This is a genomic window from Pseudomonas sp. C1C7, assembly GCF_013359595.1.
Lineage (GTDB): Bacteria > Pseudomonadota > Gammaproteobacteria > Pseudomonadales > Pseudomonadaceae > Aquipseudomonas.
The window spans coordinates 1-47,616 of sequence record NZ_JABFMP010000044.1; the positions used below are offsets into that span (position 1 = coordinate 1).

Consider the following 47,616-nt stretch of genomic DNA (forward strand, 5'->3'; position numbering starts at 1 on the left):
GACTGCTTCGCAGTCGGACGCAGGCTTCGCCAGCTGCTACAAGGACCGTGCTTTGCTGTAATTTCTGTGCTTGTCCGTTTCAGGGAATTCCTTCATGACCCACCCCCGCCCAACCCACGTCCTGGTCATCGGTTACGTCTGGCCCGAACCCCGCTCTTCCGCGGCCGGTGGGCATATGATGCAGATCCTCGAATCCTTCCTGGCCCGGGGTTGGACCGTCACCTTCAGCAGCCCCGCGCGCTCCGGCGAACACCGCGCGGACCTCGGGGCACTGGGTATCGAAGAAGTACCCATCGAGTTGAACAACAGCGGTTTCGATACTTTCATCCGCGAATTGGTCCCGGATGTGGTGTTGTTCGATCGCTTCATGATGGAAGAACAGTTCGGCTGGCGCGTGGAAAAGCACTGCCCCGACGCGTTGCGCGTGCTCGAGACCTCCGATCTGCAAAGCCTGCGCGATGCCCGGCACCAGCGGCTCAAGCAGCGCCTGAAAGCCAGTGACGACACCAACGACTTCAGCGAACTGTTCGCCCCGGCGCTGCGCGAAGAATTCGAGTTCATGGCCGACACCGATCTGGCCCAGCGGGAAATCGCATCGATCTACCGATGCGACCTGAACCTGATGATTTCCGAAGTGGAAGTAGAATTGCTGGTCGAGCAGTTCAAGATTCCACGCGAACTGCTGCACTGGTGCCCGCTGATGGTCGATCTGCCGAAAGATCCCCCGGCACCTTTCGAAGATCGCGCGCACTTTCTGCATATCGGCAACTTCCGCCATGCGCCCAACTGGGATGCGGTGCTGTGGTTGAAAACCGCGATCTGGCCATTGATTCGCGAACGCCTGCCGGGCGCGCAGTTACACATCTATGGCGCCTACACACCGCCCAAGGCCACCGCGCTGCACAATCCGGCGCAAGGTTTTCATGTCATGAACTGGGCCGAAGACGCACTGCAAGTGATGTCGGCGGCACGGGTGTGCATGGCACCGCTGCGCTTTGGTGCGGGGGTCAAGGGCAAGATCGTCGATGCGATGCTCTGCGGTACACCCAATGTCACCACACCGATTGGCGCCGAAGCGATGCATGGCGACGAACCCTGGCCGGGGGCGATCACCCGCACGGCGCGGGAGTTCGCCGAGCAGGCCGTGCAACTGCATCAGGACCAGAACCGCTGGCTTGAGGCCCAAGCCGATGGACTACAGTTGCTCGCCAATCGTTATCGGCAGGACGTCCACGGCCCGGCGCTGGTCGCCCGGATCGAGCATTGCCTGCAAAACCTTGGCACTCTCAGAAGAGACAACTTCACCGGCAGCATGCTGCGCCATCACCAGCACAAGAGCACGCAGTACATGTCGCAATGGATCGAGGCAAAGAACCGCGCGCCATAGAACCCTGTAGGAGCTGCCGCAGGCTGCGATCTTTTGATTTTGCTTTTAAAAGATCGCAGCCTCGTTGCACTCGACACCTCCTGCACAGCTGCTGGCATTGCCTGCCCCGGAAGAGGCATGATCGCTCAGCGATAACAACAAAAGCGCCCAGACATGAACCGCCCCGCACGCATCACCGACCCTTCCTACGAGTTGATGGACGACCACAACGGCCTGTCCATCATCTATCGCCAGCACGGTTTTCCCTGCCCGCTGGTGCGCTGGCATTTTCACAAGGAATACGAGTTGCACCTGATCGTCGCCAGTTCTGGCAAGGTGTTCATCGGCGACTACATCGGCAACTTCTACCCCGAAACGCTGTTCCTCACCGGACCCAACCTGCCGCACAACTGGATCAGCCAGGTGGCCGAGGACGAGGTGGTGGAAAAGCGCGACATGCTGGTCAACTTCACCGACGAGCTGTTCGACAGCGGCTATCAGGTATTCGCCGAACTCAAGACCCTGGCGCCGCTGCTGGAGCGCGCCCAATACGGCATCGAGTTTCGCTGCAAGGCCACCATCCGCAAGACCGTGGACCTGATGCAGCGCATCGCCGATACCACCGGCGTGACACGCCTGGGGCACTTTTTCATCCTGCTGGAGCTGCTGGCGGCCTGTGACGACTACCAGCTGCTGTCCGGCGCGACCACGCCGCAACTGGCGGATGAGCACAACATCGACCGCACCAACCGCGCGGTGGACTACATCTTCGCCCACTACGCCCGTGACCTGACGCTTGAGGAAGTGGCCGAGCACCTGGGCATGAAGCCGACCTATTTCAGCCGGGTGTTCAAGCAGGCCACGGGGCGCAATTTCATCGAGTTCGTCAATCGCCTGCGCATCAGCAAGTCCTGCGAGCTCTTGGCCGATGGCGACAAGCCGGTGACCGACGTGTGTTTCGAGTCGGGGTTCAACAACATTTCCAACTTCAACCGGCGCTTCCAACAGCTCAAGGGCATGACCCCCTCGCATTATCGGCGGTTGGTGGTGCAGCGGTTGACCGAACAGAATCTGGGTTAACGACAGAGAGCCAATGTGGGAGCGCTTTTTACCCTTAAACCTGTACGAATCCCACGCCCCAGTCCCCCTGTAACGCCCTTCCCTACATCTCCCCCACAAATCTTAAGTGCAAAAAAGTATCGATCCCAGTGCGATGGATGATTTGTCTCGCCCACGATTGAACGTTGTAATCAGCGCAGATGCTTGCTGGATCGCAAGCCACAAAAACAATAACTGTCCTTCTGTAACCCTCGGGTGCAGAAAAGGAGTGCTCGATGCAACCTTCTGTAAAAGCTCTGCTCGCCCTCACCTGCATGACCCTCAGCAGCGTCAGCCTCGGCGCTCAGACCCTGACCATCGCCACCGTCAACAACAGCGACATGATTCGCATGCAAAAGCTCTCGAAAACCTTCGAAGCCGAGCATCCGCAGATCAAGCTCAATTGGGTGGTGCTGGAAGAAAACGTCCTGCGTCAGCGCCTGACCACCGACATCGCCACCCAGGGCGGGCAGTTCGACGTGCTGACCATCGGTATGTACGAAGCGGCACTCTGGGGAGCCAAGGGCTGGCTGGAACCGATGAAGGACCTGCCGGCCAGTTATGACCTCGACGACGTGTTCCCGTCGGTGCGCGAAGGCCTGTCGGTGAAAGGCTCGCTGTACGCCCTGCCGTTCTACGCCGAAAGCTCCATCACCTATTACCGCACCGATCTGTTCAAGGACGCGGGCCTGACCATGCCCGAGCACCCGACCTGGACACAGATCGGCGAATACGCTGAAAAACTGACCGATAAAACCAAAGAGCAGTACGGTATCTGCTTGCGCGGCAAGGCCGGCTGGGGCGAGAACATGGCGCTGATCACCACCGTCGCCAACGCCTATGGCGCACGCTGGTTCGATGAGAAATGGCAGCCGGAATTCAACGACCCCGAGTGGAAGAACGCGCTGAATTTCTACGTCGACACCATGAAGAAATCCGGCCCACCGGGGGCTTCCAGCAACGGCTTCAACGAAAACCTCGCGCTGTTCAACAGCGGCAAGTGCGCGATCTGGGTCGATGCCAGCGTCGCCGGCTCGTTCGTCACCGACAAGACCCAGAGCAAGGTCAGCGACAACGTCGGCTTCACCTATGCGCCGCACGAAACCACCGACAAGGGTTCGGCGTGGCTCTACTCCTGGGCGCTGGCGATTCCGACCAGTTCCAAGGCCAAGGATGCCGCCAAGACCTTCAGCGCCTGGGCCACGTCCAAGGAATACGGCGCCCTGGTCGCCAAGACCGACGGCATCGCCAACGTGCCGCCAGGCACCCGCGCCTCGACCTACAGCGCGCAATACATGAACGCCGCGCCGTTCGCCAAGGTCACCCTCGAATCGCTCAAGGCCGCTGACCCGAGCAAACCCGGCGCCCGCCCGGTGCCTTACATCGGCATCCAGTTGGTGACCATCCCCGAGTTCCAGGCGGTGGGCACCCAGGTCGGCAAGCTGTTCTCCGCCGCCTTGATCGGCCAGACCACGGTCGACCAGGCTTTGGCTGCGGCGCAGCAGTCCACTGAACGCGAGATGAAGCGCGCGGGTTATCCCAAATAGCCACCCCCTACTCCCTGTGGGAGCGGGCTTGCCCGCGATAGCGGTGTGTCAGCTACATCATTGTCTACTGACACTCCCTCATCGCGGGCAAGCCCGCTCCCACAGGTTCCAAGTTGCCTGTTCAAAATCGGTTGCGACTCCCATGAATACTTCAACCGCCAAAGCCCACATGGACATCCCCCAGCCGCTGCGCAAAAGCCGGGTGGCCAACCCCGGCTGGTTTCTGGTCAGCCCTTCGGTGGCGTTGCTGCTGTTGTGGATGATCGTGCCGCTGGGCATGACCGTCTATTTCTCGATGATCCGCTACAACCTGCTCTACCCCGGCGAAAACGAATTCGTGGGGCTGGAGAACTTCACTTACTTCCTGACCGATTCGGGCTTCATGCCCGGCGCCACCAATACGCTGCTGCTGGTGGGCAGCGTGCTGGCAATCAGCGTGGTGCTGGGGGTGTTGATCAGCGCCCTGCTCGAGGCCACCGACTTTCTCGGCCGCGGCATTGTCCGGGTGATGCTGATCTCACCGTTCTTCATCATGCCCACCGTCGGCGCGCTGATCTGGAAAAACCTGATTTTCCATCCGGTGTCGGGAATCCTCGCCTACGTCTGGAAGCTGTTCGGCGCAGAGCCCGTGGACTGGCTGGCGCACTACCCGCTGCTGTCGATCATCATCATTGTCTCGTGGCAGTGGCTGCCCTTCGCGATCCTGATCCTGATGACCGCCATGCAGTCCCTCGACCAGGAACAGAAAGAAGCCGCGCGCCTGGACGGTGCCGGGCCCATCGCGATTTTCTGGCACCTGACCCTGCCGCACCTGGCACGGCCGATTGCGGTGGTGGTGATGATCGAAACCATCTTCCTGCTCTCGGTGTTCGCCGAAATCTTCACCACCACCAATGGCGGCCCCGGCTACGCCTCGACCAACCTCGCCTACCTGATCTACAACCAGGCGCTGGTGCAGTTCGACGTCGGCATGGCCTCGGCGGGCGGGTTGATCGCGGTGGTGATCGCCAACATCGCGGCCATCGTCCTGGTGCGGATGATCGGCAAAAACCTGACAGACAAAGCCTGAGGCCCGCGCCATGACCCTACAACAATCCCGTCGCCTGCAAAGCCTGCTGCTGGGCACCCTGGCCTGGGCCATCGCGATCCTGATCTTCTTCCCGATCTTCTGGATGGTGCTGACCAGCTTCAAGACCGAAATCGACGCGTTCGCCACACCGCCGCAGTTCATCTTCACGCCGACGCTGGAAAACTACCTGCACATCAACGAGCGCAGCGATTACATGAGCTTCGCCTGGAACTCGGTGGTGATTTCCTTCTGCGCCACCGCCCTGTGCCTGCTGATCGCGGTGCCGGCAGCCTACTCCATGGCGTTCTATGAAACCCGGCGCACCAAGGGCACGCTGCTGTGGATGCTCTCCACCAAGATGCTGCCGCCGGTGGGCGTGCTGATGCCGATCTACCTGTTGGCCAAGCAGTTCGGCCTGCTCGATACGCGCATCGCGCTGATCGTGATCTACACCCTGATCAACCTGCCGATCGTGGTCTGGATGGTTTACACCTACTTCAAGGACATCCCCAAGGACATCCTCGAAGCCGCCCGCCTGGACGGCGCCACCCTGACCCAGGAGATGCTGCGGGTGCTGCTGCCGATCGCCAAGGGTGGCCTGGCGTCCACCGTGCTGCTGTCGTTGATCCTGTGCTGGAACGAGGCGTTCTGGTCGCTGAACCTGACCTCGTCGAAAGCCGCGCCGCTCACCGCGCTGATTGCCTCTTACTCAAGCCCCGAAGGGTTGTTCTGGGCCAAGTTGTCGGCAGTCTCGACCCTGGCCTGCGCGCCGATCCTGATCTTTGGCTGGATCAGCCAGAAGCAACTGGTGCGCGGTTTGTCGTTTGGCGCCGTGAAATGAATCAAAAGCAAAAGATCGCAGCCTGCAGCAGCTCCTACAGGGGACTCGCGGCGCTTGGTTGCTTTGTGCAGGAGCTGCCGAAGGCTGCGATCTTTTGATCTTAAAAAAACAACAAGTGGAGGCCCACCACCATGGCCAACCTGAAAATCAAGAACCTGCAAAAAGGCTTCGAAGGCTTTTCCATCATCAAGGGCATCGACCTCGAAGTGAACGACAAGGAATTCGTGGTCTTCGTCGGCCCGTCCGGCTGTGGCAAGTCCACCCTGCTGCGGCTGATCGCCGGGCTGGAGGAAGTCAGCGGCGGCACCATCGAGCTCGATGGACGCGACATCACCGAAGTCAGCCCGGCCAAGCGTGACCTGGCCATGGTGTTCCAGACCTACGCCCTGTACCCGCACATGAGCGTGCGCAAGAACATGTCCTTCGCCCTCGACCTGGCCGGCGTGTCCAAAGCCGAAGTGGAAAAGAAAGTCGGTGAAGCGGCGCGCATCCTTGAGCTGGGGCCGATGCTGGAACGCAAACCCAAGCAACTCTCCGGTGGGCAACGCCAGCGCGTGGCCATCGGCCGGGCCATCGTGCGCAACCCGAAAATCTTCCTGTTCGATGAACCGCTGTCCAACCTCGACGCCGCCCTGCGGGTACAGATGCGCCTGGAGCTGCTGCGCCTGCACAAGGAACTGCAGGCGACCATGATCTACGTGACCCACGATCAGGTCGAAGCCATGACCATGGCCGACAAGGTGGTGGTGCTCAATGGCGGCAAGATCGAGCAGGTCGGCTCGCCCCTGGACCTGTATCACCACCCGGCCAACCTGTTCGTCGCCGGCTTTCTCGGCACGCCGAAAATGGGTTTCCTCAAAGGCACCGTCAGCCGCGTCGACAGCCTGGGTTGTGAGGTGACGCTGGACGCCGGCACCCGCATCTCCCTGCCGTTGAGCGGCGCCAACCTGAGCGTCGGCGGCGCGGTGACCTTGGGGATTCGTCCGGAACACCTGGAACTGGCCAAGCCCGGCGACTGCACCTTGCAGGTCACCGCCGACGTCAGCGAGCGTCTGGGCAGCGACACCTTCTGCCACACGCGCACCGCGTCCGGCGAGGCCCTGACCCTGCGCGTGCGCGGCGATCTGGCCAGCCGTTACGGCGAAACCCTGAACCTGCACCTGGATGCCGAGCACTGCCATTTGTTCGATGCCGACGGCGTGGCTTTAGCCCGTCCGCTGCGCGTTGCCGCCTGATTTTTCGAGAACCTGTATGAAACTCAACCAACAAAACCTCAACCGCCTCGCCCCCGAGGTGGTCCTGCCCGCCTACGCCCTCAGCGACACCCGCCAGGGCATCGCGCATATCGGCGTCGGCGGCTTCCATCGCGCCCATCAGGCGTACTACACCGACGCGCTGATGAACCTGGGCGAAGGCCTGGACTGGGCGATCTGCGGTGTCGGCCTGCGCGCCGAAGACCGTCGCGCCCATGACGACCTGCACGGCCAGGACTGCCTGTTCACCCTGTTCGAACTGGGTGACAACGACGACACCGAAGTGCGGGTGATCGGCTCGATCCGTGACATGCTGCTGGCCGAGGACAATGCCCGGGCGCTGATCGACAAACTCGCCGATCCGCAGATCCGTATCGTGTCGCTGACCATTACCGAGGGCGGTTACTGCATCGACGACAGCAACGGCGAGTTCATGGCCCACCTGCCGCAGATTCAGCATGACCTGGCCAATCCGGGCGCACCGAACACCGTGTTCGGTTTCCTCTGCGCCGCACTGGCCAGGCGCCGGGCCGCGGGCACGCCGGCCTTCACCCTGATGTCCTGCGATAACCTGCCGCACAACGGCGCCGTCACCCGCAAGGCCCTGCTGGCTTTCGCCGCGCTGCGCGACGCCGATCTGCGCGACTGGATCGCGACCAACGTCAGCTTCCCCAACGCCATGGTCGACCGCATCACGCCGATGACCAGCACCGAGCACCGCCTGCAACTGGCCGACCAGCATGGCGTGGACGATGCCTGGCCGGTGGTGTGCGAGCCGTTCGTGCAATGGGTGCTGGAAGACAAGTTCGTCAATGGCCGCCCGGCCTGGGAAAAGGTCGGCGTGCAGTTCACCGACGACGTCACGCCATACGAAGAAATGAAGATCAAGCTGCTCAACGGCAGCCACCTGGCCCTGACTTACCTGGGGTTTCTCAAGGGTTACCGGTTCGTCCACGAGACCATGAACGACCCGCTGTTCGTGCGCTACATGCAGGCCTACATGGATCTGGACGTGACCCCGCAGTTGTCGCCGGTGCCGGGGATCGACCTGACCGAGTACAAGAACACGCTGGTGGAGCGTTTCTCCAATCAGGCGATTGCCGATCAGCTGGAGCGGGTGTGTTCGGATGGGTCGTCGAAGTTTCCCAAGTTCACGGTGCCGACCATCAACCGCTTGATCGCGGATGGTCGGGAGACCAGGCGCGCGGCCCTGGTGGTGGCGGCCTGGGCGTTGTATTTGAAGGGGGTGGACGAGAATGGCGACACCTACAGCATTCCCGATCCACGGGCGGCTTTCTGTCAGGCGCTGGTGGCTGATGATGTGTTGATGACCCAGCGGCTGTTGGCGGTGGAGGAGATTTTCGGCACGGCGATTGCGCAGTCGGCGCCGTTTGTGGCGGCGTTTGAGTGGTGCTGCAACAGCTTGCGCGAACATGGCGTGACGGGGACGTTGGAGCGGGTGCTGGCTTAAACACGTTGGTGAATGTACTTCCGTATTCGCGAGCAAACCCGCTCCCACACTTGATCGAGTTTCTTCAGGTTGAACACCGTCGAATGTGGGAGCGGGCTTGCTCGCGAATGGCTTCACCGAGATTGAACTGACACACCAGGGGCTCCTCATGGCAACCCAACAACTCTTCCTCGGCATCGACTGCGGCACACAGGGCACCAAGGCCCTGATTCTCGACGCCCAAAGCGGTCAGGTCCTGGGCCAGGGCGCCGCCGCGCACAAGATGATCAGCGGCGCCAATGGCCGGCGCGAGCAGGACACGGCGCAATGGATCGAGGCATTCACCCTCGCCACCCGCCGCGCCTTGCTGGCCGCCAACGTTGACGGCCAGGACATCCTCGGCGTCGGCGTCTCCGGCCAGCAGCACGGCCTGGTCCTGCTCGACGATCAGGGCCAGGTCCTGCGCCCGGCCAAGCTCTGGTGCGACACCGAAACCACCGCACAAAACGACCGCCTGCTGCACCACCTGGGCGGCGAGCAAGGTTCGCTGGAGCGCCTGGGCGTGGTCATCGCCCCCGGCTACACCGTCTCGAAACTGCTGTGGACCAAGGAACAGCACCCCGAGATCTTCTCGCGCATCGCCCGCATCCTGCTGCCCCACGACTACCTGAACTTCTGGCTCACCGGCCGCAGTTGCAGCGAATACGGCGATGCCTCGGGCACCGGCTATTTCAACGTGCGCAGCCGTCAGTGGGACCTGCAGTTGCTGCGCCACATCGATCCCGGCGGACGCCTGCAAGCGGCATTGCCGGAGTTGATCGACGCTCAGGCCGTCGTCGGCACCGTGTTGCCGGAAATTGCCCGGCATCTGGGCATCAACCCGCAAGCCCAAGTGTCCAGCGGCGGCGGCGACAACATGATGGGCGCCATCGGCACCGGCAACATTCAGCCCGGCGCGATCACCATGAGCCTCGGTTCGTCCGGCACGGTGTACGCCTATGCCGACTCGCCGAAAGTCAGCATGGATGCGGCGGTCGCGACCTTCTGCTCGTCCACCGGCGGCTGGCTGCCGCTGATCTGCACCATGAACCTGACCAACGCCACCGGTGCGATTCGCGAATTGCTCGATCTGGATCTCGACAGTTTCAACGATCTGGTGGCCCAGGCGCCCATCGGCTCCGAAGGCGTGAGCGTGCTGCCATTCCTCAACGGCGAACGCGTCCCGGCCCTGCCCCACGCCACCGGCAGCCTCCACGGCCTGACCATGAGCAACCTGACCCGGGCGAACCTGTGCCGGGCCGTGGTCGAAGGCACTACCTTCGGATTGCGTTACGGACTGGACCTGCTGCGTCACAATGGCTTACAAAGCCGCAGCATCTGCCTGATCGGCGGTGGCTCGAAAAGCCCAGTGTGGCGACAGATCGTCGCCGACATCATGGATACGCCGGTGATCTGCACCGAACAGAGTGAAGCCGCTGCCCTCGGCGCGGCGATTCAGGCGGCGTGGTGCACGGCTCGGTCAAACGGACAGGCAGAAAGCCTGCAGGCGCTGTGCGAGCGTTGCGTCAAACTAGATGCTGCCAGCGAAACCCGACCGATTGCCGAGAATGTGGCCGCCGCGCAACAGGCCTACGAACGCTACCGACAGCATGTCGCAACCCTTTGAAGAGTGAATGAATATGTATCTGGTGTGTGGCGAAGCGCTGTTCGATTTTTTCAGTGACAACGACGCCAGCGGTCTGGCTTCGCAGGTGAACTTTAAGGCGATCGCTGGCGGCTCGCCGTTCAACGTTGCCGTGGGCCTGCGACGCCTGGGCGTGGACGCGGCGCTGTTTGCCGGGCTGTCCACCGATTATCTGGGTCGGCGTCTGCTCAAGGTGTTGCAGGACGAAAACGTGCGAACCGACTACCTGCTGGATTGTGCGGCGCCTACCACCCTTGCGATGGTCGCGCTGGGCGCCAATGGCTCGCCACAGTACAGCTTTCGTGGCGAAGGCTGCGCGGATCGGCAGTTGAAGCCCGAGCACCTGCCGACCCTGGGGCCTGAGGTGCGTGGCTTGCACTTCGGTTCGTTTTCGCTGGTGGTGCAGCCGATTGCCGACACCCTGCTGGCCCTGGTACGGCGGGAAAGCGGCCAGCGCCTGATCAGCCTCGATCCGAACGTTCGGCTCAATCCGCAGCCGGACATCGAACTGTGGCGTTCGCGCATTGACTCGCTGGTCGAGCATGCGGACCTGATCAAGGTCAGCGACGAGGATTTGCACCTGCTGTGTCTTGACCAGGAGCCGGCGCAGGTGATCGAGGGCTGGTTGCAGCACCGCTGTCAGGTGGTGTTCCTGACCCGTGGTGGCGATGGTGCGACGGTGTTCAGCCGTGCCCATGGCGCGTGGTCGGTACCGGCACAACCGGTGCAGATCGCCGACACCGTGGGCGCCGGCGATACCTTCCAGGCGGCGCTGATTGCCTGGCTGACCGAGCAACAGCTGGATTCGGTGGAGGGCGTGCGACAGCTCAGTCGCCAGCAGATCGACGACATGGCCCGATTCGCCGTCCGCGCCGCGGCGCTGACCTGCGGCAAGACCGGGCCGGATTTGCCTTATCGGCATCAGCTGGATATTCGCTGACCTCAATCCCACAGTTGATCTGTGGTGTTGCACAGAATCCTGTAGGCGCTGCCGAAGGCTGCGATCTTTTGATCTTGCTTCTAAAAGATCGCAGCCTCGTTTCACTCGACAGCTCCTGCACGGAATCGGTGGTACGTCGCAAAACCCTGTAATGGTCGTCAACGATGACGCTGGCAGCCTGACACCCCGCGATGTCCGTGCCTCCATCGCGAGCAAGCTCGCTCCTACAAAATCGAAAAGTTGTAGCTCACGATCAACCGCGTCTCATCCACATCCCGCGCAAACTGCGCATAGTTGGTCCGGTACGTCGCATTGCGCAACCGCAGGCTGACATCCTTGAACGTCCCGCCCTGCACCACGTACTTCAACTCGCTGTCACGCTCCCATTCTTTACCTTCCTGATCACTGCCTGGCACCTTGATGTGATCGCCGTTCACATAACGGGTCATGAATGTCAGGCCGTTGAGGCCGATGCCCTTGAAGTCATAGTCATAACGCAACTGCCACGAACGCTCCTGGGCCGCGGCGAAGTCGTTGACCTGCACGTAGTTGACCAGGTACGGGTTGGTGCCATCCAGATACGGCATCGAGTTGTCGCCGTTCATGCGCTGCCAGCCGGCGCTGAAGGTATGGCCACTGATGGCATAGGCCAGCATCCCGCTCAGGGCACGGTTGTCGATGGACCCGGCCTTGGCCGCACCGCTGTCGGCACTTTTGAGCAGGCGCAGATCGGCCTTGAGCACCCCGCCGCCCAACGGCTGGTTGCCGAGCAATCCCACGAAGTGCTGGCGGTAAATGTCTTCCAGCTCGGCGTAGTGATACTGCGCGGTCAGCCGGTCATTGAGCTTGTAGTCAAAACCGTACATGTCGAAGTGATCGGCTGTGATGTTGCAGGCATAACGCTTGTTCTTGCAGTGCACGCGGATGTCCTGGGCATCGGTGGAATCCCGGGCGGTGTACTTGTCCAGGCGCGCGGCCATGAACGTCAGGTCGTTGACCTCCTTGGAGGTGAGCATGGCGCCGTTGAACATGGTCGGCAGCAGGCGCCCATCGTTGTATTTGAGCAGCGGCACATCCGGCAACAGCGCGCCGTACTTCAACACGCTTCGGGAAACCCGGACCTTGGCCGTCAGCCCCAGCTTGCTGTATTCATCCGCTGAACCACGGGGATTGCTGCCGCTGGACGGCAGCAGGCCACTGTTGCTGCTGTCCGGGCTGGAATCGAGCTTGATCCCCAGCATGCCCAACGCATCGACACCAAAGCCCACCGTGCCTTCGGTGTAGCCCGATTGCACATTGAGAATGAAACCCTGAGCCGACTCCTCACGCTTTGAAGCGCCCTGTTCATTGGACGTGTGCCCGTCACGAAAATCGCGATTGAAATAGATCGTGCGCGATTCGAGATTGGCCTTGCTGTCTTCGATGAAACCGCTGGCCTGGATCGATCCGGCAAAACCTGCGCACAGCACGACAGCGCCGAAGCCCAGAGACTGGCGCGCGAGGATCAAGCTAAAGGGGGGACGCATGAGAACTCCAACAGGGCTGCATTCACACCAGGGCGAACGCAGCCAGAAACAGCCTCGCACCGAACCTGTAACGGACCGGAGGAAGCGAAAACGCGGGGTGAGCAGCCATCATCGCAGAGGGCGCGCCGGCGCTGCAGACGACTTTAGTAGGGTTTTGTCCGCCGGACGGTAGTGGCAAATGCGACAGGTGGCACGCCGATGGCTTAACGGAAGTTTAATCGTGGCCTTAAATGATGAATGGACCGCACGCCTTCAGTGCTTTCGGATGCCATCGCTCTGTTGACCAGTGCGGCAAGTTCGACGCCACGTCGAACCCACCTTTGCCTGCATTGGAGATTGCCTCATGAACTCACGCGCCCTGCTGCTTTGCGCCGCCCTCGCCTGCACGCCGTTTGCCGCCATGGCCCAGACCGGCGACACCAACACCTCCTCGGCCATACCCTCCTACCACTACGGCATGCCGCTGCACGTCGGCAAGGTCATCGCCCTGTCCGAGCCCGACACGCTGGACTGCGAGGTGGTCACCGCAACCATGCAATACATCGACACCCAGACCGGCAAACCGACAGAGCTTGCCTATAGAAAACTTTCCTACGCATGCAGTTATCAAAACTGACTGAATCGTCTGAAATAGCACCTTGCAGTATTCGAGTGAGGGTTCTGACGCTATGCTCTAGCGCCACCCTCACTGCCGCAAGGATCAGCTATGCAGTTTTCGTTCAGGACGTTGTCTACTTTCACCGCCGCACTTTGTTTGTTTCTCGCGCTTGTCTGGGGCTTCGCGCCCGACCGGATCCTGGCCAGCTGGGATATCGAATACTCCCTCGCTTCCGGCCTCATTTCACGACGCATGGCCGTGCTGTTCATGGTCCTTGCCCTGATGTTCTTTCTGCTGCGTAACGAAGCGCAATCCCAAACCCGCAATGCACTGAGCAATGCCTTCATGATTGGCTGCTGGGGACTGGCGATACTGGGCTTCGGCGAATGGCTCAATGGCCATGCCGGTCCAGGCATTCTGGTTGCGGTGGGCGTCGAACTGGCGCTGGGCCTGGCATTTTTCCAGACCCGGCGCGTGTCGGTCGAACTTGAAACCTTGACCTGAAACCGCGAATCAAAGCGCCTTGCGCATCGCCGGGCTGTGTGCCGGGACAACGTATTGCTGTTGCATCTCGGTGCGCAGTTCAGCAATCAGATTGTTGATTTCCCGACAGCCTGTGAGGCGCTGGGCATCGATGCCCGTCCTTAACAGATCAAGCTGATCCGTTTCCCCATTGGCATACACTTTTACGGTCATGGACAAGTCAGGCGACAGCGTGCATTGGCAGCGTTTCGGCAAAAAACTGCTCTCAATGATGTTGCGAAGTTCCAAGGCAGAAAGAAACATGGCGAACCTCTCCTTAATAAAACTGCCAAACAATTATCGGCACTGACTCGTTTGTTATCCCGGCCAGCTCAAGAAAGCTAGAGCATAATTCATGCCTTGAATTTCGCCGTGCAGCTCATCGGTAAATCAACGGGTTAACCACAAGAAGATCGAATAGCCATCATGCAAATTGCAAAAAGGCCGAAAAGAATCGTGCAATGTGCATCAGGCTGAAGTTTTCGCCGGCATCGGGATTGCTGAACAGCAGCACCTCGGCGTCCAGCCGCTCGACGGCGTGCAAGGCGCCATCGGCCAATTGAAAGCTCTTGATCATCGATTGCTCACCAGGCCTGGCCGCGACGTTTGAGTTCCAGGCGACGCACGAACTCTTCCAGCACCAGGCCATACAGATCGTCCTGCAGCGGTCATATGAGTACGGTTTTTCGTTTGGCGGTGATGGGAGATTTGCCTGAGTTACTGCGGTTGGAAGAGCAGTGTTTCAGCACGGATCGGCTAAGCCGTCGCAGTTTCCGCTGGATGATCGAAGGGGCCAACGGGCGGTTGCTGGTGGCCCGGTGCGGGGAGGAACTGGCAGGTTATGCGGTGGTGCTGTTTCATCGAAGCAGTTCTGTGGCGCGGCTGTATTCGCTTGCCATTGCCGACCGGGCGCGGGGCAAGGGGTTGGGCAGAGGTTTGCTCGAACGCGTGGAGGCTTGTGCCCGGGAGCGCAAATGCGCCGATTTGCGGCTGGAAGTGCGGGTCGACAATCCGGTGGCTATCGCCTTGTATGAGCGCAACGGTTACCGGCCATTCGGCTTGATCCCCGCTTTTTATCAGGACAACGTCGATGCATTGCGCATGAACAAAACCCTGTAGGAGCTGCCGCAGCCTGCGGCAGCTCCTACACGGGAATGCGGTTACTTCAGGCCGACTCTGTAAAGCCCGCCATTGTCTTCGTCGGTCAGCACGTACAGATAACCATCCGGCCCCTGCCGCACATCGCGAATGCGCTTGTTCAACTCCCCCAGCAACCGCTCCTCATGAACCACCCGGTCTCCATCGAACTGAAGGCGAATCAACTCCTGGCTCACCAGCGCGCCGATAAACGCGTTGTGTTGCCAGGCCTTGAAACGATCCCCGTCATAGAACGCCATGCCGCTCACCCCCGGGGACTTCTCCCAGACATGATGCGGGTCGACGGTGCCCACGGCGGTTTTGCCCTTGGCTTCCGGGATCGGTTGGCCGGAATAGTTGATGCCGTGGGTGGCCAGCGGCCAACCGTAATTCTTGCCGCGCTCGATGATGTTGACCTCGTCGCCGCCACGGGGGCCGTGCTCGTTTTCCCAGAGCACCCCGTTCCACGGGTTGAGCGCCGCGCCCTGGGGGTTGCGCACACCGTAGGCCCAGATCTCGGGGCGCACCCCGGACTGGCCGACGAAGGGGTTGTCGTCCGGAACCTTGCCGTCCGGATAGATGCGCACGATCTTGCCTTGCAGCTTGTCCAGATCCTGGGCGGTCGGGCGGTCGTTGTTTTCACCCAGGGTGATGAACAGATAGCCATTGCGATCGAACACCAGCCGCGAGCCGAAATGGTTGCCCACCGACAGTTTCGGCTCCTGGCGGAAAATCACCTTGAAATTCCTCAGGCTCTTCAGGTCTTCGGACAGCTGCCCACGGCCGACGGCAGTGCCGGCCGTGCCGCCCTCGCCCCCACCTTCGGCATAGGACAGGTAAACGGTGCGGTCCTGTTTGAACTCCGGCGACAGCGCCACATCCAGCAAGCCGCCCTGCCCCTTGGCCCAGACCTTGGGCACGCCATCGATGGGCGCTGACAGCTTGCCGTCGACGCTCACCAGCCTCAGGTTGCCCGGCCGCTCGGTGACCAGCATGCCCTTGCGATCGGGCAGGAAAGCCAGCGCCCAGGGGTGTTCCAGGCCCTGGACGATGGGCGTCACTTCAAGGGTGCCCTGTTCGCTGTTCATTTCCTGGGAAGTGGCTGCAAGCGCAGGCAATGCAACGCCGGTCAACGCGGCGGCACAGAATGTGGCCAGAAGGGTTTTACGCAACATGCACGATTCCTTTTGTCATGGGAGTGGCGAGGTTGCCCTGCCACTCAATTGCGGGGCGGTGGATTGGGGATGAACCTTGGCGGGCTCGCGGGAGCCGGTTGGCTCTGAGGGTAGCGGTTGCCGATGCCACCGTTGTCCAGGGTCGGCGGACGTGGCACCGGCACGGTGTTGGGCCCGCGAACCGCCGGTGCGCTGGGCTGGGTGCCCTGCATGCTGTTGGGATTGGCGCGGCGGGTCGGGCTGTTATAGGGATTGTTGTTGCCGCTGTTGGGCAGACTCTGGGCAATCTGCAACGTCATCGGCGGCGACAGATCTTGCGCCAGGACCTGCTGGCCGAGCACGCCGCTCAAGGCCAGCACAAAGGCGCCGGTTACGCATCGGTTCATGGGGAGCCTCTCGACGAATGCGTGGATAAGGACTTCGATATCACGCTACGCCCGGGGTTCGGATTTGTTAAACAAAACCTGTAACACGACATTTGCAGCGGCTGCACACCGCTGAAACTTTTGCCCGAAGGCCAGGGTCACCAGAACATCACTTTCGAGTAAGCGACCATGGCGCGGGCAATCTGGAAGGGCGCGATCAGTTTCGGGCTGGTGCATATCCCCGTCGCGCTGGTCTCGGCGACGTCATCACAGGGCGTCGATTTCGACTGGCTGGACAGTCGCAGCATGGAGCCGGTGGGTTACAAGCGGATCAACAAGGTCACCGGCAAGGAAGTTACCAAGGAGCACATCGTCAAAGGCGTCGCCTACGAAAAAGGCCGCTACGTGGTGCTCAGCGAAGAAGAAATCCGCTCGGCGCACCCGATGTCGACCCAGACCATCGATATCTTTTCCTTCGTCGACAGCGACGAGATTCCGCTGCAGTACATCGACACGCCTTATTACCTGGCGCCGGACAAACGCGGTGGCAAGGTGTATGCGCTATTGCGTGAAACCCTGACCAAGACCAACAAGGTCGCCCTCGCCCGGGTGGTGCTGCACACCCGTCAGTACCTGGCGGCGTTGATGCCGCTGGAGTCGGCACTGGTGCTGGTGAAACTGCGCTGGCCGGCGCAAGTGCGCGGCCTGGACGAATTGGCGTTGGGCCCGGACGTGACCAAGGCGACCCTGGCCAAAGGCGAGCTGGACATGGCCAAGCGGCTGGTACAGGACATGAGTTCGACGTGGTCGCCGGACGATTACCGCGACGAGTTCGAAGACAAGATCATGGCGCTGGTGGACAAGAAGGCCCACGAGGGCAAGATCGAGGATGTGGAAACCGATACCGACGAGGAGGCGCGCAAGACGGCGGATGTGATCGATTTGACCGAGTTGCTCAAGCGCAGCCTGGGGGGCAAGGCGCCGAAGGCCAAGCCTGCGGCGAAGAAAAAAGCCTCCAAGTGAATGCCAACCCACTCTGTAGGAGCCGAGCTTGCTCGCGATGCACGCAAAAACACCGCGGGCATCAGGTCGCCAGCGTCATCGTTGACGACCATCGCGAGCAAGCTCGGCTCCTGCAGGGATATGGTGTTCTCAGATGAGGATAAAGATCGCCAGCAAACCACCAAAAATCGCCCATTTCTCCAGGTAATAGAGCTTGCGATTGCGCTTCTTCAGCTCTTTGCCCCGCAGGCGAATCTTGTAGATCTTGCCGAACAGACGATTGATCCCGCCCGTCTTGTCCCCCGCCTCGTTCGGCGCGCCGGCCGCCGACATCACGTTGCGGCTGAACCAGCCATTGAACGCCGCCGCCCAGCGATACTTCATCGGCCGCTCGACATCGCAGAACAGGATGATGCGGTTCTGGTCGGTGGTGTTTTGCGCGTAATGAATGAAGGTCTCGTCGAACATCACCGCTTCGCCGTCGCGCCAGTGGTAGTTCTCGCCGTCGACATTGATGTAGCAACCGGCATCGTTCGGCGTTTCCAGGCCCAGGTGATAGCGGTAGGAGCCGGCATACGGATCACGGTGGCGCACCAGTTTCGACCCCGGTGGCAATTCCGCGAACATCGCCGCCTTGATCGAGCCGATGCTCTGCACCAGTTCTGTGGTACGCGGGCAGAGTTTCATCGCCGAAGGGTGACTGTCGCCGTACCACTTGAGGTAGAAACGCTTCCAGCCGGTCTTGAAGAACGAGTTGAAGCCGACGTCGTCGTATGCGTTGGAACGTTTGATCTCACCGGCCTGCAGCAGGTTCTGACCTTCGGCGCGGATTTCTTCCCAGTGCTTCTGCAACGGGCTCAGATCGGGAAAGTCCTTCGGATCGAGGTAAGGCTTGTTGGGGATCTTCGAGAACAGATAAAGGAAGCAGTTGATCGGCGCCAGGAACGTCGAGTGGTCGCTCAGTTGGCGGCCCAGCTTGTGGCGCACGCGGCCGCGCAGGTGTACGTAGGCAATGGAGACAACATAGATAGCGGCAATGATGAGTTTCACGGAAATCGTCACATGTCAGAAGTGAACAAACTGCGCCCCCTTGCCAACCCGTGGCCAAGGGTCTTGTGCAGCGTCTGCAATCGAGTCTGGTCGCCCTTCCCTGAGCCTTGCCAAAAGCCGTATTGGGTAACGGATGGCAATTTAGCCACAGTTTGTAACCAATAGTTAACCTATAACAACCAAAATCTGAACGACAGTGCCACCAAAGAGCCACGGTGACGCTTTGCCCTATCGTTTAAAGAGCCAGACCAGTACAATCGCCGCCAAACTTTGCGCCCCCTTGGTTGCTGACGGGTATGTCCCGGCTTCAGCGCACTTCGACTCGGGCCAAGCGCGGTACTCCGCACCCTGGCTACTCTGAATGCTTCGCAGGAAAAACCTTTGATCTCTACAGCTAACATCACCATGCAGTTCGGCGCCAAGCCGCTGTTCGAAAACGTTTCGGTCAAGTTCAACAATGGCAACCGTTACGGTCTGATCGGCGCCAATGGTTGCGGCAAGTCGACCTTCATGAAAATCCTCGGTGGCGACCTCGAGCCGTCCTCCGGGCAGGTCATGCTCGAGCCGAACGTGCGTCTGGGTAAATTGCGCCAGGACCAGTTCGCCTACGAAGAATTCACCGTGATCGACACCGTGATCATGGGTCACGAAGAGCTGTGGAAGGTCAAGGCCGAACGCGACCGCATCTACTCGCTGCCTGAAATGAGCGAAGAAGACGGCATGGCCGTGGCGGAGCTGGAAACCGAATTCGCCGAAATGGACGGCTACACCGCCGAATCCCGTGCCGGTGAACTGCTGCTGGGCCTGGGTATTCCGCTGGAACAGCACTTCGGGCCAATGACCGAAGTCGCGCCGGGCTGGAAGCTGCGGGTCCTGCTGGCCCAGGCCCTGTTCTCCAATCCTGAAGTGCTGTTGCTCGACGAACCGACCAACCACCTGGACATCAACACCATTCGCTGGCTGGAAACCATTCTCACGGCGCGTAACAGCACCATGATTATCATTTCCCACGACCGCCACTTCCTCAATAGCGTCTGCACCCACATGGCCGACCTGGACTACGGCGAGCTGCGCCTGTTCCCGGGCAACTACGACGAGTACATGACCGCGGCGACCCAGTCCCGCGAGCAACTGCTGTCGGACAACGCCAAGAAGAAAGCCCAGATCGCGGAGCTTCAGACCTTCGTCAGCCGCTTCTCGGCCAACGCCTCGAAAGCCAAACAGGCCACTTCCCGCGCCAAGCAGATCGACAAGATCCAGCTGGCCGAAGTCAAGCCATCGAGCCGCGTCAGCCCGTTCATCCGCTTCGAACAGACCAAGAAGCTGCACCGTCAGGCCGTGACTCTGGAGAAAATGTCCAAGGGCTTCGATGGCAAGACCCTGTTCAAGAACTTCAGCTTCACCGTCGAAGCCGGCGAGCGCGTGGCGATCATCGGCCCGAACGGTATCGGCAAGACCACCCTGCTGCGCACCCTGATGGGTGAACTGACCCCGGATGCCGGTACCGTGAAGTGGACCGAGAGCGCGGAGCTGGGCTACTACGCCCAGGACCACGCCCACGACTTCGAAGACGACGTCACCCTGTTCGACTGGATGGGCCAGTGGACCCAGGGCGAGCAGATGATTCGCGGTACTTTGGGCCGGATGCTGTTCTCCAACGACGAGATCCTCAAGTCGGTCAAGGTGATTTCCGGTGGTGAGCAAGGCCGCATGCTGTTCGGCAAGCTGATCCTGCAAAAGCCGAACGTGCTGGTAATGGACGAACCGACCAACCACCTGGACATGGAATCGATCGAAGCGCTGAACCTGGCGCTGGAGAACTACCCGGGCACGCTGATCTTCGTCAGCCACGACCGTGAGTTCGTATCGTCCCTGGCCACCCGCATCATCGAGCTGAGCCCGAATGGGGTGACTGACTTCAGCGGGACTTACGATGATTACCTGCGTAGCCAGGGTGTAGTTTTCTAAGCGACGCCACTGTGCAAGAAGCCCCGCCATCTGGCGGGGCTTTTTATTGCCTCAAAATCAAAAGATCGCAGCTTTCGGCAGCTCCTGCATTTGGAATGCGTCTCCCTGTAGGAGCTGCCGAAGGCTGCGATCTTTTAATCGTTAGCCTGCTTTCTTTTATCCTGCCGCCGCGCCATCATGCAGCTCTCCCACCGCCGCCCGCGAACGAGTCCTCATGTCTGCGCAGCAACACCCACCGCAAAGCTCCATGGCGATCACCCTGCAGATCGTCTCCATCGTCTTCTACACCTTCATCGCCTTCCTCTGCATCGGCCTGCCGATCGCGGTACTGCCCGGCTACGTGCACGAGCAACTGGGGTTCAGCGCGGTCATCGCCGGCTTCACCATCGGCTCGCAATACCTGGCCACCCTGCTCAGCCGCCCCATGGCCGGGCGCATGTCCGACACCGTGGGCACCAAGCGCGCAATCATCTATGGCTTGTCGGGTATCGTCCTCAGTGGCGTGCTGACGTTGTTGTCGACCCTGTTGCAGAGCCTGCCCTTGTTGAGCCTGCTGATACTGATTGCGGGGCGTGTGCTGTTGGGGATCGCCCAGGGCCTGATCGGCGTGGGCACTATCAGTTGGTGCATGGGCCAAGTGGGCGCGGAGCACACGGCGCGGTCGATTTCCTGGAACGGCATCGCTTCCTACGGCGCGATTGCCATTGGTGCGCCGCTGGGGGTGGTGATGGTGGCACAGCTGGGGTTCGCCAGCCTGGGCGTTGCCCTGTCGCTGCTGGCCGCACTGGCCCTGCTGCTGATCCGCAACAAGCCCTCGGTGCCGGTGGTGCGCGGTGAACGCCTGCCGTTCTGGGCGGTGTTCGGGCGCATTGCGCCCTTCGGTGCCAGCCTGAGCCTGGCCTCCATCGGCTACGGCACCCTGACCACCTTTATCACCCTGTATTACCTCAATCGCGGATGGACCGGCGCGGCCTACTGCCTGACCGTTTTCGGCGTGTGCTTCATTCTGGCGCGGTTGCTGTTCATTTCCAGCATCAGCCGATTCGGCGGGTTCAGCTCGGCGATTGCCTGCATGACCATCGAGACCGTGGGCCTGGCGCTGCTCTGGCTTGCGCCCTCGACAGGTTTTGCCCTGATCGGTGCCGGCCTGACCGGGTTCGGCCTCTCGCTGGTGTATCCGGCGCTCGGCGTGGAGGCGATCAAGCAGGTGCCCAACTCCAGCCGTGGCGCGGGGTTGAGTGCCTATGCGGTGTTTTTCGATCTGGCGCTGGCCATTGCCGGGCCGTTGATGGGGGCGGTGGCGCTGAATCTGGGGTATTCGTGGATTTTCTTTATTGCGGCGTTGTTGTCGATTGGCGGGTTGGTGTTGACCCTGTATTTGAAACAAAGAACTCCTCAGTAGCCATCACCCGATCCCTGTAGCAGCCGGACGCAGGCTTCGCCAGCTGCCACAGGTCTGCGCATTATTGATCCGCAGTCTGCATCCCGGCGCGGGACGCCTTGCCCAGGGTACGCGAGAAGAAGCGCCCGGCTTCGGTAATCAGGTTGCGGTGAATGTCCTCGCGATCGACGCCATCGGCATCGGTGCACAGCGCAGGCATGATGACGATTTGTTCATCGTTGCAGGGCGCCATGAATACGAAGTGCCCTGCCCCGGCCAGCAACTTGAAGTCTGGCGCCACCGGCAGTTTGCGCGCCAGCGCGGCGGCGTTCTTGTCCAAGGCCACCAGTTTGTCGCCATCGCCGCTGTACAGCAGCACGGGCACATGCACGTCGGCCAGGGTATGACGGCCGAACTTCAGGCTCAGCGGTGCCATCAGCAACAGTGCATGCACCCGCGGGTCGGCCACCGGCTGCAGGTCGTCACGGTCGACGATCAGTTCACCCTGGGTATTACAGGCATCGCGGTCGTCCGGGCGTTCCTGACAGTAACGACGCAGGCGATCCAGGTCCGGTGTGGCGCCGGACAGTATCAACGCCGTCTCGCCCCCGGCCGAATAGCCGATCACCCCGACCTGCTCGGCATTGACGAACGGCGCGAGCATGCGATCGCCCAGGGTCGCGGTGATGGCTTCGGAAATCTGGATCGGCCGGCCGTAAAGATTGCTCAAAGTGCCCAGGCGGCTGTGGTCCTTGGAGTTGTCCCCCGGATGAATCACCGCCACCACGACGAAGCCCTTGCGCGCCAAAGAGGTCGCCAGGTCATGCAGGGCCAGCGGGGTTCCGGTGTTGCCGTGGGAGAGCATCAGCATGGGAAAGCGGCCCATGGCGACCTTGGTGTCTTCACCGGCCTCGACGTTATAGCCCTCGAGCTTGCTGGTGTGCTCTTTTTCGCTGGAAGGATAGAACGCGATGGCACGCATCGGCTGCAGATCGAGCGGGTCGAGAAAACTCAACTCGTGATAGCCGACGCTCCAGTGAGGATGGGGCGCAGGGGCGGCTTGCACTGAATTCAGGCTGCTGAACAGGCAAATCAACAACGTTGCACAAAGACGCATCATGGGATGCCCCATCTGTTACCGGATCGAAGACGTTTCCCCTCGACTGCATAACCCGGGCCACTATTTCAGCAAATCTGTAATTACTAGAAACAAAAAACTCTGCATCTGGCACTTGCGTGATCAGAATACAGAGTTTTTTGGTGGTTTGCCTGTGCCGTTTTACGGCTTGACGCAAGCCTTACGCGGCGGCGAACAGTTGTTCGCTGATTTGCGTGTGAGCGGCGTTCATGGCTTTGTTGCGAACTTCATCACCGTACGCCAGACCTTCGGCGCGGACGAATTCGATGTCGGTGATCCCCAGGAAGCCGAACATCACTTTCAGGTACTCCTCGTGGGCAACGCCGGTGGCTTGACCTGCGTGGATGCCGCCGGACGTCGAAACGATCACTACTTTCTTGCCGCCGCACAGGCCTTCAGGGCCGGCTTCGGTGTAGCGGAAGGTCTGGCCGGCAACGGCGATGCGGTCGATCCAGGCCTTCAATTGAGTCGGGATGGTGAAGTTGTACATCGGTGCTGCAATCACCACGGCATCGGCGGCGAGGAATTCGGCCAGGGTCTGGGCGCTCAGCTCGGCTTCGTGCTGTTGCGCGGCGTTGCGCAGTTCAGCGGTGGTGCCGGCAGCGACCAGCGTGGTCGAGGAAAAGTGGCTGATGGCATCGGCGGCCAGGTCGCGGTAAGTCACCACGGCACTTGGCTCGGCGGCTTGCCAGGCTTTGACCACTTCACCGCTCAGCTGACGGGAAGCCGAGTTGTCGCCAAGAATGCTCGAATCGATATGCAGCAGTTTCATGTGGGATCTCCAGGTGAGGATCGCCGCCGGCGATCTGATGGAAACAATCCTACAGAGCAAACCAATAGCTGATTAGACTGCAACAATGCGATAGTTTGTCCCATTGATAGAACAATCTGGTGTTGACGATGCAGGATCTCAACGATCTTTATTACTTTGCCAAGGTGGTCGAAGCCGGCGGGTTCGCGGCGGCCGGGCGTTTGCTGGGGATTCCCAAGTCGCGGCTGTCGCGGCGCATTGCCGAACTGGAGGAACGCCTGGGCGCGCGCCTGCTGCAACGCACCACCCGCCAGCTCAAACTGACCGCCGTGGGCGAGCGCTATTTGCGTCACTGTCAGGCGATGTTGCTGGAAGCGGAAATGGCCGACGAAGCCGTGGCCAGCATGTCCAGCGAGCCCCGCGGACGGCTGCGGGTCTCCTCCCCCGTCGGCCTGGCTCACGAAATGCTGCCCGGCGTGATCAGCCGCTTCCTGGAGAAATTCCCGCAAGTGCAACTGGAGGTGATGCTGGTCAACCGCCGCGTCGATCTGGTCACCGAAGGCGTCGACGTCGCCCTGCGTGTGCGCGAACCCGGCGATGAAGACCCCTTGCTGGTCACCCGCCGTCTGCGTCAGGCGCAAATGCTCATGGTGGCCAGCCCGTCGTTTCTTCACGGACAAGTCATCAACCACCCGGACGACCTGAAAAACCTGCCGGTACTCGGCGCCCTGGAACCGGATCGACTGGTGCACATCCGTCTGGTGGACCAACAGCGCAAACACTACGACCTGGCCCTTGAAGCCCGCTTGGGCATCGACGATTTCATCGTACGCAAAACCTGCGCCCTCGCCGGCCAGGGTTTTACCACGCTGCCAATGATGTATTGCGAAGAGGAACTGGCCAACGGCTCTCTGGTGCAGCTGCTGCCAGACTGGTCCCTGCCGGGCGGCTGGCTGCAAGCGGTTTACCCGCACCGCCGCGGCGTAATGCCCGCCGTCCGGGCCTGGCTCGACCACCTGATCGAAACCTTCAATGCCTGCGGGGACCGACTGATATGAAACCCGCACGCATGAACGAAGAAGACGTCGCCCAATTCTGCCTCGCCCTGCCCGGAGCGCGGGAAGACTACAAATGGGGCGGCGTGCGGGTGTTCTCGATCGCCGGAAACAAAATGTTCGCCCTGCAGAACCTGCGAGGCGAATCCCTGGCGTTCAAGGTCGACAAAGACCTGTTCCTCGGCCATTGCGACCGGCCCGGCATTCATCCCGCGCCATATCTGGCAAGAGCCCAGTGGATCATCATGCAAACGCCCTACCCGCTGGGCGCCGAGGAATTGCGCGGGTTGTTGCAGCGATCACATCAATTGGTGGTGAGCAAATTGCCCAAGCGTACGCAGGTTGGGTTGTTGCTATAGGTGTGTGTGGCCCGCAGAGCCCATGCAGGAGCTGTCGAGTGAAACGAGGCTGCGATCTTTTGAAGGGCAAGATCAAAAGATCTGACAGTCCCCCTTCGGCAGCTCCTACACGGACCAATCCCGATCAGGCCGGCTACCAGGCTGCCTTCGCGAGCAAGCCCGCTCCCACAGGGGTCTGGGTACATCCGGGAAATCAGGTCAACTGTGAAGCCATCGCTGGCAAATCAGCTCCCACAGGTGTTACGGCAAAAACCCACCAGCCCACCCCAGGAAAATCTGATCCACCCAGAACACCTGATGCACCAACACAATCCCCCAGAACAACACCTGAAACGACACCTTGCGCGTCTTGTGCCGAAACACCTGCTGCGCCAGCAACGCCCCCGGCCAGCCGCCGGCAAACTCCACCGCGTGCAAGACATTCTCCGGCGTACGCCAACTGTCACTGCGCGCCTTGCGCTTATCACTCCAATAAAGGAAAAACGCCAGCACACTGACAACGCCATAGGCTACCAGCGGCACCAGCGTTACCCCCCGCAACCAGAACGACACCGAACCATACAGCGGCAACGCACACAGAACCGCAAACACCAGCCCTTTCAGCCGAAGATTACGGATGCCGCTGCCCGCCTGTTTGCGTACGCCGGCCTCACTCATGCCTTGGCCGCAGTCCAGTCAACCCAACCGAAGACCCAGGTCGCGAGAATCAGCAGGCCGAACGCAATGCGGTACCAGGCAAACATCGCATAACTGTGATTGGCGATGAACTTGAGCAGCCCGCGAACGGCGATCATCGCGAAAATGAAGGCGACGACAAAACCAACCGCAAACACCGGGAAGTCGGACGGCACGAACAGGTCGCGATACTTGTAACCCGAGTACACCGCAGCGCCCACCATGGTCGGCATCGCCAGGAAAAACGAGAACTCGGTGGCAGTCTTGCGCGACAGGCCGAACAACAGGCCGCCGATGATGGTCGCGCCGGAACGCGAAGTACCCGGAATCATCGCCAGGCACTGGGCAAAGCCCACCTTGAGCGCATCCTTCCAGCTGATCTCATCGACCGTTTCAGCGTGCACTTCATGCTGACGCTTTTCCGCCCACAACATGATGATGCCGCCCACCACCAGCGCCGCAGCCACCGTGATCGGGTTGAACAGGTAATGGTGAATCAGGTCGGCGAAGATCACCCCCAGCACCACCGCCGGCAGGAAGGCGATCAGCAGGTTGGCGGTAAAGCGCCGCGCGCTCGGCTGTGTCGGCAAGCCAACGACCACGTCGAAAATCTTGCGGCGAAACTCCCAGACCACCGCCAGGATCGCGCCCAGCTGAATGATGATGTTGAACGCCATGGCGCGCTCACCACCGAAGTCGAGCAGATCGGCCACGATAATCTGGTGCCCGGTACTGGAAATGGGCAAGAACTCCGTCAGTCCCTCTACAACCCCAAGAATCAACGCCTGAAAGGCAGTCCAAAGATCCATCAATCCCCCAAAGGCCATGCATGGGCGCATGTCCCGTCAATATTTTTCAAATCGTTTTGGCGTAGTCGCAAACTCGCGCGCACAAGATACCCGCAGTTCCGGGAAAACTCCGTGAAATCTCAGTTTGAACTCAGGTTTTTCCACGCTTGGCCGAAATGCTATCAGACAAGCCTGAAAAACGCTGACACGTTCTCGGGCCAGGCAGGACGCCGACGAGTACACATTACAAAAACAAGAAACCGGAGCACCGCGTTATGAATAGCTTGCGCAATATGTCGATCAGTCGCCGCCTGTGGCTCATCCTGATCGTGGCCGTCACGATGCTCCTGGCCCTCGGTGTCATCATGCTCAAGCAGATTCACGAGGATCTGTATCAGGCCAAGGCGCAGAAGACCCAGCATGTGGTGCAGACCGCCAGTGGCGTTCTCGCCTACTACCACGATCTGGAAACCGCCGGCACCCTCACCCGCGAGGCCGCGCAGAAACAGGCGCTGAACGCTGTTCGCGGTTTGCGTTATGACCAGAACGACTACTTCTGGATTAATGACCTGACGCCGGTGATGATCATGCACCCGGTCAACTCGAAGCTCGATGGCCAGAACCTGTCGACCATTCGCGATCCGGACGGTTTTGCGGTGTTCAACGAAATGATCGCCGTCGCCAAGACCAAGGGTGCCGGCCTGGTCAATTACCGCTGGCCGAAACCGGGTGCCAGCGAGCCGGTGGGTAAGACTTCCTACGTCAAACTGTTCGAGCCCTGGGGTTGGGTGATCGGCTCGGGCGTGTACATCGATGACATGCAGGCCGAGTTCTATGGCCAGGTGTGGAAGGCTTCGTCCATCGGCCTGGCGATTGCCGTGATCATGGTGCTGCTGGTGTTCATGATTGCCCGCAGCATCGCCCAGCCCTTGCGCGAAACCGTCAGCGCCATGGCCAACATCGCCAGTGGCGAAAGCGACCTGACCCGCAACCTCGATACGTTTGGCAAAGATGAGGTCACCCAGCTGGCCCATCACTTCAATGCCTTCACCGCCAAGCTGCGCGGGGTGATCGGTCAATTGCAGACGTCCGCCACGGCGCTGGGCCAGTCCTCCAGCGAACTGGGCAACGATGCCACCCAGGCCCAGCAGCGCAGCCAGCAGCAGTCGCAACAGATGGAACTGGTGGCCACGGCGATGAATGAAGTGACGTATGGCGTACAGGATGTGGCGAAAAACGCCGAACAGGCCGCCAGCGAAATGCGCGATGCCGAAGCCCAGGCGCAACAGGGGCAGGTCAATATCGATGGCAGCCTGCAGCAGATCGATACGCTGTCTTCGACCATCGATCAGGCTGTGGAGGTGATTCGGACCCTGGCTGCAGAGAGCACTCAGATCGGCAGCGTGCTGGAGGTGATCCGCTCCATCGCCGAGCAGACCAATCTGCTGGCCCTCAACGCCGCCATCGAGGCGGCCCGGGCCGGTGAGCAAGGCCGAGGTTTTGCGGTGGTGGCCGATGAAGTGCGCCTGCTGGCCCAGCGCACCCAGAAGTCCACGGCGGAAATCCAGTCGATGATCGAACGCCTGCAAAATCATTCGGAAGCGGCGGTCAAAGTGATCGGCGAAAGCAGCCGGGCTTCGCAACTCACCATCGAGCAGGCTGGCCTGGCGGGTAACAGCCTCAATGCCATCAGCCAGGCCCTGCGCAACCTCACCGGGCTCAATGCCTCGATCGCCAGCGCAACGCTGCAGCAGGCGCATGTGGTCGAGGACATCAACCAGAACGTCACCCAGGCGGCCGGGTTGTCCCACAACACGGCGCTGGCGGCGGAACAGTCGAGCGCGGCGAGTGTGCGCCTGAAGGACTTGAGCGAGCAGTTGAACGGGTTGCTGCGCCAGTTCCGGACTTGATGTTGTGAGGCTGCTTGCGATGGGGTTGTGTCAGCCAGCATAACGGTTGGATGTACCGGCCTCTTCGCGGGCAAGCCCGCAGGTTCTTTCGTCGACCACAAATCCGGTGAACACTGCCAAACCCTGCAGGAGCGGGGCTTGCCCGCGAAGGGTGGTGAACGATGACGCTGGCTGCCTGAATGCCGCCGGCTCGCTCCTGCAAGGAATCGCGCTACAATCCGCGCCCTCTTCTTATCCCCCCAAGGAACCTGCATGTCCGGGCTCGAACTGTTCGCCGCCACCCTCGGCGTGATTGCCGTCTGGTTGACCGTCAAACAGAACCCCTGGTGCTGGCCGATCGGCCTGGTGATGGTGCTGATCTACAGCTGGATCTTCTTCGAAGTGAAGCTGTACTCGGACATGCTCCTGCAAGTGATCTACGCCGCCCTGCAAATCTACGGCTGGTGGCAGTGGACCCGCGCGGGCGAGGCGCGACATGGCCGGGAAGTCAGCCGGCTTGAAGGATCTTCGGTGTTCTACGGCCTGCTGGTCGGCGCGATCGGCAGCCTGCTGCTCGGCGCAGCCATGGCCCACTGGACGGACGCGGCGCAACCCTGGCTGGACGCGGCACTCACCGGTTTCAGCCTGGTCGCGCAGGTCTGGATGGCGCAGAAACGCGTTCAATGCTGGCCGTTGTGGATCACCGTGGATGTGATTTTCGTCGGGCTGTTCATCTATAAGGACCTGTACCTGACGGCCGCGCTCTACGGCCTGTTCCTGCTGCTGGCGGTGCAGGGCTGGCATACATGGCGCGCGGCACCGGCGCTGCGCACATGAAAGTACTGGTGCTTACGGGCCCCGAATCCAGCGGAAAGAGCTGGCTGTCGGCCGAGTTGCAGAAGCATTTCGGCGGGATCGTGGTCGGGGAATACGTGCGCTGGTTCATCGAGCATAACCAGCGCGACACTTGTCTGGCCGATATCCCGGAGATCGCCAGCGGCCAGTTGCGCTGGGAGGACGAGGCCCGCGCCCGGCAACCGGATCTGCTGATCCTCGATACGCACCTGCTGAGCAACATGCTCTGGAGTCAGGCGTTGTTCGGCGATTGCCCTGCCTGGATCGAACAAGCCCTGCTGGCGCGCCACTACGATCTGCACCTGCTGCTGTCACCGGAAAACGTCGACTGGATGGACGACGGCATGCGTTGCCAACCCCAATTGCATGAACGTCAGACCTTCTTCGACGACACCCTCGCCTGGCTCCAACTCCACCGTCAACCGCTGCAGATTCTGCGAGGCGACTGGGCTGAACGCCAGTCCCAGGCGTTCATGGCGGTTACCAAGCTGCTGGCTGCACACCCCTGATAGTGGGGCAAATTACCCGCCGTTTTCCCCTATTGCGGGGCAAAAGTGTCCGTTGGTGAAACACCCCTCTGCCCGCAAAGGGCCAGATTGAACACTCCTACCCCTGTTTCTGTCCGCGCTGTTAAGCCTTTGAAACACCACCTCGCAAACCCCCGTTCCAGAGCATTGCAAGCGATTTAGACGGCTTCGCGCCCTTTGCGTTGTCTCAGCGTTGAAACAGATCGGATAGCCCTCTCCCGGACAAAGTCTGCAAGCCATTGAAATACCGATGATTTCAAAAACCGGCACAGCTTTCGCTCTCTCCTTCACAACGCTGACCAGGGGCCAGCCCACAAAAAGAAGGAATCGCTGCCGTGGGGACATTCAATAAAGGCTTGACCTGCCTCCTCCTGATAGGAAGTGCCGCTACCTCGGTACTGAGTCTGAATGTACAAGCCGAAGGCAACGGCGTCATCGTGCTGACACGTGACGTACAACCGGTGCCCATCGGCCGCACCGGTGGCAAGGACCCCTACCCGACCACCGTCAACACCAACCCATCTGCTCGCGTTAATGGCGAATTGAGCGATGCCGACATTGCCGGAGTCACCAGCGGTACTGCGCTTCGCGGCAGTAACGGCCAGGCCCTGAACGGCCTGCAAAGCCTCAACACGGTCACCAATCCAAATGGCATGCCAGGCATGAGCGCCGGCCACGGTGGCGGCAGCGGCGGCGCGATTTCCGGAACCATCAACCGTGCCATGAGCACCGGCCTTGCTCCACTTACCAGAATGGCCGGAGGTCAATGACATGAATCGTTCCGTCCTTTTCCTCGCCATGTTCGCCTGCACCACCGTCATGGCCGATTCAAAGGTCACCGCAGTCGATACCGCAAACATTCAAAACTCCGGCTCCCAGTACAAAGGCAATTTCAACGTCAACCAGGCAGCCGGCGATCAGCAACAACAGACCAACGTTCGCGCCATCGCCATCGGCACCGAAGCCGGGGCAACCACCAGCATCAATCAGAAAATCACCACGCCCGCCAATCGGTCGATCAATGCGACGGCCAACATCGGCGGCACCTCTTTCAGTAATGGCAACGGTGTACTGGGCGTCAACCAGGGCGCCGGAGCCAACAACCAGATGGCCAACGCCATGCGCATCAGCATCAGTGCCGGTCCGCAAGCCGTTGACGATAGCGCCCTTTCTCAACAGAACGTGGCGTTGCTACCAAGCTCAGGAGCAGCTGGCACCCAAACCGGCAGTCGCCAGGTCGTGACAAGCGACCAGGCCTTCACCGGCAGCCGTGGGGTAATCCAGGTGAACCAGAGTGCAGGGGTGGGGAACCGAATGGCTAACACCCTGAGCATCCGGGTCGCTGACTGACCCAAACGCAGTGCGATTAGAAAGTACCAACACTTAACCAACTAATAAGCACGGAGAAACACCATGAAACCTTCAATGGCCTTGAAACCACTGGTTTTCGCTCTCGCAGCAGTGATGGCAATCGCAGCACAAGCAGGCGGTCGTGATGATGATCACGGTCATGGCAACGGTCACGGCAATGGGCATGGCAACCAGCAGCCCAAGCACCCTACTTTCGAAGAAATTCTGTCCATCACCGCAGGCGCTGGGGCCGCCGTGCTGGATGAACAGAACAGCTCTGACAACGGCGTACTGAACCAGGGCACCCGAAATGATGCCCGGATGGAAAACGCAGGCAATGGCGGCAACGGCAACGCCGGCATGAACAACGCCGCTGGCGATGGCAACCAACAGGACAACGCCGCCGCTCTGGCCACTGCTGACGAAAGCTTCATCTTCGGTTCCGCAGTCGCCGTATCCAGCGCCACTCAGAACAACACCGGCAACACCGTCTACAACTACTCCAGCACAGCCACCGCCAACATGAGCAATGTGGGTAATGGCGGCTCCGGCAACATCGGTGTGAACAACGCTGCCGGCGACTTCAACCAACAGAAAAACAACCTGGCGATCGCCGTATCGGGCGGCCGTGTAGCAGGCGCTGCTGCGGCGGCCAACCAGACCTCCAGCGGTCTGCAGGTCAGCAACTATGGCACCGAGACCTTTAAAACCGAAACCCTCAAAGGCACCTTCAAGGCTGATGGCAAATTCCAGGCCAAAGGCACTGGCACCGTCGAAGAGGATCGTGGCCACGGCGGCTACGGTGGCGGTTATGGCAACAACGACCGCGGCCATGGCGGTAACGGCGGCAACAACAAGGACGACAAGTTCAAGTTCCAGGCCATGGGCACCTTCGATCTGGCTGGTCAGTACACTCAACAGGTCATGGTTTCAGACGGCTGGAAAAACCCGGTTACCAACACTGCTAACATGACTAACGTTGGTAACAACTTCAACGGCAACGCGGGCTTCAACAACGCTGCCGGTGTAGGCAACCAACAAAGCAACTCGCTGTCGATCGCTGCCGGCTGCCGCGCCTGCCAGTAATCGCGATAAAAAGAAAAGCCCCGGCAACGGGGCTTTTTTCCACAGTCCCAAGGCGTATCGACAATGCACAAGACTGCTCTCGTTGCCCTGCTCTGCCTGTCCAGCCTGACCGAGGCTGCACAGATGCCGGTTGCCGCCCTGCCAGGTGGCGTACTGGTGTACAAGCAGGTGCAGAGTCTGCGTGAGCGCAAGTTCATGGACATCGTCGAACAGAAGACCGACTTCAGCTGCGGCGCCGCCGCACTGGCAACGGTACTGCGCCAGGCCTATTGGCTCGACGTCGATGAAGAGCACGTCATCAAAGGCATGCTGGTCAACGCTGACCAGGACCTTGTTCGTACACAGGGTTTCTCCATGCTGGACATGAAGCGCTACGTTGAAAGCATCGGCATGCGTGCCCGGGGCTACAAGATCCCGCCGGAAAGACTCGATTCAGTGACGATTCCGGTGGTGGTACTGGTGGATATTCGCGGCTACAAGCACTTCGTGGTGTTGCAGCGGGCTGACAAGGACTGGGTCTACATCGGCGACCCGGTACTCGGCCATAAACGCTACTCCCACGATGACTTTGTCAAAGGTTGGAACGGCATCGTCTTTGCCATCGTAGGTCCCGGTTATGACAAGGCCAATGCCTTGCGCAGCCCACCGGAACCCCTGACGGCCAAGAACAAGCTCGATAACTTCAACCCGGTCAAAGATGCGGAACTGATGGATTTCGGCTTCATACAGAGCGACTTCTTTTAATCGCCTACAAGATGATAGAGCAGGATGCTCCGGGAGCAGCAGATGAAAACCTCTTATTGGCTGGCCGCTGCCTGTCTGGTAGCGAGCACCTCAGGTTTTGCAAACGGATTCAAACCCATCGAAATCAAGGACCAGGAGCTGGCCGAGCTGCGTGGTCGTTATGTAATGCCGGGGCGGATCATCAGCTTCGGTGTGGTGATGAGCAGTACCTGGCGCAACGCCAGCGGTGACATGATCGGCGCATCGACGTCGATGCAGATTCAGTCTTCAACGGTAAAACCGCAGTTCTATGTATCAACCTACTCGCACAACGGTGGCGACAACAGCGGCAGCCCACGCGAAAACGGCACCGGAAGCGTGACCGGTGGCGCCAACCTCACCGTGACCCAGGGCATCACTCAGGTCACCCGTGCGGCGGGCGATGGCAACAGTTCCAACAACAACATCAGCATCGACGTCAAAGAGGCCAATACTGCCCCGGCGTTGGCACCCAGCCAGGGACAGGCGCTGATGGCAGGCCAGACCATTACCGGCAGCAATGCTGCAGGCAGCGTCGCAGTGTCCGCAACGGGCGGCGGTGTACAAATGGCCATTACGGCCAACAACAATCAGGGTTCTGCCATGCAACAAGTCGCCCAGGGCGGCCTGCTGCAAAATACCCGGCTCCTGGGTAACAGCAACATGGTCAGCAACCTCACTCAGCTCAACGTGGTACTCAATAATAATGGCCCGAGTGCTGGCGCATTGGACTGCAATCTGACTCAACTCAACGCACTTCGCACCCTTGGATATTGAACTACGCTGAGTCTCGACCATTGGGCATTAAGGGACGGCTTGATTCATGTATCGATCAGTACCACTGCGCGCAGTTGTATGTCTGAGCGCTCTTCTCCCGGCGGTGATGGTGCAGGCAGCACCGGATGCGGAGGTGGAGCTTCTGAAGCAGGAACTTCTGGAGTTGAAGCAACGATACGAAGCACAGCAAAAAGCCCTGGCGGTCCTCGAACAACGGGTCCGCCAGGTCGAAGATCAACCGGCAGCTCCTCCCCCGAAACGCCTGGCCAAGTCGCCGGCAGACATGAAAGGCAACTCGCAAGTCGCAACGGGAACCGGAGCCGCCGCCGCATCAGGGGGCGCCGCCGGGGGTGGCACTGGCAGTTCCTACGGTCAATCGCTGGCGGACGATTCGCAGCCGGCGCAGAGCGTTTCCAACCTGTATGACGAGGCCAGCGGCTTCTTCGGGGGCGGCAAGTTCAGTTTCGAAACCGGGCTCACCTATTCGCGTTACGACACGCGCCAGCTGATCCTCAACGGCTTCCTCGCCCTGGACTCGATTTTCCTCGGCAACATCAACCTGGACCGGATCAAGGCCGATACCTGGACACTTGACCTGACCGGCCGCTACAACTTCGACAATCGCTGGCAGTTCGACCTGAACGTGCCGGTGATCTACCGCGAATCCACCTACCAGTCCGGTGGCGGCAACGGTGGCGCCTCGAACGTCACCACCGAAGACACGGTCACCCGCGACCCGACCATTGGCGACGTCAACTTCGGTATCGCCTACAAGTTCATGGACGAGTCGGTCAATACACCCGATGCAGTCGTGACCTTGCGGGTCAAGGCGCCTACCGGCAAGGACCCGTTCGGCATCAAGCTGCGCCAGACCGACGCGAACTCCAACCTGTTCGTGCCCGACACCCTGCCCACCGGCAACGGTGTGTGGTCGATCACGCCGGGGATCTCGCTGGTCAAGACGTTTGACCCGGCGGTGCTGTTCGGTAGCTTCTCCTATACCCACAACTTCGAAGAATCCTTCGACGACATCAGCTCCACGGTCAACGTGGACACACCGGGCAAGGTACGCATCGGCGACAGCTTCCAGCTCGGTGCCGGTATTGCGTTCGCCCTGAACGAAAAGATGAGTATGTCGTTCTCGGTGTCTGACGTGGTGCAACGCAAGAGCAAGATCAAGCAGGATGGCGGGGATTGGGAATCGGTCACGTCCAGCGACGCCAACGCCGGCTACTTCAACATCGGCATGACCATCGCGGCCACCGACAACCTGACCATCGTTCCCAACCTGTCGATCGGCATGACCGACGATGCGCCGGACTTCCAGTTCAGCCTGAAATTCCCGTACTACTTCTGACCGGCAAGCAAAAGCCCCGCCGCGGTGTTCAATCGCGGCGGGGTTATTTCATGAGCGACGATTAACCCTGCAGGAGCGAGGCTTGCCCGCGAAGAGGCCGGCACAGTCAACATTGATGTTGGCTGAACTGACGCATTCGCGGTCAAGCCGCGCTCCTGCAGATTGATCGGGTCAGCGGATCTGGTGCTTGTGCAGCAACCGGTAAAAGGTCGGCCGCGACACCCCCAGGACCCTGGCGGCGACGCTGAGGTTGTCGCTGTGGCGATTCAGTACATCACACAGCGCCTGGCGCTCGGCCCGGGTCTTGTAGTCTTCGAGGGTGCCCATCGGCGTGGCGACGGTCTGCTGGCTGATCAGCCCCAGGTCCCGCGCCTCGATCTGCCGCCCTTCGGCAAGCACCAGGCCACGACGTACGCGGTTGGCCAGCTCACGAACGTTGCCCGGCCAATCGTGCTTGCCCATGGCAATCAGCGCATCCTCGCTGAAACTGCGCGGGCGACGGCCGGTCTCGTGGCTGTAGAAGTGAGAAAAATGGTTGGCCAGCATCGACAGGTCGCCATGGCGCTCGCGCAACGGCGCAGTCACCACCTGCAGCACGTTGAGGCGGTAATACAGGTCTTCCCGGAAGCGTTTCTTCTCGATCGCCGCCTCAAGGTCGACGTGGGTCGCCGCCAGCACCCGCACATCCACCGGAATCGGCTGACTGCCGCCCACCCGCTCGATGTGCTTTTCCTGCAGGAAACGCAACAGATTGGCCTGCAATTCCAGCGGCAAGTCACCGATTTCATCGAGGAACAGCGTGCCACCATTGGCCGCTTCGATGCGTCCGACCTTGCGTTGATGGGCGCCGGTGAACGCGCCCTTTTCATGGCCGAACAGCTCGGACTGGATCAAATGCTCGGGGATCGCCCCGCAGTTGATCGCGACGAAGGGTTTGCTGTGCCGTTGGGATTGCCGGTGCAGCGTACGCGCAACCAGCTCCTTACCGGTGCCGCTTTCGCCGCGAATCAGCACCGGCGACTCGGTGGGCGCCAGTTTGCTCAGCAGTTTTCGCAGTTCGCGTATCGGCTTGCTGTCGCCCAGCAGTTCATGCTCGGGCTGATCAATATGGACAGTGCCTTGCCCGCGCAGGCGGGCCATGCCGAACGCCCGACCCAGGGTCACCTGGACCCGGGAGACATCGAACGGCAAGGTATGAAAATCGAAGAACCATTCACAGACGAAGTCGCCAACATTCTGCAAGCGCAGCACTTCCTGATTGAGCACCGCGATCCACTCGGTGTTGCTGCGACTGATCAATTCCTTGACCGCTTCCGGGCGCTCCAGATGAAAAGGCTGCAAGCGCAGCAGGCCCACGTCGCAGGTCCGATCGGCGGCGTTTTCCAGCGAACAACTGTCGACATCCCAACCCACGGAGCGTAATCCCGGTAACAGACGATGGCAGTCGTCGCAGGGGTCAACCACTAATAGACGTCTCAAGGCAGGCGCTTCGTTCATGACTGTTCCTTGGCGCCAAATTCTAGGAAATATTATTAAAAACAGTCATTTGGCGGACCCGACTGTAACGTTAGCAAGAATTTGACAGCGCCTTGTAACGTTTGACTATAGAGCTGCTGCACAAATAGTTATAAGAAGCCGCTTTGATAGTTGCCTATCGACTTTGGAACCTTTCACTCAGCTTTCGAATCGAACAGCCGTGTTACAGCCACGAAAGAAAGTTGAAATTTCTTTTATTTATGTGTGACCCGAAGCCGGGTTGCGGGCATCAGTACAAGTAACCAGCCGAACGGTAAGCCCAACTGTCGGCACATCACTTGATTGGGCCTATTGAGAGAACATCCTATGAATGCCCCGCTGCGTATCAACGAAGCTCTTTTGATTGCCGACCGCGCATTTAAGCCTTTCCAATGCGTGGCCTGGGCGCCACAGGATGGCAACGGCGAACTCAGCCTGACCGTCATCGACCGCACCAACAACAGTATAGGCCGCAAGCAGATTCCCAGCAGCGCCTACACCGACCCGCAGCAACTCGAACGCCTGCTGGAACAGGCCCGCGCAGAACTGAGCCAGGAAGGCTACAAGTTGCAGTCCTGGTCGATGCCGCACTGATCGTTTTGCGGATTACCCCGGGGTAATCCGCACCCACTCTCCTCCTGTCGTTAGTTGTCTTGTGTTTTATAAACAAGCGCACTTGCGAAACTCTGCCGATTGAACTTTCGCTCGCCTGAATCATTTGCAGGCTTGGCATTGGTTCGAAAAGACACTGTTGTGGCACACAACGACTCTCCGTCTGTTAGTTCAGTCAGTTGTGCATTAAAGCTTTCAGAGCTTGAATACTCTCCTTATAAGTCGCCACTTCCAAATCCATGGATAGAGCCGTGGATAAAGACGACTCGCAAGGAGAAGCGTGCATGGCAGTCCCGTCTGTTCTAGCCCTCCAGCCGACACTCGACAGCGTCGGCCATCTCGACATCTCCTTCGCCAACCACGGCAAAACCCAGGTGTACTTCGCCGGCAGCATTTCCAGCATGGCCAACGGTGTCGCCATCGATGGACAAGGCAGGTTGCTGGTGGCGGCCAAGGTCGGCATGCCCGATGGCAGCCGCTTTGGCCTGGCCCGTCTGCTGGAGGATGGTTCTGCGGACCTGAGCTTCGGCGCCCAAGGCAGCGTTATCGGGCAGTTCGAACCTGGCTTCGAGGCCATGGCCGGCAAAGTCCATGCGTTGCCGGACGGGCGCATTCTGCTGATCGGCCTGCACTACGAAAATGCCCACCGCACCCTCCCCGCCGTGGCCTTGTTCGACGCTCAAGGGCGGCCGGCGCAAGGCTTTGGCGACAATGGACGCTGCGTCGTGCGCCTGCCGGGCAACCTGTCCCACGGGGTTCGCGACCTCTGGCTGCCTCCCGGCGTACCGGGCGCCGAAGCCTGTGATGCCGGGGTTCAGCCCGATGGCTGCATCGTGCTGATCGCCAACCACCATTTCGAACTGGCCGATCATGCCGGCATGCTCATTCGTCTCGACGTCGACGGCACCCTGGACTGCAGCTTCAACGGTCGCGGATTCGTGGTGGTCCGGCATCTGTTGATGAACACCTGGCTCAACAGCCTGCGGGTACAGCACGACGGGCGGATTCTGGTGGGAGGCTCGGTCAACTTCCCGGAGGAAGGCCTGCTGGCGCGCTACAACGCCGACGGCAGTCTGGACGAGCGGTTTGCCGTGGATGGCTTCATGACGTTCAAGGCCTGCGGACACGGCGCCCAGGTCAGCCAGATCATCCAGCACGATAACGGGGAGGTGCAGTGTTTCGGCAGCAGCCGCGATCCCATGCGCTGCCTCTCCTTGAAGATTCACAGCAATGGACGCCCCGACATGCACTGCAACGGCGGCCTGCCGCACCTGCTGGAAGTCGGTCGCATCGGCAGCCAGTGGACCGCCGCCCAGGCACAGCCCGACGGCACGGTGGTCACGGCCGGCGCGACCGTTGGCGGTGTCGATGCGGACTTCATGCTGGGCCGCTACTTGCCCGACGGACAGCTGGACCGCAACTTCGGCGACGGCAACGGATGGATTCGCACTCGCCTGGGCCGCAGTCTCGACACCGCCACTTCACTGGCTGTTCAGGCCGACGGCAATATCGTCGTCGGCGGTTATTCCCTGGACGGCAACTACCATGCGATCGTCGTCCGTTATCTGGGCTGACTGTAATTTTTCCTACGCTTGAACTTCTCGCTCACTTGCGGCAACTTGCGCGCTTCTTAAAACAAGGAGTAGCCGATGTCCGGCTCCATGGCCCAAGCGTTCGCCCATAACTTTCTCGGCAACTCTCCCCGCTGGTACAAACTCTGTATTGTCGGTTTTCTGATTCTCAATGCACTGGTGCTGTGGACAGCGGGCCCGGTGGCGGCAGGCTGGTTATTGGTGCTGGAGTTCATCTTCACCCTGGCCATGGCGCTCAAATGCTACCCGCTGATGCCCGGCGGCCTGTTGCTGGTCGAAGCCCTGCTGCTGAAGATGACCACGCCACAGGCGCTGTATGACGAACTGGTGCACAACTTTCCGGTGATCCTGCTGCTGATGTTCATGGTGGCCGGCATCTACTTCATGAAAGACCTGCTGCTGTTCCTGTTCTCGCGCCTGCTGCTGGGCGTGCGCTCCAAGGCCATGCTGGCGTTGATGTTCTGCTTCCTGTCGGCCTTTCTCTCGGCGTTTCTCGATGCCCTGACCGTGACCGCGGTCATCATCAGTGCCGCCGTGGGCTTTTATTCGGTGTATCACCGCGTGGCCTCGGGCACCGATCCGCGCCAGGACAGCGAATACAGCGACGATCGCCACCTGCCCCAGCTTCATCACGAGGATCTGGATCAGTTCCGCGCTTTCCTGCGCAGCCTGCTGATGCACGGTGCGGTGGGCACGGCGCTGGGCGGCGTCTGCACATTGGTGGGTGAGCCACAGAACCTGTTGATCGGCCATGAGATGGGTTGGCACTTCTCCGAATTTTTCCTGAAAGTCGCCCCGGTTTCGCTGCCGGTACTGGTGGCAGGCCTGGTGACCTGCGTACTGCTGGAAAAGCTGCGCTGGTTTGGTTACGGCACCCTGCTGCCGGACAACGTACGGGCCGTACTGGCCGATTACGCGGCGCAGGACAATGCCGAACGTACCACCCGCCAGCGTGCAGCACTGATCGTGCAGGGCCTGGCGGCGCTGATCCTGATCGCCGCGCTGGCGTTTCATGTGGCGGAAGTGGGCCTGATCGGGCTGATGGTGATTGTGCTGATCACCGCGTTCACCGGCATCACCGACGAACATCGCCTGGGCACGGCCTTCAAGGACGCGATGCCGTTCACCTCGCTGCTGGTGGTGTTTTTCGCGGTGGTGGCGGTGATTCAGGATCAGCAACTGTTCACGCCACTGATTCAATGGGTCATTTCCCTTTCGCCCTCACAACAGCCGGGCATGCTCTACATCGCCAACGGCCTGCTCTCGGCCATCAGCGACAACGTGTTCGTGGCAACCATTTACATCACTGAAGTCAAACGCGCCTTCCTCGCCGGCGAAATGACCCGCGAACACTTCGAAACCCTGGCCATCGCCATCAACACCGGCACCAACCTGCCCAGCGTAGCCACCCCCAACGGCCAGGCCGCCTTCCTGTTCCTGCTGACCTCGGCCATTGCACCGCTGATTCGGTTGTCCTACGGGCGGATGGTATGGATGGCGTTGCCTTATACGGTGGTGATGGGGGTGTTGGGGTGGTATGCGGTGAGCTTTTGGCTGTAAACCGGTGTTGTGGTCAAACACAAACTCTGTGAGCGCCTGCGTACCACTGTAGGAGCGAGTTCACTCGCGATGGTGGTGAACGATGACGCTGGCTGGCTGATACCCCGCGGTGTCTGGGCATTCATCGCGGGCAAGCCCGCTCCCACAGTGGGGGGTACATCCGGGAGATCAGGTCGGCTACCAGGCCGCCTTCGCGGGCAAGCCTCGCTCCTACAGGTGATGCGCTGCACGTGTAGGAGCTGTCGAGTGAAGCGAGGCTGCGATCTTTTAAGATCAAAAGATCGCAGCCTTCGGCAGCTCCTACACGGAACTGCGTCCGATCAGGCCGGCCGGTAGGCCGCCTTGCTTTTGATTTTGATCCACCCGCCCCGTCGGCAGGATGAATGCCGGAGCGTTCCTACAGGGAATCTGAGTCGTTATCCAAGGCCGTGCCAGACGCGGCCATCCCGCGTCAGCAACTCCTCAGCCGCCAGAGGCCCATCCTCCCCCGCCGCATACCCCTGCACCGAATCATCCTGCTGCCACGCATCAAGAAACGGCTGCACCGCACGCCAGCCGTTCTCAATATTGTCCGCCCGCTGAAACAACGTCTGATCCCCCGTGAGACAGTCGTAGATCAACGTCTCATACCCGGTTGACGGCTGCATCTCAAAGAAGTCCTTATAAGCGAACCCCAACTCAATGTTATCCATCTTCAGAGCCTGCCCCGGTCGCTTGGCCAGCAGATCGAACCACATGCCCTCATTGGGCTGGATCTGAATCCGCAGATAAGTGGGCGCCAGTTCATCCACTTCGGTATCACGAAACTGCGCATAAGGCGCCGGCTTGAAACAGATGACAATCTCGGTATCCCGCACACTCATGCGCTTGCCGGTACGCAGATAGAACGGCACGCCCACCCAGCGCCAGTTGTCGATCATGACCTTCAACGCCACGTAGGTTTCGGTATTGCTGTCAGGCGACACCCGCTCCTCCTGACGATAACCCGGCAGGGACTTGCCATCGATTTCGCCGGCGGTGTACTGCCCACGCACCGAGTTGGCGCGGGCCTCCTCCACCGACCAGGGACGAATCGCGCCCACCACCTTGGCCTTCTCGCCACGCACCGCATCGGCGCCAAACGCCGCCGGTGGTTCCATGGCCACCATCGCCAGCAGCTGGAACAGGTGATTGGGCACCATATCCCGCAGGGCGCCGGTGACTTCGTAAAAACTGCCACGGGTTTCCACGCCGACGGTTTCCGCCGCGGTGATCTGCACGTGGTCGATGTAATGGTTGTTCCAGAACGCCTCGAACAGGCTGTTGGAGAAACGGCTGACCAGAATGTTCTGCACCGTCTCCTTGCCCAGGTAGTGATCGATCCGATAGATCTGCTTCTCGGTCATGACCTTGAGCAGGCAGGCATTGAGCGCCTCGGCGGTTGGCAGGTCAGAGCCGAACGGCTTTTCGATCACCACCCTCCTGAACGCCTCGGGGCTTTCTTCGAGCAGCCCGGATGCGCCGAGACGGCGCACCACTTCACTGAAAAAGCGTGGCGCGGTGGCCAGGTAGAACACCGCATTGCCCGTGCCGCTGCCGGCGATTTTCGCCGCCAGCGCCTGATAAGTGCTGTCGTCCAGGAAATCGCCCTGTACGTAGCTGATGTTCTTGGCGAGTTGGCCCCACAACTCCGGATCGAGTGACTGGTCACCCTTGCCGACCTTGCTGGCCACCTCGTTGCGAATGAAGTCCTCGAGCTTTTTCGCGAAGCCTTCATCGCTGATGGCGTTGTGGTCAACGCCAACGATCCGCAGTCCATCCCCGAGCAACCCGTCGCGCTTGAGGTTATACAGCGCCGGCATCAGCAGGCGCTTGACCAGATCACCATGGGCGCCGAACAGAAACAGCGTGGTCGGTGGCGCGGGGTCAGCCTTGGATTTCCTGCGGATCGCATGGGTCATTTTTTCGCAGTCTCCACATGGCCGCCGAAGCCGAAGCGCTGGGCCGAAAGAATCTTGTCGCCGAAGGTGCCCTGACCGCGGGAGCGATAGCGGGCAAACAGCGAATTGGACAGTACAGGGACCGGCACGGCCTGTTCCATCGCCGCCTCGATGGTCCATTGACCTTCACCGCTGTCCGCCACGGAACCGGAGAAACCGTCGAGTTTCGGATCGCTGGCCAGGGCATCGGCGGTCAGGTCCAGCAGCCACGAGGACACGACGCTGCCACGGCGCCAGACTTCGGCGATATCGGCGACGTTCAGGTCGAAACGCTGGTCTTCCGGCAGGTTGGTGCTGGATTTGGTCTTGAGGATGTCGAAGCCCTCGGCGAAGGCCTGCATCATTCCGTACTCGATGCCGTTGTGGATCATCTTGACAAAGTGCCCGGCACCGGCGGGACCCGCGTGGATGTAGCCGCGCTCGGCACGGTCGTCATCGGACTTGCGGTCCTTGGTGCGGGGAATCTCTCCCATGCCCGGTGCCAGGGTGGCGAACAGCGGGTCGAGACGGCGAACGGTGGCGTCATCACCGCCGATCATCATGCAGTAGCCGCGCTCCAGGCCCCAGACGCCGCCGGAGGTACCGACGTCGATGTAGTGCAGGCCTTTTTCCGACAGGGTCCTGGCCCGGCGGATGTCGTCCTTATAGAAGGTGTTGCCACCGTCGATGATGGTATCGCCGGGTTCGAGCAAGGTGCTCAGGGTGTCGATGGTGTCCTGGGTCGGTGCGCCTGCCGGCAGCATGACCCACACCGCTCGTGGTTTGGCCAGGCCGGCGACCAGGGCTGGCAGGTCGGCGACGCCGGTGGCGCCTTCCTTGCTCAAGGCGTCGACAAAATCGGTATTGCGGTCGTACACAACGGTGGTATGGCCGTTGAGCATCAGGCGCCGCGCGATATTGCCGCCCATGCGGCCCAGTCCAATAATCCCGAGTTGCATGTGCTGATGCTCCCTACTACAAATAAAAGTGTGTCATTGGTTATAGCCCAACGCGGCTCTTGAGGTTAGTCCAGAGCGTTGGCGCGAAGTTTCCGGGCATTGTGCCCGATCCAGACAGATAACGTCGGCAATCGTGCCGAAGACACAGCGACAGTGAAAAATAAAAAAGTTCCCTTCTCGGGCAAAAGAAACCAGAATTGGCGCCGATAGTAGATCAGGCACCGATATCGGGCCGGATTTACAGTTGAAACACGCCATTTGCGAGGTGAGCAATGGGCACAGTACATACCGCACTGCCAGCACAAACCCTTTATGTCACTATCCGTCGCGACGAATTGCGCCAGCTGAAAGACGAGCGCGACCAGTTGAAGCAGGAACTCGCGCAACTGCGCCTGATGATCCAGGGCCAACAACCCTTACCCGTGACCCAAGGTGCTCCCCACGCCTGATCGCTCCCTCTGATCGAACCCTCCTGAATCGGAAGCAGCATTGCCCTGCTTCCGACACGTTTGAACGCTCATCACTCCAGACTCCTGACAAAGTTTTCACATTCAGTTGTTGATACTGCAAGGCTTCGTGTCCGCCCGGTATTCGTGCGGCCCCCGTTCGCCGGCGCCTTGCTTGCTCCGGCGGTGGAAGTGAGTCTTGGCTGGAGTGTTAAATGGCTTGGTTTAAACGCAGCGACACGTCTGCGAAAGGATTCGACTGGACAGGCCTGCTCTGGCAGTTCCTGTTCTTCTGGTACTTCTCCGGTATCACCCAACTGCTGATTCAACTGACGGGCACCTCCGGTTTTTCCGGTTTCCGTCAGGCCTTCGTGATGAGCGCGGTCTGGCTCGCGCCGATGCTGCTGTTCCCCAAGCAGACTCGCCTGATGGCCGCCGTGATCGGTGTGGTGCTCTGGGCCTGTTCCATGGCCAGCCTGGGCTACTTCTTCATCTATCAGCAGGAATTTTCCCAGAGCGTCATCTTCATCATGTTCGAGTCGAACGTGTCTGAAGCGGGCGAGTACATGACTCAGTACTTTGCCTGGTGGATGGTGCCTGCGTTCCTGGCCCACACCCTGTTCGCCTGGTTCCTCTGGACCCGCCTGCGCCCGGTGTACCTGCCTCGCGGCCAGGCCCTGGTGGCAGCCTTCGCCATCGTGCTGGCGGTGGTCGGTTATCCGCTGATCAAGCAGACCCTGCGCACCGACAGTTTCGCCGACGGCTTCGAGAAATTCGAAACCCGCATCGAGCCCGCCGTGCCGTGGCAGATGGCCGTGGCCTATCACCGTTACCTGGATACCCTGGCCGGCATGCAGGACATGCTCGACAGCGCCAGCAAGATTGCGCCACTGCACAACCTCAAGGACGCCATGGCCAACCAGCCGGCAACCCTGGTGCTGGTGATTGGCGAGTCGACCAACCGTCAGCGCATGAGCCTCTACGGTTATCCGCGACAGACCACGCCGGAACTGGACAAGCTCAAGGATCAACTGACCGTCTTCAACAACGTCATCACCCCGCGCCCCTACACCATCGAGGCGCTGCAACAGGTGCTGACCTTCGCCGACGAAGAGAACCCCGAGCTGTACCTGACCACGCCTTCACTGGTCAGCATGATGAAACAGGCCGGTTACAAGACTTTCTGGATCACCAACCAGCAGACCATGACCAAGCGCAACACCATGCTCACCACCTTCTCCCAGCAGGCCGACGAGCAGGTGTACCTGAACAACAACCGCAACCAGAACGCCGCGCAGTACGATGGCGACGTGATCGAGCCGTTCAACAAGGCCCTGGCCGACGCGGCGCCGCGCAAGCTGATCGTGGTGCATCTGCTCGGCACCCACATGAGCTACCAGTACCGCTATCCGTCGAGCTTCGACAAGTTCCAGGATCGCAATGGCGTGCCGGCCGGCGTGCGTGACGATCAGTTGCCGACCTACAACAGCTACGACAACGCGGTGCTGTACAACGACTTCGTGGTGTCGAGCCTGATCAAGGATTACGCCAGGACCGACCCGAACGGCTTCCTGCTGTACCTGTCCGACCACGGTGAAGACGTGTTCGACTCCGTCGGCCACAGCACGCTCGGCCGCAACGAGAACAAGCCCACCGCGCCGATGTACACCATTCCGTTCATGGCCTGGGCCTCGCCGAAGTGGCGCGAAACCCACGACTGGAGTTTTGCCGGGGATGTGGAGCGACCGTACAGCAGCTCACACCTGATCCACACCTGGGCGGATCTGGCGGGGTTGAGCTTCGATGAACTGGATCGCAGCAAGAGCGTGGTCAGCGACAGCTTCAAGCCGCGCCCGTTGATGATCGGCAACCCGTACGAGCGTCAGCAGCGGGCGTTGATCGATTTCAGCCTGATCAAGCCAAAACCCCATCCGGACAAGGCGGAAGTCGTCCAGAACTGACCCCATACCCTGTAGGAGCGAGCATGCTCGCTCCTACAGATTGTTCTTGAAATGACAATAATTCTCGTTAGAACCTAAATCCCTCCCCCCTCCTTCGTCTTTGAACAAACGGAAATTTTTCAACGACGACAAGGAGTCGGCTGCGATGTTCGCGCCTATCACTCGTTCCATGAGCTTAACCCTTGGCCTCTGCGCAACCGCCATGAGCCCCGATCTGCTGGCTGAAACCGAGCCTGAGCAAGCGCCTCTGACGCCCACGCTCATGCTGGGTGCCACCAACGTCACCGCGCAGAATCTGGGCAGCACCACGGAAAACACCGAGTCCTACACCACAGGCTCCATGAGCACGGCCACCCGCCTGAACCTTTCGATCAAGGAAACACCGCAATCGGTGTCGGTCATCACACGCCAGCAAAAACCTGTTCGACAAGAAGTACTACGACAATGTCGGTTTCTACAACGGTGTGTATTGGGGCGATCCACGGACCGTGACCCTGAGTCTGGACTGGAGACTCTAAGCCCAATCAGTGTGAGTGCAGGTCATTCCCATTTAACCGAATCGGCGGATAATGAGCCTTCGACTTTGATTCATTGATCATGGACGAATGGCATCCGACATCTTGTAAGTGGGAGGCACACCATGAAACGCATCACGCCGATCCTCGCCCTTCTCACCCTGTTCGCTTCTGCCACCGCTTTTGCCGAAGGCGGCGCCGAGCGCATGCGCTACTACTACGAAACCCTGCATTACAACCAGCAACTGGCCCTGGGCAACATCTCCCAGAGCCAGGCGAAGGAATTACGGGTTCCGGACGATCAGACCGCGCAGATGACCGAGTCCTACAGACCGAAGTGATTGCTACACCTCTGACTGTTTGCTCTTCAGTCAGAGAGAACGGTTGGGCGTCCTGATGGACGCCCCTTTTTTTGCCTGGATCAGAGAGGTTTGATCCAGAACATCATCCGCCCATGAGCCGGATCGAACTCGCCCGGAGCGAAACCGAACTTGCCGTAGGACGCCTGCGCCACCGCATTACCCTCCAGCACCTCCAGCGTGATCTTGCAGCAACCACGCTGCCTCGCGATCTCCTCGACCTTCTGCAGCATCCGCTGACTCAAGCCCAACCCGCGAAACTTCGGCACCACTGCCACATCGTGCACATTGACCAATGGCCGACAGGCGAACGTAGAGAAACCTTCAAAACAATTGACCAACCCCGCCGGCTCACCGCCGACAAAGGCCAGCACACTGAAAGCATGGGGACGCTTGGCCAACTCGGCCGGCAAGTGCTCCAACACATCCGCAGGCAAGGCATGACCACCGCCCATGGGATCAGTGGCATAACTGTTCAGCACCAGGGCCAGCGCCTCAGCATGCACCGGATTGGTATAACTGGCCTGCAACACAAGTATTTCAGCGGAATCCATTTCCATCCTCGTTCAAAAAAGTAGTCCCGGGATGTAGGACGATATCCTGAGCGAGGGAAAAGCGATACCGCGTGAATCTGTTGGTATTCGTTGTGAATTCACCGGCCTATTCGCGGGCAAGCCTTGCTCCTACACGGACCAATCCCGATCAGGCCGGCCGGTAGGCCGCCTCGCTTTTGATTTTGATGCGCCCCGTCGGAAGGCCGAGCGCAGGTTCTGCGCAGTGGGCAACCCGGCATGGATG

At 60.3% G+C, this 47,616-nt stretch carries 44 protein-coding genes and 5 pseudogenes; 34 read left to right on the forward strand and 15 right to left on the reverse strand.

From position 1 onward, the window contains the following. The first annotated feature begins 94 nt into the window (after positions 1-94). The 9 genes from HNO86_RS26035 (at position 95) to HNO86_RS26075 (ending at position 11,248) form a co-directional block, all read left to right on the forward strand. Positions 95-1,387: a glycosyltransferase gene (locus HNO86_RS26035; RefSeq protein WP_175379794.1), complete on the forward strand. Its 1,293-nt coding sequence runs from the start codon at positions 95-97 to the stop codon at positions 1,385-1,387. A gap of 153 nt (positions 1,388-1,540) precedes the next feature. Continuing rightward, positions 1,541-2,446, forward strand: coding sequence for an AraC family transcriptional regulator (locus tag HNO86_RS26040; protein ID WP_175379795.1), 906 nt, complete (start codon positions 1,541-1,543; stop codon positions 2,444-2,446). Between the two features lie 254 nt (positions 2,447-2,700). Then, entirely contained in the window at positions 2,701-4,011 is a 1,311-nt protein-coding gene (locus HNO86_RS26045; RefSeq protein WP_175379796.1) for a sugar ABC transporter substrate-binding protein, read from the forward strand. A 142-nt stretch (positions 4,012-4,153) separates the two neighbouring features. Next, positions 4,154-5,080, forward strand: a complete 927-nt coding sequence (locus HNO86_RS26050) for a carbohydrate ABC transporter permease (protein WP_175379797.1) — start codon at positions 4,154-4,156, stop codon at positions 5,078-5,080. Positions 5,081-5,090: 10 nt separating this feature from the next. Then, the gene (locus HNO86_RS26055; RefSeq protein WP_175379798.1) at positions 5,091-5,921 is read left to right on the forward strand and encodes a carbohydrate ABC transporter permease; all 831 of its coding nucleotides are present in this window, start codon (positions 5,091-5,093) and stop codon (positions 5,919-5,921) included. A gap of 131 nt (positions 5,922-6,052) precedes the next feature. Continuing rightward, positions 6,053-7,156, forward strand: a complete 1,104-nt coding sequence (locus tag HNO86_RS26060; protein ID WP_175379799.1) for an ABC transporter ATP-binding protein — start codon at positions 6,053-6,055, stop codon at positions 7,154-7,156. A gap of 16 nt (positions 7,157-7,172) precedes the next feature. Further along, complete coding sequence (locus HNO86_RS26065) at positions 7,173-8,645, forward strand: mannitol dehydrogenase family protein (RefSeq protein ID WP_175379800.1); 1,473 nt, start codon at positions 7,173-7,175, stop codon at positions 8,643-8,645. Positions 8,646-8,793: 148 nt separating this feature from the next. Next, positions 8,794-10,290, forward strand: coding sequence for a xylulokinase (xylB, locus tag HNO86_RS26070; RefSeq protein ID WP_175379801.1), 1,497 nt, complete (start codon positions 8,794-8,796; stop codon positions 10,288-10,290). Between the two features lie 13 nt (positions 10,291-10,303). Then, on the forward strand, positions 10,304-11,248 hold the full coding sequence (locus HNO86_RS26075) for a carbohydrate kinase (protein ID WP_175379838.1): 945 nt from the start codon (positions 10,304-10,306) through the stop codon (positions 11,246-11,248). A 224-nt stretch (positions 11,249-11,472) separates the two neighbouring features. Here HNO86_RS26075 and HNO86_RS26080 read toward each other — a convergent pair whose 3' ends face one another. Beyond that, positions 11,473-12,774 (reverse strand): OprD family porin, encoded by a 1,302-nt coding sequence (locus HNO86_RS26080; protein WP_175379802.1) that lies wholly within the window; start codon positions 12,772-12,774, stop codon positions 11,473-11,475. 343 nt (positions 12,775-13,117) lie between these two features. On the opposite strand from HNO86_RS26080, the gene HNO86_RS26085 reads away from it, so the two are divergent. Both HNO86_RS26085 and HNO86_RS26090 read left to right on the forward strand, forming a co-directional pair. Further along, positions 13,118-13,390 carry a DUF2790 domain-containing protein gene (locus HNO86_RS26085; protein WP_175379803.1) on the forward strand — a complete coding sequence of 91 codons (273 nt, stop codon included), beginning with the start codon at positions 13,118-13,120 and terminating at the stop codon, positions 13,388-13,390. Between the two features lie 90 nt (positions 13,391-13,480). Beyond that, a complete protein-coding gene (locus tag HNO86_RS26090; protein ID WP_175379804.1) occupies positions 13,481-13,876 on the forward strand; it encodes a hypothetical protein in 396 nt (131 codons plus the stop codon). 9 nt (positions 13,877-13,885) lie between these two features. Here HNO86_RS26090 and HNO86_RS26095 read toward each other — a convergent pair whose 3' ends face one another. From HNO86_RS26095 to HNO86_RS30735, 3 genes and pseudogenes are all read right to left on the reverse strand, one after another. Further along, positions 13,886-14,158, reverse strand: a complete 273-nt coding sequence (locus tag HNO86_RS26095; RefSeq protein WP_175379805.1) for a DUF1652 domain-containing protein — start codon at positions 14,156-14,158, stop codon at positions 13,886-13,888. A 199-nt stretch (positions 14,159-14,357) separates the two neighbouring features. After that, positions 14,358-14,471: pseudogene (locus tag HNO86_RS26100) on the reverse strand (magnesium transporter CorA family protein); the annotation flags it as partial. Positions 14,472-14,478: 7 nt separating this feature from the next. Then, positions 14,479-14,559: pseudogene (locus HNO86_RS30735) on the reverse strand (hypothetical protein); the annotation flags it as partial. A 7-nt stretch (positions 14,560-14,566) separates the two neighbouring features. On the opposite strand from HNO86_RS30735, the pseudogene HNO86_RS26105 reads away from it, so the two are divergent. Next, a pseudogene (locus tag HNO86_RS26105) lies at positions 14,567-15,010 on the forward strand (GNAT family N-acetyltransferase); the annotation flags it as partial. A gap of 44 nt (positions 15,011-15,054) precedes the next feature. On the opposite strand, the gene HNO86_RS26110 reads toward HNO86_RS26105, so the two are convergent. Continuing rightward, positions 15,055-16,206: a PQQ-dependent sugar dehydrogenase gene (locus HNO86_RS26110; RefSeq protein WP_175379807.1), complete on the reverse strand. Its 1,152-nt coding sequence runs from the start codon at positions 16,204-16,206 to the stop codon at positions 15,055-15,057. A gap of 44 nt (positions 16,207-16,250) precedes the next feature. Next, entirely contained in the window at positions 16,251-16,592 is a 342-nt protein-coding gene (locus HNO86_RS26115; RefSeq protein ID WP_175379808.1) for a hypothetical protein, read from the reverse strand. Between the two features lie 168 nt (positions 16,593-16,760). On the opposite strand from HNO86_RS26115, the gene HNO86_RS26120 reads away from it, so the two are divergent. Continuing rightward, entirely contained in the window at positions 16,761-17,594 is an 834-nt protein-coding gene (locus tag HNO86_RS26120) for a Ku protein (RefSeq protein WP_175379809.1), read from the forward strand. Between the two features lie 129 nt (positions 17,595-17,723). Here HNO86_RS26120 and lpxO read toward each other — a convergent pair whose 3' ends face one another. After that, the gene (gene lpxO, locus HNO86_RS26125) at positions 17,724-18,623 is read right to left on the reverse strand and encodes a lipid A hydroxylase LpxO (RefSeq protein WP_175379810.1); all 900 of its coding nucleotides are present in this window, start codon (positions 18,621-18,623) and stop codon (positions 17,724-17,726) included. Between the two features lie 381 nt (positions 18,624-19,004). On the opposite strand from lpxO, the gene HNO86_RS26130 reads away from it, so the two are divergent. Both HNO86_RS26130 and HNO86_RS26135 read left to right on the forward strand, forming a co-directional pair. Next, positions 19,005-20,591, forward strand: a complete 1,587-nt coding sequence (locus HNO86_RS26130; RefSeq protein WP_175379811.1) for an ABC-F family ATPase — start codon at positions 19,005-19,007, stop codon at positions 20,589-20,591. 214 nt (positions 20,592-20,805) lie between these two features. Next, positions 20,806-21,993, forward strand: a complete 1,188-nt coding sequence (locus HNO86_RS26135) for an MFS transporter (RefSeq protein ID WP_175379812.1) — start codon at positions 20,806-20,808, stop codon at positions 21,991-21,993. A 61-nt stretch (positions 21,994-22,054) separates the two neighbouring features. On the opposite strand, the gene HNO86_RS26140 is transcribed toward HNO86_RS26135, so the two are convergent. Further along, a complete protein-coding gene (locus tag HNO86_RS26140; RefSeq protein ID WP_175379813.1) occupies positions 22,055-23,092 on the reverse strand; it encodes a dienelactone hydrolase in 1,038 nt (345 codons plus the stop codon). Between the two features lie 178 nt (positions 23,093-23,270). Beyond that, positions 23,271-23,882 (reverse strand): FMN-dependent NADH-azoreductase, encoded by a 612-nt coding sequence (locus tag HNO86_RS26145; RefSeq protein ID WP_175379814.1) that lies wholly within the window; start codon positions 23,880-23,882, stop codon positions 23,271-23,273. A gap of 128 nt (positions 23,883-24,010) precedes the next feature. Here HNO86_RS26145 and HNO86_RS26150 point away from each other — a divergent pair, with 128 nt between their 5' ends. Both HNO86_RS26150 and HNO86_RS26155 read left to right on the forward strand, forming a co-directional pair. Beyond that, positions 24,011-24,919: a LysR substrate-binding domain-containing protein gene (locus tag HNO86_RS26150; protein ID WP_175379815.1), complete on the forward strand. Its 909-nt coding sequence runs from the start codon at positions 24,011-24,013 to the stop codon at positions 24,917-24,919. Further along, complete coding sequence (locus HNO86_RS26155; RefSeq protein ID WP_175379816.1) at positions 24,916-25,275, forward strand: MmcQ/YjbR family DNA-binding protein; 360 nt, start codon at positions 24,916-24,918, stop codon at positions 25,273-25,275. The genes HNO86_RS26150 and HNO86_RS26155 overlap by 4 nt, the downstream gene beginning before the upstream one ends. A gap of 240 nt (positions 25,276-25,515) precedes the next feature. On the opposite strand, the gene HNO86_RS26160 is transcribed toward HNO86_RS26155, so the two are convergent. Both HNO86_RS26160 and HNO86_RS26165 read right to left on the reverse strand, forming a co-directional pair. Continuing rightward, positions 25,516-25,932 carry a DUF1294 domain-containing protein gene (locus HNO86_RS26160; protein ID WP_175379817.1) on the reverse strand — a complete coding sequence of 139 codons (417 nt, stop codon included), beginning with the start codon at positions 25,930-25,932 and terminating at the stop codon, positions 25,516-25,518. Then, positions 25,929-26,759 carry an undecaprenyl-diphosphate phosphatase gene (locus HNO86_RS26165; RefSeq protein WP_175379818.1) on the reverse strand — a complete coding sequence of 277 codons (831 nt, stop codon included), beginning with the start codon at positions 26,757-26,759 and terminating at the stop codon, positions 25,929-25,931. Before HNO86_RS26165 ends, HNO86_RS26160 begins: the two co-directional genes overlap by 4 nt. A 344-nt stretch (positions 26,760-27,103) precedes the next feature. Between HNO86_RS26165 and HNO86_RS30740 the strand changes: the two are divergent. From HNO86_RS30740 to HNO86_RS26210, 10 genes and pseudogenes are all read left to right on the forward strand, one after another. After that, a pseudogene (locus tag HNO86_RS30740) lies at positions 27,104-27,790 on the forward strand (cache domain-containing protein); the annotation flags it as partial. Positions 27,791-27,913: 123 nt separating this feature from the next. Beyond that, a complete protein-coding gene (locus HNO86_RS30745; protein ID WP_372242560.1) occupies positions 27,914-28,648 on the forward strand; it encodes a methyl-accepting chemotaxis protein in 735 nt (244 codons plus the stop codon). A gap of 252 nt (positions 28,649-28,900) precedes the next feature. Continuing rightward, complete coding sequence (pnuC, locus tag HNO86_RS26175) at positions 28,901-29,464, forward strand: nicotinamide riboside transporter PnuC (protein WP_175379820.1); 564 nt, start codon at positions 28,901-28,903, stop codon at positions 29,462-29,464. Next, positions 29,461-29,991, forward strand: a complete 531-nt coding sequence (locus tag HNO86_RS26180; protein WP_175379821.1) for an AAA family ATPase — start codon at positions 29,461-29,463, stop codon at positions 29,989-29,991. Before pnuC ends, HNO86_RS26180 begins: the two co-directional genes overlap by 4 nt. Positions 29,992-30,344: 353 nt before the next feature. Then, positions 30,345-30,779: a hypothetical protein gene (locus HNO86_RS26185; RefSeq protein ID WP_175379822.1), complete on the forward strand. Its 435-nt coding sequence runs from the start codon at positions 30,345-30,347 to the stop codon at positions 30,777-30,779. Position 30,780: 1 nt separating this feature from the next. After that, positions 30,781-31,359 carry an adhesin gene (locus HNO86_RS26190; protein ID WP_175379823.1) on the forward strand — a complete coding sequence of 193 codons (579 nt, stop codon included), beginning with the start codon at positions 30,781-30,783 and terminating at the stop codon, positions 31,357-31,359. A 63-nt stretch (positions 31,360-31,422) separates the two neighbouring features. Continuing rightward, a complete protein-coding gene (locus tag HNO86_RS26195; protein WP_175379824.1) occupies positions 31,423-32,445 on the forward strand; it encodes a heme utilization protein in 1,023 nt (340 codons plus the stop codon). Positions 32,446-32,508: 63 nt separating this feature from the next. Continuing rightward, a complete protein-coding gene (locus tag HNO86_RS26200; RefSeq protein WP_175379825.1) occupies positions 32,509-33,189 on the forward strand; it encodes a C39 family peptidase in 681 nt (226 codons plus the stop codon). A 24-nt stretch (positions 33,190-33,213) separates the two neighbouring features. Then, positions 33,214-33,984, forward strand: coding sequence for a hypothetical protein (locus HNO86_RS26205; protein WP_175379826.1), 771 nt, complete (start codon positions 33,214-33,216; stop codon positions 33,982-33,984). 46 nt (positions 33,985-34,030) lie between these two features. Next, entirely contained in the window at positions 34,031-35,341 is a 1,311-nt protein-coding gene (locus HNO86_RS26210) for a hypothetical protein (protein ID WP_175379827.1), read from the forward strand. Between the two features lie 171 nt (positions 35,342-35,512). On the opposite strand, the gene HNO86_RS26215 is transcribed toward HNO86_RS26210, so the two are convergent. Beyond that, positions 35,513-36,838: a sigma-54 dependent transcriptional regulator gene (locus HNO86_RS26215; RefSeq protein ID WP_175379828.1), complete on the reverse strand. Its 1,326-nt coding sequence runs from the start codon at positions 36,836-36,838 to the stop codon at positions 35,513-35,515. Positions 36,839-37,183: 345 nt separating this feature from the next. Between HNO86_RS26215 and HNO86_RS26220 the strand changes: the two genes are divergently transcribed. The 3 genes from HNO86_RS26220 (at position 37,184) to nhaB (ending at position 40,620) form a co-directional block, all read left to right on the forward strand. Continuing rightward, entirely contained in the window at positions 37,184-37,450 is a 267-nt protein-coding gene (locus HNO86_RS26220; RefSeq protein WP_175379829.1) for a hypothetical protein, read from the forward strand. A 302-nt stretch (positions 37,451-37,752) separates the two neighbouring features. After that, positions 37,753-39,042, forward strand: a complete 1,290-nt coding sequence (locus HNO86_RS26225; protein ID WP_175379830.1) for a hypothetical protein — start codon at positions 37,753-37,755, stop codon at positions 39,040-39,042. Positions 39,043-39,117: 75 nt separating this feature from the next. Then, positions 39,118-40,620: a sodium/proton antiporter NhaB gene (gene nhaB, locus HNO86_RS26230; RefSeq protein WP_175379831.1), complete on the forward strand. Its 1,503-nt coding sequence runs from the start codon at positions 39,118-39,120 to the stop codon at positions 40,618-40,620. A 416-nt stretch (positions 40,621-41,036) separates the two neighbouring features. On the opposite strand, the gene zwf is transcribed toward nhaB, so the two are convergent. Next, positions 41,037-42,560, reverse strand: a complete 1,524-nt coding sequence (gene zwf / locus HNO86_RS26235) for a glucose-6-phosphate dehydrogenase (protein WP_175379832.1) — start codon at positions 42,558-42,560, stop codon at positions 41,037-41,039. Continuing rightward, positions 42,557-43,561 carry a phosphogluconate dehydrogenase (NAD(+)-dependent, decarboxylating) gene (gnd, locus tag HNO86_RS26240; protein WP_372242561.1) on the reverse strand — a complete coding sequence of 335 codons (1,005 nt, stop codon included), beginning with the start codon at positions 43,559-43,561 and terminating at the stop codon, positions 42,557-42,559. Before gnd ends, zwf begins: the two co-directional genes overlap by 4 nt. A gap of 248 nt (positions 43,562-43,809) precedes the next feature. On the opposite strand from gnd, the gene HNO86_RS26245 reads away from it, so the two are divergent. The 4 genes and pseudogenes from HNO86_RS26245 (at position 43,810) to HNO86_RS26265 (ending at position 46,800) form a co-directional block, all read left to right on the forward strand. Further along, a complete protein-coding gene (locus tag HNO86_RS26245) occupies positions 43,810-43,986 on the forward strand; it encodes a DUF6026 family protein (protein WP_175379834.1) in 177 nt (58 codons plus the stop codon). A gap of 212 nt (positions 43,987-44,198) precedes the next feature. Further along, the gene (locus HNO86_RS26250) at positions 44,199-45,944 is read left to right on the forward strand and encodes a phosphoethanolamine transferase CptA (protein WP_175379835.1); all 1,746 of its coding nucleotides are present in this window, start codon (positions 44,199-44,201) and stop codon (positions 45,942-45,944) included. A 145-nt stretch (positions 45,945-46,089) separates the two neighbouring features. Beyond that, positions 46,090-46,359, forward strand: a pseudogene (locus HNO86_RS26255) (TonB-dependent siderophore receptor); the annotation flags it as partial. Positions 46,360-46,584: 225 nt separating this feature from the next. After that, positions 46,585-46,800 (forward strand): hypothetical protein, encoded by a 216-nt coding sequence (locus tag HNO86_RS26265; RefSeq protein ID WP_175379836.1) that lies wholly within the window; start codon positions 46,585-46,587, stop codon positions 46,798-46,800. 80 nt (positions 46,801-46,880) lie between these two features. On the opposite strand, the gene HNO86_RS26270 is transcribed toward HNO86_RS26265, so the two are convergent. After that, positions 46,881-47,372, reverse strand: coding sequence for a GNAT family N-acetyltransferase (locus HNO86_RS26270; RefSeq protein WP_175379837.1), 492 nt, complete (start codon positions 47,370-47,372; stop codon positions 46,881-46,883). Positions 47,373-47,616 lie beyond the last annotated feature (244 nt).

Excerpts from the sequence above, each read along its gene's own strand:
- HNO86_RS26035 (WP_175379794.1), top strand. The coding sequence starts at position 95 with ATGACCCACCCCCGCCCAACCCACGTCCTGGTCATCGGTTACGTCTGG.
- HNO86_RS26040 (WP_175379795.1), top strand. The coding sequence starts at position 1,541 with ATGAACCGCCCCGCACGCATCACCGACCCTTCCTACGAGTTGATGGAC.
- HNO86_RS26045 (WP_175379796.1), top strand. The coding sequence starts at position 2,701 with ATGCAACCTTCTGTAAAAGCTCTGCTCGCCCTCACCTGCATGACCCTC.
- HNO86_RS26050 (WP_175379797.1), top strand. The coding sequence starts at position 4,154 with ATGAATACTTCAACCGCCAAAGCCCACATGGACATCCCCCAGCCGCTG.
- HNO86_RS26055 (WP_175379798.1), top strand. The coding sequence starts at position 5,091 with ATGACCCTACAACAATCCCGTCGCCTGCAAAGCCTGCTGCTGGGCACC.
- HNO86_RS26060 (WP_175379799.1), top strand. The coding sequence starts at position 6,053 with ATGGCCAACCTGAAAATCAAGAACCTGCAAAAAGGCTTCGAAGGCTTT.
- HNO86_RS26065 (WP_175379800.1), top strand. The coding sequence starts at position 7,173 with ATGAAACTCAACCAACAAAACCTCAACCGCCTCGCCCCCGAGGTGGTC.
- xylB (WP_175379801.1), top strand. The coding sequence starts at position 8,794 with ATGGCAACCCAACAACTCTTCCTCGGCATCGACTGCGGCACACAGGGC.
- HNO86_RS26075 (WP_175379838.1), top strand. The coding sequence starts at position 10,304 with ATGTATCTGGTGTGTGGCGAAGCGCTGTTCGATTTTTTCAGTGACAAC.
- HNO86_RS26080 (WP_175379802.1), bottom strand. The coding sequence starts at position 12,774 with ATGCGTCCCCCCTTTAGCTTGATCCTCGCGCGCCAGTCTCTGGGCTTC.
- HNO86_RS26085 (WP_175379803.1), top strand. The coding sequence starts at position 13,118 with ATGAACTCACGCGCCCTGCTGCTTTGCGCCGCCCTCGCCTGCACGCCG.
- HNO86_RS26090 (WP_175379804.1), top strand. The coding sequence starts at position 13,481 with ATGCAGTTTTCGTTCAGGACGTTGTCTACTTTCACCGCCGCACTTTGT.
- HNO86_RS26095 (WP_175379805.1), bottom strand. The coding sequence starts at position 14,158 with ATGTTTCTTTCTGCCTTGGAACTTCGCAACATCATTGAGAGCAGTTTT.
- HNO86_RS26110 (WP_175379807.1), bottom strand. The coding sequence starts at position 16,206 with ATGTTGCGTAAAACCCTTCTGGCCACATTCTGTGCCGCCGCGTTGACC.
- HNO86_RS26115 (WP_175379808.1), bottom strand. The coding sequence starts at position 16,592 with ATGAACCGATGCGTAACCGGCGCCTTTGTGCTGGCCTTGAGCGGCGTG.
- HNO86_RS26120 (WP_175379809.1), top strand. The coding sequence starts at position 16,761 with ATGGCGCGGGCAATCTGGAAGGGCGCGATCAGTTTCGGGCTGGTGCAT.
- HNO86_RS26135 (WP_175379812.1), top strand. The coding sequence starts at position 20,806 with ATGTCTGCGCAGCAACACCCACCGCAAAGCTCCATGGCGATCACCCTG.
- HNO86_RS26140 (WP_175379813.1), bottom strand. The coding sequence starts at position 23,092 with ATGATGCGTCTTTGTGCAACGTTGTTGATTTGCCTGTTCAGCAGCCTG.
- HNO86_RS26145 (WP_175379814.1), bottom strand. The coding sequence starts at position 23,882 with ATGAAACTGCTGCATATCGATTCGAGCATTCTTGGCGACAACTCGGCT.
- HNO86_RS26150 (WP_175379815.1), top strand. The coding sequence starts at position 24,011 with ATGCAGGATCTCAACGATCTTTATTACTTTGCCAAGGTGGTCGAAGCC.
- HNO86_RS26155 (WP_175379816.1), top strand. The coding sequence starts at position 24,916 with ATGAAACCCGCACGCATGAACGAAGAAGACGTCGCCCAATTCTGCCTC.
- HNO86_RS26160 (WP_175379817.1), bottom strand. The coding sequence starts at position 25,932 with ATGAGTGAGGCCGGCGTACGCAAACAGGCGGGCAGCGGCATCCGTAAT.
- HNO86_RS26165 (WP_175379818.1), bottom strand. The coding sequence starts at position 26,759 with ATGGATCTTTGGACTGCCTTTCAGGCGTTGATTCTTGGGGTTGTAGAG.
- HNO86_RS30745 (WP_372242560.1), top strand. The coding sequence starts at position 27,914 with ATGGAACTGGTGGCCACGGCGATGAATGAAGTGACGTATGGCGTACAG.
- pnuC (WP_175379820.1), top strand. The coding sequence starts at position 28,901 with ATGTCCGGGCTCGAACTGTTCGCCGCCACCCTCGGCGTGATTGCCGTC.
- HNO86_RS26180 (WP_175379821.1), top strand. The coding sequence starts at position 29,461 with ATGAAAGTACTGGTGCTTACGGGCCCCGAATCCAGCGGAAAGAGCTGG.
- HNO86_RS26190 (WP_175379823.1), top strand. The coding sequence starts at position 30,781 with ATGAATCGTTCCGTCCTTTTCCTCGCCATGTTCGCCTGCACCACCGTC.
- HNO86_RS26195 (WP_175379824.1), top strand. The coding sequence starts at position 31,423 with ATGAAACCTTCAATGGCCTTGAAACCACTGGTTTTCGCTCTCGCAGCA.
- HNO86_RS26200 (WP_175379825.1), top strand. The coding sequence starts at position 32,509 with ATGCACAAGACTGCTCTCGTTGCCCTGCTCTGCCTGTCCAGCCTGACC.
- HNO86_RS26205 (WP_175379826.1), top strand. The coding sequence starts at position 33,214 with ATGCTCCGGGAGCAGCAGATGAAAACCTCTTATTGGCTGGCCGCTGCC.
- HNO86_RS26210 (WP_175379827.1), top strand. The coding sequence starts at position 34,031 with ATGTATCGATCAGTACCACTGCGCGCAGTTGTATGTCTGAGCGCTCTT.
- HNO86_RS26215 (WP_175379828.1), bottom strand. The coding sequence starts at position 36,838 with ATGAACGAAGCGCCTGCCTTGAGACGTCTATTAGTGGTTGACCCCTGC.
- HNO86_RS26220 (WP_175379829.1), top strand. The coding sequence starts at position 37,184 with ATGAATGCCCCGCTGCGTATCAACGAAGCTCTTTTGATTGCCGACCGC.
- HNO86_RS26225 (WP_175379830.1), top strand. The coding sequence starts at position 37,753 with ATGGCAGTCCCGTCTGTTCTAGCCCTCCAGCCGACACTCGACAGCGTC.
- nhaB (WP_175379831.1), top strand. The coding sequence starts at position 39,118 with ATGTCCGGCTCCATGGCCCAAGCGTTCGCCCATAACTTTCTCGGCAAC.
- zwf (WP_175379832.1), bottom strand. The coding sequence starts at position 42,560 with ATGACCCATGCGATCCGCAGGAAATCCAAGGCTGACCCCGCGCCACCG.
- HNO86_RS26245 (WP_175379834.1), top strand. The coding sequence starts at position 43,810 with ATGGGCACAGTACATACCGCACTGCCAGCACAAACCCTTTATGTCACT.
- HNO86_RS26250 (WP_175379835.1), top strand. The coding sequence starts at position 44,199 with ATGGCTTGGTTTAAACGCAGCGACACGTCTGCGAAAGGATTCGACTGG.
- HNO86_RS26265 (WP_175379836.1), top strand. The coding sequence starts at position 46,585 with ATGAAACGCATCACGCCGATCCTCGCCCTTCTCACCCTGTTCGCTTCT.
- HNO86_RS26270 (WP_175379837.1), bottom strand. The coding sequence starts at position 47,372 with ATGGATTCCGCTGAAATACTTGTGTTGCAGGCCAGTTATACCAATCCG.